The 57,671-nt window shown below is 34.8% G+C and carries 46 protein-coding genes, 5 tRNA genes, 1 other RNA gene and 1 riboswitch (2 of these 53 running past the window's edge); of the genes, 16 read left to right on the top strand and 36 right to left on the bottom strand.

Going from position 1 to position 57,671, the window contains the following annotated elements; genetic code table 11:
- Nucleotides 1-365: the start of a class I adenylate cyclase gene (locus GQ594_RS01845; protein WP_160411188.1), read on the bottom strand. Its footprint begins 2,125 nt before the window's first position; the window shows 365 of its 2,490 coding nt (coding positions 1-365); it begins with the start codon at nucleotides 363-365; the stop codon falls past the left edge of the window.
- A gap of 117 nt (nucleotides 366-482) precedes the next feature.
- Here GQ594_RS01845 and GQ594_RS01840 point away from each other — a divergent pair, with 117 nt between their 5' ends.
- Nucleotides 483-1,094, top strand: a complete 612-nt coding sequence (locus GQ594_RS01840) for an NUDIX hydrolase (protein WP_160411187.1) — start codon at nucleotides 483-485, stop codon at nucleotides 1,092-1,094.
- 352 nt (nucleotides 1,095-1,446) lie between these two features.
- Nucleotides 1,447-2,247: a YdgH/BhsA/McbA-like domain containing protein gene (locus GQ594_RS01835; RefSeq protein ID WP_160400397.1), complete on the top strand. Its 801-nt coding sequence runs from the start codon at nucleotides 1,447-1,449 to the stop codon at nucleotides 2,245-2,247.
- 283 nt (nucleotides 2,248-2,530) lie between these two features.
- Here the strand turns inward: GQ594_RS01835 and GQ594_RS01830 are convergent.
- The 6 genes from GQ594_RS01830 to GQ594_RS01805 all read right to left on the bottom strand — a co-directional run bounded on the left by GQ594_RS01830 (nucleotide 2,531) and on the right by GQ594_RS01805 (nucleotide 4,916).
- Nucleotides 2,531-2,605 (bottom strand) — tRNA-Gln (locus GQ594_RS01830).
- A gap of 185 nt (nucleotides 2,606-2,790) precedes the next feature.
- Nucleotides 2,791-2,865: transfer RNA gene (locus GQ594_RS01825), tRNA-Gln, on the bottom strand.
- A 23-nt stretch (nucleotides 2,866-2,888) separates the two neighbouring features.
- Nucleotides 2,889-2,973, bottom strand: a tRNA-Leu gene (locus tag GQ594_RS01820).
- 37 nt (nucleotides 2,974-3,010) lie between these two features.
- Nucleotides 3,011-3,087 (bottom strand) — tRNA-Met (locus tag GQ594_RS01815).
- Nucleotides 3,088-3,203: 116 nt separating this feature from the next.
- Nucleotides 3,204-4,301, bottom strand: coding sequence for a multifunctional CCA addition/repair protein (locus tag GQ594_RS01810; protein ID WP_160400396.1), 1,098 nt, complete (start codon nucleotides 4,299-4,301; stop codon nucleotides 3,204-3,206).
- Entirely contained in the window at nucleotides 4,302-4,916 is a 615-nt protein-coding gene (locus GQ594_RS01805; protein WP_160411186.1) for a TIGR04211 family SH3 domain-containing protein, read from the bottom strand.
- A gap of 215 nt (nucleotides 4,917-5,131) precedes the next feature.
- Between GQ594_RS01805 and GQ594_RS01800 the strand changes: the two genes are divergently transcribed.
- Nucleotides 5,132-7,249 (top strand): alpha-galactosidase, encoded by a 2,118-nt coding sequence (locus GQ594_RS01800; RefSeq protein ID WP_160411185.1) that lies wholly within the window; start codon nucleotides 5,132-5,134, stop codon nucleotides 7,247-7,249.
- A gap of 215 nt (nucleotides 7,250-7,464) precedes the next feature.
- A complete protein-coding gene (locus tag GQ594_RS01795) occupies nucleotides 7,465-8,472 on the top strand; it encodes a substrate-binding domain-containing protein (RefSeq protein ID WP_160411184.1) in 1,008 nt (335 codons plus the stop codon).
- Between the two features lie 129 nt (nucleotides 8,473-8,601).
- Here the strand turns inward: GQ594_RS01795 and GQ594_RS01790 are convergent, their stop codons facing one another.
- Nucleotides 8,602-10,314: a carbohydrate porin gene (locus tag GQ594_RS01790; protein ID WP_160411183.1), complete on the bottom strand. Its 1,713-nt coding sequence runs from the start codon at nucleotides 10,312-10,314 to the stop codon at nucleotides 8,602-8,604.
- Between the two features lie 412 nt (nucleotides 10,315-10,726).
- Between GQ594_RS01790 and GQ594_RS01785 the strand changes: the two genes are divergently transcribed.
- Entirely contained in the window at nucleotides 10,727-13,813 is a 3,087-nt protein-coding gene (locus GQ594_RS01785) for a beta-galactosidase (protein WP_160411182.1), read from the top strand.
- Between the two features lie 98 nt (nucleotides 13,814-13,911).
- On the opposite strand, the gene recB is transcribed toward GQ594_RS01785, so the two are convergent.
- The 15 genes from recB to proQ form a co-directional block, all read right to left on the bottom strand.
- Entirely contained in the window at nucleotides 13,912-17,388 is a 3,477-nt protein-coding gene (gene recB, locus GQ594_RS01780) for an exodeoxyribonuclease V subunit beta (protein ID WP_160411181.1), read from the bottom strand.
- Nucleotides 17,367-17,810, bottom strand: a complete 444-nt coding sequence (gene sixA / locus GQ594_RS01775) for a phosphohistidine phosphatase SixA (protein WP_202112417.1) — start codon at nucleotides 17,808-17,810, stop codon at nucleotides 17,367-17,369. The genes recB and sixA overlap by 22 nt, the downstream gene beginning before the upstream one ends.
- Before the next feature lie 25 nt (nucleotides 17,811-17,835).
- Nucleotides 17,836-18,132, bottom strand: coding sequence for a YfcZ/YiiS family protein (locus GQ594_RS01770; protein ID WP_160411180.1), 297 nt, complete (start codon nucleotides 18,130-18,132; stop codon nucleotides 17,836-17,838).
- Between the two features lie 243 nt (nucleotides 18,133-18,375).
- Complete coding sequence (locus tag GQ594_RS01765; RefSeq protein ID WP_160400390.1) at nucleotides 18,376-20,142, bottom strand: DEAD/DEAH family ATP-dependent RNA helicase; 1,767 nt, start codon at nucleotides 20,140-20,142, stop codon at nucleotides 18,376-18,378.
- 316 nt (nucleotides 20,143-20,458) lie between these two features.
- Nucleotides 20,459-21,319, bottom strand: a complete 861-nt coding sequence (gene nlpI / locus GQ594_RS01760; protein WP_160411179.1) for a lipoprotein NlpI — start codon at nucleotides 21,317-21,319, stop codon at nucleotides 20,459-20,461.
- Between the two features lie 25 nt (nucleotides 21,320-21,344).
- Nucleotides 21,345-23,465, bottom strand: coding sequence for a polyribonucleotide nucleotidyltransferase (gene pnp, locus GQ594_RS01755; protein WP_160411178.1), 2,121 nt, complete (start codon nucleotides 23,463-23,465; stop codon nucleotides 21,345-21,347).
- A gap of 307 nt (nucleotides 23,466-23,772) precedes the next feature.
- The gene (gene rpsO, locus GQ594_RS01750) at nucleotides 23,773-24,042 is read right to left on the bottom strand and encodes a 30S ribosomal protein S15 (protein WP_085164450.1); all 270 of its coding nucleotides are present in this window, start codon (nucleotides 24,040-24,042) and stop codon (nucleotides 23,773-23,775) included.
- A 149-nt stretch (nucleotides 24,043-24,191) separates the two neighbouring features.
- Nucleotides 24,192-25,115, bottom strand: coding sequence for a LysR family transcriptional regulator (locus GQ594_RS01745; protein ID WP_160411177.1), 924 nt, complete (start codon nucleotides 25,113-25,115; stop codon nucleotides 24,192-24,194).
- A gap of 246 nt (nucleotides 25,116-25,361) precedes the next feature.
- Nucleotides 25,362-26,114: a TSUP family transporter gene (locus GQ594_RS01740; protein ID WP_160411176.1), complete on the bottom strand. Its 753-nt coding sequence runs from the start codon at nucleotides 26,112-26,114 to the stop codon at nucleotides 25,362-25,364.
- Complete coding sequence (gene aroC, locus GQ594_RS01735) at nucleotides 26,111-27,184, bottom strand: chorismate synthase (RefSeq protein ID WP_160411175.1); 1,074 nt, start codon at nucleotides 27,182-27,184, stop codon at nucleotides 26,111-26,113. The genes GQ594_RS01740 and aroC overlap by 4 nt, the downstream gene beginning before the upstream one ends.
- A 30-nt stretch (nucleotides 27,185-27,214) precedes the next feature.
- On the bottom strand, nucleotides 27,215-28,108 hold the full coding sequence (prmB, locus tag GQ594_RS01730) for a 50S ribosomal protein L3 N(5)-glutamine methyltransferase (RefSeq protein WP_160411174.1): 894 nt from the start codon (nucleotides 28,106-28,108) through the stop codon (nucleotides 27,215-27,217).
- 141 nt (nucleotides 28,109-28,249) lie between these two features.
- A tRNA-Ser gene (locus GQ594_RS01725) sits at nucleotides 28,250-28,337 on the bottom strand.
- 71 nt (nucleotides 28,338-28,408) lie between these two features.
- Nucleotides 28,409-28,498: a cytochrome bd-I oxidase subunit CydH gene (gene cydH / locus GQ594_RS01720; RefSeq protein WP_160400383.1), complete on the bottom strand. Its 90-nt coding sequence runs from the start codon at nucleotides 28,496-28,498 to the stop codon at nucleotides 28,409-28,411.
- Nucleotides 28,499-28,520: 22 nt separating this feature from the next.
- The gene (gene prc / locus GQ594_RS01715) at nucleotides 28,521-30,602 is read right to left on the bottom strand and encodes a carboxy terminal-processing peptidase (protein ID WP_160411173.1); all 2,082 of its coding nucleotides are present in this window, start codon (nucleotides 30,600-30,602) and stop codon (nucleotides 28,521-28,523) included.
- 9 nt (nucleotides 30,603-30,611) lie between these two features.
- Entirely contained in the window at nucleotides 30,612-31,136 is a 525-nt protein-coding gene (proQ, locus tag GQ594_RS01710) for an RNA chaperone ProQ (RefSeq protein WP_160400381.1), read from the bottom strand.
- A 408-nt stretch (nucleotides 31,137-31,544) separates the two neighbouring features.
- Here proQ and bamE point away from each other — a divergent pair, with 408 nt between their 5' ends.
- Complete coding sequence (gene bamE / locus GQ594_RS01705; protein ID WP_160411172.1) at nucleotides 31,545-31,907, top strand: outer membrane protein assembly factor BamE domain-containing protein; 363 nt, start codon at nucleotides 31,545-31,547, stop codon at nucleotides 31,905-31,907.
- Nucleotides 31,908-32,041: 134 nt separating this feature from the next.
- Nucleotides 32,042-32,429, top strand: an RNA gene (gene rnpB, locus GQ594_RS01700) — RNase P RNA component class A.
- A gap of 1 nt (nucleotide 32,430) precedes the next feature.
- Here rnpB and GQ594_RS01695 read toward each other — a convergent pair.
- The 6 genes from GQ594_RS01695 to GQ594_RS01670 all read right to left on the bottom strand — a co-directional run bounded on the left by GQ594_RS01695 (nucleotide 32,431) and on the right by GQ594_RS01670 (nucleotide 38,653).
- The gene (locus tag GQ594_RS01695; RefSeq protein ID WP_160400379.1) at nucleotides 32,431-33,126 is read right to left on the bottom strand and encodes a DedA family protein; all 696 of its coding nucleotides are present in this window, start codon (nucleotides 33,124-33,126) and stop codon (nucleotides 32,431-32,433) included.
- Nucleotides 33,127-33,158: 32 nt separating this feature from the next.
- Nucleotides 33,159-34,616 carry a metalloprotease TldD gene (gene tldD / locus GQ594_RS01690; RefSeq protein WP_160400378.1) on the bottom strand — a complete coding sequence of 486 codons (1,458 nt, stop codon included), beginning with the start codon at nucleotides 34,614-34,616 and terminating at the stop codon, nucleotides 33,159-33,161.
- A gap of 52 nt (nucleotides 34,617-34,668) precedes the next feature.
- On the bottom strand, nucleotides 34,669-36,144 hold the full coding sequence (gene rng, locus GQ594_RS01685; protein WP_160411171.1) for a ribonuclease G: 1,476 nt from the start codon (nucleotides 36,142-36,144) through the stop codon (nucleotides 34,669-34,671).
- 11 nt (nucleotides 36,145-36,155) lie between these two features.
- Nucleotides 36,156-36,641: a rod shape-determining protein MreD gene (gene mreD, locus GQ594_RS01680; protein WP_160411170.1), complete on the bottom strand. Its 486-nt coding sequence runs from the start codon at nucleotides 36,639-36,641 to the stop codon at nucleotides 36,156-36,158.
- Entirely contained in the window at nucleotides 36,628-37,470 is an 843-nt protein-coding gene (mreC, locus tag GQ594_RS01675; protein ID WP_160411169.1) for a rod shape-determining protein MreC, read from the bottom strand. The genes mreD and mreC overlap by 14 nt, the downstream gene beginning before the upstream one ends.
- A gap of 136 nt (nucleotides 37,471-37,606) precedes the next feature.
- Nucleotides 37,607-38,653 carry a rod shape-determining protein gene (locus GQ594_RS01670; RefSeq protein WP_160411168.1) on the bottom strand — a complete coding sequence of 349 codons (1,047 nt, stop codon included), beginning with the start codon at nucleotides 38,651-38,653 and terminating at the stop codon, nucleotides 37,607-37,609.
- Nucleotides 38,654-39,027: 374 nt separating this feature from the next.
- Here GQ594_RS01670 and accB point away from each other — a divergent pair, with 374 nt between their 5' ends.
- The 3 genes from accB (at nucleotide 39,028) to GQ594_RS01655 (ending at nucleotide 41,578) form a co-directional block, all read left to right on the top strand.
- Nucleotides 39,028-39,492 (top strand): acetyl-CoA carboxylase biotin carboxyl carrier protein, encoded by a 465-nt coding sequence (accB, locus tag GQ594_RS01665; RefSeq protein WP_160411167.1) that lies wholly within the window; start codon nucleotides 39,028-39,030, stop codon nucleotides 39,490-39,492.
- A 32-nt stretch (nucleotides 39,493-39,524) separates the two neighbouring features.
- On the top strand, nucleotides 39,525-40,871 hold the full coding sequence (gene accC, locus GQ594_RS01660) for an acetyl-CoA carboxylase biotin carboxylase subunit (protein ID WP_160411166.1): 1,347 nt from the start codon (nucleotides 39,525-39,527) through the stop codon (nucleotides 40,869-40,871).
- A 68-nt stretch (nucleotides 40,872-40,939) separates the two neighbouring features.
- A complete protein-coding gene (locus GQ594_RS01655; RefSeq protein ID WP_160411165.1) occupies nucleotides 40,940-41,578 on the top strand; it encodes a bifunctional 4-hydroxy-2-oxoglutarate aldolase/2-dehydro-3-deoxy-phosphogluconate aldolase in 639 nt (212 codons plus the stop codon).
- Nucleotides 41,579-41,632: 54 nt separating this feature from the next.
- Here GQ594_RS01655 and GQ594_RS01650 read toward each other — a convergent pair whose 3' ends face one another.
- Both GQ594_RS01650 and GQ594_RS01645 read right to left on the bottom strand, forming a co-directional pair.
- Nucleotides 41,633-42,403, bottom strand: a complete 771-nt coding sequence (locus GQ594_RS01650; RefSeq protein WP_160411164.1) for an ABC transporter permease — start codon at nucleotides 42,401-42,403, stop codon at nucleotides 41,633-41,635.
- Nucleotides 42,396-43,340, bottom strand: a complete 945-nt coding sequence (locus GQ594_RS01645) for an ABC transporter ATP-binding protein (protein WP_160400369.1) — start codon at nucleotides 43,338-43,340, stop codon at nucleotides 42,396-42,398. Before GQ594_RS01645 ends, GQ594_RS01650 begins: the two co-directional genes overlap by 8 nt.
- 204 nt (nucleotides 43,341-43,544) lie before the next feature.
- Here GQ594_RS01645 and mog point away from each other — a divergent pair, with 204 nt between their 5' ends.
- The 3 genes from mog to lysC all read left to right on the top strand — a co-directional run bounded on the left by mog (nucleotide 43,545) and on the right by lysC (nucleotide 46,486).
- Nucleotides 43,545-44,123, top strand: a complete 579-nt coding sequence (gene mog / locus GQ594_RS01640; RefSeq protein ID WP_202112416.1) for a molybdopterin adenylyltransferase — start codon at nucleotides 43,545-43,547, stop codon at nucleotides 44,121-44,123.
- A 175-nt stretch (nucleotides 44,124-44,298) separates the two neighbouring features.
- Nucleotides 44,299-44,757, top strand: a complete 459-nt coding sequence (argR, locus tag GQ594_RS01635; protein WP_160400367.1) for a transcriptional regulator ArgR — start codon at nucleotides 44,299-44,301, stop codon at nucleotides 44,755-44,757.
- A gap of 115 nt (nucleotides 44,758-44,872) precedes the next feature.
- Nucleotides 44,873-45,046: riboswitch (Lysine riboswitch) on the top strand.
- Nucleotides 45,047-45,121: 75 nt separating this feature from the next.
- Nucleotides 45,122-46,486 carry a lysine-sensitive aspartokinase 3 gene (lysC, locus tag GQ594_RS01630; protein ID WP_160411163.1) on the top strand — a complete coding sequence of 455 codons (1,365 nt, stop codon included), beginning with the start codon at nucleotides 45,122-45,124 and terminating at the stop codon, nucleotides 46,484-46,486.
- Nucleotides 46,487-47,259: 773 nt separating this feature from the next.
- On the opposite strand, the gene GQ594_RS01625 is transcribed toward lysC, so the two are convergent.
- The 3 genes from GQ594_RS01625 to sohB all read right to left on the bottom strand — a co-directional run bounded on the left by GQ594_RS01625 (nucleotide 47,260) and on the right by sohB (nucleotide 51,939).
- The gene (locus GQ594_RS01625; RefSeq protein ID WP_160411162.1) at nucleotides 47,260-48,855 is read right to left on the bottom strand and encodes a bifunctional aspartate transaminase/aspartate 4-decarboxylase; all 1,596 of its coding nucleotides are present in this window, start codon (nucleotides 48,853-48,855) and stop codon (nucleotides 47,260-47,262) included.
- Nucleotides 48,856-48,885: 30 nt separating this feature from the next.
- Nucleotides 48,886-50,586, bottom strand: a complete 1,701-nt coding sequence (gene aspT, locus GQ594_RS01620) for an aspartate-alanine antiporter (protein WP_160411161.1) — start codon at nucleotides 50,584-50,586, stop codon at nucleotides 48,886-48,888.
- 243 nt (nucleotides 50,587-50,829) lie between these two features.
- Nucleotides 50,830-51,939: a protease SohB gene (sohB, locus tag GQ594_RS01615; RefSeq protein WP_160411160.1), complete on the bottom strand. Its 1,110-nt coding sequence runs from the start codon at nucleotides 51,937-51,939 to the stop codon at nucleotides 50,830-50,832.
- 141 nt (nucleotides 51,940-52,080) lie between these two features.
- On the opposite strand from sohB, the gene GQ594_RS01610 reads away from it, so the two are divergent.
- Both GQ594_RS01610 and GQ594_RS01605 read left to right on the top strand, forming a co-directional pair.
- A complete protein-coding gene (locus GQ594_RS01610; protein ID WP_160400177.1) occupies nucleotides 52,081-53,793 on the top strand; it encodes a formate--tetrahydrofolate ligase in 1,713 nt (570 codons plus the stop codon).
- Entirely contained in the window at nucleotides 53,793-54,209 is a 417-nt protein-coding gene (locus GQ594_RS01605; RefSeq protein WP_160400178.1) for an RnfABCDGE type electron transport complex subunit B, read from the top strand. Before GQ594_RS01610 ends, GQ594_RS01605 begins: the two co-directional genes overlap by 1 nt.
- A 34-nt stretch (nucleotides 54,210-54,243) precedes the next feature.
- On the opposite strand, the gene typA is transcribed toward GQ594_RS01605, so the two are convergent.
- Both typA and hemG read right to left on the bottom strand, forming a co-directional pair.
- Complete coding sequence (typA, locus tag GQ594_RS01600) at nucleotides 54,244-56,070, bottom strand: ribosome-dependent GTPase TypA (RefSeq protein WP_160400179.1); 1,827 nt, start codon at nucleotides 56,068-56,070, stop codon at nucleotides 54,244-54,246.
- A gap of 143 nt (nucleotides 56,071-56,213) precedes the next feature.
- On the bottom strand, nucleotides 56,214-56,747 hold the full coding sequence (gene hemG, locus GQ594_RS01595) for a menaquinone-dependent protoporphyrinogen IX dehydrogenase (RefSeq protein WP_160411159.1): 534 nt from the start codon (nucleotides 56,745-56,747) through the stop codon (nucleotides 56,214-56,216).
- Between the two features lie 144 nt (nucleotides 56,748-56,891).
- On the opposite strand from hemG, the gene glmU reads away from it, so the two are divergent.
- On the top strand, nucleotides 56,892-57,671 hold the 5' portion of the coding sequence (gene glmU, locus GQ594_RS01590; RefSeq protein WP_442903519.1) for a bifunctional UDP-N-acetylglucosamine diphosphorylase/glucosamine-1-phosphate N-acetyltransferase GlmU. The gene runs 600 nt beyond the window's last position; the window shows 780 of its 1,380 coding nt (coding positions 1-780); its start codon is at nucleotides 56,892-56,894; its stop codon lies off the right edge, out of view.

Raw genomic sequence — 57,671 nt, 5'->3', positions numbered from 1 at the left:
CATATCCAAATATCAAGATCAGATTGAACTGATTGCCCAAGAGAGCAAGTACTACCCATCGAATATAAAGCAGAGATTGCTGCTGGTAGTGTTTTTTGGGTTGGCGTTTGGTCTGTAGGTGGAATAAAATTGTATTGGTTTTTCAGTAGTTCATTTGCATCGTCAGATAATTGATAATACGCAATACCAGAAGGTATATGACCTTCTATATATCCGGGTAATTGAGGGGTATGGTAATGAAAAAGTGCCGGAAGTAACAAGAAAACCTGTTGAAATTCAGTTGACATGCCTATAAGCGCACGCTCACGCTTTAAATTGGCAAGATCTTCGAGTTCTTTTTTTAGGTTATTGATATAATATTGCATAGCTTCAATTAGGAAAAACGTGCGTATTAAACTAACGCTTTTATTAAGTTAGCATGTTATTCGTGTAAGGTAAATAGAGCAACAATTTAAATTAAATGCTGGATAAAATTAATTATTATGATCACAATCGAAAGGATAACTAAACAGATTCAAAAATGTACAACTATAAAACGTGTTGATAATAAAGCTGCTGTGCTATTACCGATCGTTCATGTTGATGATCAACTCCAGCTATTGTTTCAAGTCAGATCAAAAAAACTAAAACGACAACCGGGGGATATTTGTTTCCCTGGTGGGCGTGTTGAATTAGCGGATATCAATCCCGAATACACAGCTAAACGCGAAACCGTTGAAGAATTAGGCCTCCCCCTTAATCAAATTAAAATTTTAGGGCAATTACCTAAATTTATTGCCACGTTGGGTATGATGATTTATCCATTCGTAGGTACAATAAATTCACTAGATGATTTGCAACTAAACCATGATGAAGTTGAACAAATTTTTACTGTTCCTATTGCATGGTTTATTGACAACCCACCACAACGTGCAACGATGTTTATTGGACATAAACCTGCCGATGACTTTCCTTTTGATATTATTGTCAACCGTTCAGCCAATTGGCAAAAAAGATCTGAATATTCGGTCTATTTTTATCAGTATCAAGATTGGGTTATTTGGGGTTTAACCGCACAATTGATTAATTTATTTATTGAAAATATTTGTGAATAACTGTCATCAATAAAATACTGTTAAAAAAATAGCAAACAAAATCAGTGCTGAATTAACGCCATTTTTAGCAATTAATTTCATTTTAAGCAAATAATGCTAGACGATTTGCTGTTTCATTAAAAGAGCTTGAGGATTTTTCATAAACATCTTATAACAGTAGCTAGTTGTTTTACTATCTGTTCCTACTAAAACAACTATATCTTAATGCTTTTAACAAGTAGACAAGGATAAAACACTCAGGAGCTTCATAAATTCGAATACTCTCTAAGCGACATCATTAATACATCTGCAAATTAAATAAGCGTTAAACAGTGATTTTCTATTTTAATAATTCAAATTGAAGGGCTATATCATGAAACGTTTTACTAAATCTTCTATTGCTTTAGCTGTATTATTATCTTTACCTATTGCTAATCTTTATGCTGCTCAACCATTAACATCTAAAGAAAGCCGCCATTTAATACCATTGAAAGAAATTTCAGTAACAGGAAATTATCTACAAGCTGATAATGCTGCAGATGATATTTCGCGTGCAGCTGATGAAGCCGGTGCTCAATATTATTATATTACAGCAATGGAAACTCCAGCTAGTGGAACTTCTTCAGATCGTGCGATTGTTTACGCTAATATTTACAAATCTAATGCTCAAATAGCTGTCGAGCAAAATCCAACCACTTATAATGGCGTTGTTTCCTATAACCGCTCAAAAGCCCTTTACTATGTACCATTTGAAGTCGTTAAATTTAAAGGTAATTACAACAACACTTCCGAAATTACTGAAGCGGCAAGTAAATTAGCTGCTGAAAAAAATGCCTATGCGTTTTATATCGATTCTATTTCATCAGTCGGTAGTCAAGACCAAGCCCAAGACATTGATGTTTCATTATATAAACAAGATGCACCTGTGAGGGATTACATCGTTACAACCGCAATACAAGGTCAAGATGCTTACGAAATCAGTAGCGAGGCATTTAAACGCATGACACCATACGATACTATTAGCTTCCATGGTGTCTTTAACGATACTTCTGAAATCAGCGAAGCAGCACAAAAACATGCTGTTGCCAATGGTGCACATTTTTATTATGTAAAAGAAGTATCAAACAACCCAGCAAGTACAGCGCAAACTGTTTTTATCAATTTATATAAATAATAAAGCATAAATAAACTTGTTCTTTACTAAAATCAACCCATGTAGCAATTCACTTTCCTACATGGGTTTTTATTTTAAAAAACGGTCAGAAAAGTTATTGATTTTATTTGATTTTTTATTTTTAATTAAAATCAAAGAGTTACTAACAATTAAGTAAGCAAAAGCACACCAAAATTCTATTCAGCAATAACAAATCAGCATTTCCGTTCAATTAAAATGATATTTAGATAAGCAACGGCCACTAAAAAAACATTTATGTGTGCATATGTTTAGTGTGAATAGTTGGCTGGGGTACCAGGATTCGAACCTGGGCATGGCGGGATCAAAACCCGCTGCCTTACCGCTTGGCTATACCCCAATTGAAGGAAGTGATGATATCTGGTACGAGTAGTGGGATTTGAACTCGCACACCTTCCGGAACTAGAATCTGAACCTAGTGCGTCTACCCATTCCTCTATACCCGTTTAGGATAATCGAAAAAATAAATTGCAAAAAGCAATAGTAGACTGAATAATCAGATATCAAAAAATTAAGCAGTTGGAATGGCTGGGGTACCAGGATTCGAACCTGGGCGTGGCGGGATCAAAACCCGCTGCCTTACCGCTTGGCTATACCCCAATAAAGAAGACACTAAAATTAAATGGTGCGGGTGGAGAGACTTGAACTCACACACCTTGCGGCGCCAGAACCTAAATCTGGTGCGTCTACCAATTTCGCCACACCCGCACTGAATACTTCCGGTAAAAGTACTACCTAATCTTAATGGTGGCTACGACGGGATTCGAACCTGTGACCCCATCATTATGAGTGATGTGCTCTAACCAACTGAGCTACGTAGCCATTCATTCGCAACGTCATAACCAACACTGCGAGGCGCATTATGCTTGTATTACGCCAAATCGTCAACCCTTTTTTTTAGATATTTTGAAAAAAATTGACGACTGATTAAGATGCAATCAAATCCAGTTTAATAACGCTTCAATTCGCCTTTTTTGTAGTTCAAAATGAATTTGCTTTCCTGTGTAACCTTCCACAATAATGTGTTGTACATTGACATTATTGGCAATCTTATAAGCTTCTTTTAGGTAATTTGCTTGTACAAATTCAGGCGTTTTGGCAAACGATTGACTTGCTGTAATGAGTTGCTCAAGGTGTGAAGGGTTACGCCAAACATCGATACTATTTAGTAAAGACACAATTTGCTCAGCGGTGAGCATGTGTATATGCTCAAAATCATGACGATATTGCTGAACCATAACGGCAATTTTAGTGTAATTATTAGGTGCTTTGATTTTTTTACATAGGGCTTCAACCACTGGCTTGCTAGGTAACTGAGCACACAACACGGCAAATCGGATGGTTAAATCATCAGTTAATAAAGCAGATTGTTTTAGTGCATCAACTATATTGGTTGATAACTCTAATGAGGGAAAGAGTAATGTCAACGCACCGCATTGTTCAAGCACTTGAAAGTAGATTTGTGGATTTTTTGCTGATAATGCTTTTTCAGTTTCCTTCCATACACGTTCGGCAGTTAGATAGCTAATTTCACCCGCTATTACCATTTGTTTCATTAGCGCTAAGGTTTGTGGTGCTACCTTAAAACCAAGCTGATAAAAACGTGCTGCAAAGCGAGCGACACGCAAAATACGCAATGGATCTTCACGAAAAGCAGGTGATACATGGCGTAAAATCTTATGTTTAATATCATCCACACCATGATAAGGATCGACAATATTGCCATTTTCATCCATGGCAATAGCGTTAATGGTTAAATCCCGACGAATGAGGTCTTGTTCTAATGTAATTTCTTTACCAAAATCACAAATAAATCCAGTATAGCCTTTACCTGATTTGCGCTCAGTTCGAGCTAATGCGTATTCTTCTTTTGTTATAGGATGCAAAAACACGGGGAAATCTTTACCAACTTGTTGATACCCTAAAGCCAAAAGTTCTTCAGGCGTAGCACCAACAACAACCCAGTCATGGTCAGAAACAGGCAGATGTAACAATCTATCACGTACACTCCCGCCTACAAGATAGATTTTTCTCATCTATCGCATCCAACGGTCTTTTTTGCGTCGGCTAGGTATAATACTTGGTAATATCAATCCTAAAATAAGTCCTCCTCCTGCAACAAGTCCGCCATAGGTAAACCAAGTTACAATAAGATCACGGCGTTTATCGTCCACTTGATTTAACATCGATTCAATTTGTGAGTCCTGCTCTTTAACTTGTTGTTCTAAAACTGCATTTTTATTTTGCAGTGTTGCTATTGATTCTTCTGCCAGTTTTAGTTTTTGAACATAGTCGCTCACCAATTTTTGTTGATTTGCTTCGGCGTTATCTACTTTGTCTTGATATTCGGCAAGTTTCGCTTCTAATGATGGAAAGCGTTCTTTATAACTTGGTTGTTCATTGAGTTTATTTGTTTCAATCCAAGCTGTACGTCCATTATTGAGTTGAATTCGGGTATACTTACCATCTGTACTTTTTTCAAGCTCGACAACTTTTTCTCCCGCTTTAACAGCATTAGAAAACGCATATTGCGAACCAGGTCCTCGACGCAAATAAATATCGACATTATCAGTCACATATTTGTCTACAGCATACGTATCAAAAGCCATTGTAAAAAACGAAAGAACCGCAATAATATTTTGTTTTTTCATTATATTTCCAATAATATAGCCCATAAACAAGTACATAATAACATAAATAAACAGCAATTCGCATAATCATTTTATAGCAAACCATTTTGAAAACCAAAAATGAAATCGATTACATTTTCATGAGATCTTAATCACAAAATATGAAATTAAAGGTATTATTTTATACAAAATATGATTATTTTATAAAATATAGGAATTATAACTTTGGAGCCGCTATGAATTATCGTATTAACAATAATAATATTGATGTTTTTTTTCGCACTGAACCTTATGCTGAACTATGCTATTTTGGTAAACGTTTACAAAACTCTCAACTCGAAATGGTCGATATGTTGATGCCTGCTGTGCCTAATTCTCGTATAGATGTCAATGTACCCTTCACTCTTTGCCCTGAAGAAGGCTTAGGTAATTTTAGTACACCAGGGCTTGAAGGACATAGAGAGGGTAAAGATTGGTCCCCAGTTTTTGCTACCAAAGAAGTTATCAAAAATGATAATGATATAACGATCATTAGCGAAGACGTTATCGCTAAACTGCGCTTAACTAGTCATTTTATTTTAGATAAAAGTGGTGTACTACAATGTCAAAATACCTTAACTAATTTAGGTGATGAACCATACCAAGTTAATCGCCTTGCTGTGACATTACCTATTACTGAACGAGCCCAAGAATTAATGTCATTTAGTGGGCGTTGGATTAAGGAATTCTTTCCTCATCGAACAAAAATCTCACATTGCGGTTATTTACAAGAAAATCGCCGCGGTCGAACATCTCACGAGTATTTCCCAGGAATGATGGTTGGAACTGAAGGCTTTAAGGAACAAACGGGTGAAGTTTGGGGATTCCATTTAGGTTGGAGTGGTAACCATCGTATTCAAGTTGCGGTTAAAAGTAATGGTAAGCGCTTTATTCAAGCCGAAGCACTTTATCTTGCCGGTGAAATTTTACTAGCTAAGGATGAATCTTTAACAACACCTTGGTTATACGCAACCTACAGTGATGAAGGGTTGAACAAAATGAGCCAACATTTTCATCAATATTTACGTAACAATATTATTAAATTCTGTAATAATAGACCTAGGCCCGTCCATCTTAATACATGGGAAGGTATCTTTTTTGACCACAATCCTAGTTACATTATGGAAATGGCAACTAAAGCCGCTCAAATTGGTGTTGAACGCTTTATTATTGATGATGGTTGGTTTGGTAAGCGTGATGATGATTATCAAGGATTAGGCGATTGGTATTTAGATAGACGCAAATATCCCAATGGTTTAGAACCTGTGATTAAGCATGTTAAAGATCTTGGAATGGAATTCGGTATTTGGGTTGAGCCAGAGATGATTAATAAAAATTCAGATCTTTATCGTACTCATCCTGATTGGTTGCTTGAGCTACCAGGTTATCAACAACCAGAAGGTCGCCATCAGTATTTGCTTGATTTACAAAATCCTGCTGTATTTGAATACCTACTTGAAAGACTAACGTGGTTACTTGGTAGCCATGATATTGATTATATAAAATGGGATATGAATCGAGAAATCGTACAACCTGGACATGGAGGAAATCCTGCTATTGTTGGGCAAACAAAATCACTTTATCGATTACTTGATATTTTGCAAGAAAGATTCCCTAATGTTGAGATTGAATCTTGTTCATCAGGTGGTGGGCGTATTGATTACGAAATTTTAAAACGTACCCAACGTTTTTGGACTTCCGATTCTAACGATGCATTAGATAGACAAATAATTCAACGTGGTATGAGTTACTTTTTTCCTCCAGAAGTAATGGGAGCGCATATTGGTGGAAAATTATGCCATACCACATTTCGTGAACTACATATGAATTTACGTGGTCTAACCGCTTTATTTGGACATATGGGAGTTGAACTCGATCCCGTAAAAGAGTCTGAGGAAGAACAAAAAGGCTTTACACATTATATTTGTTTACATAAGCAATTGCGTTCTTTATTGCATAGTGGTAACACCATACGATTAGATGTTGATGATAGCTCTGCAATGCAAAGTTATGGTGTTGTAAGTCAAGACAAAAAAGAAGCTGCATTTATCATTACACAACTCACATTACCAACCTATGCGTTAAGCGGCAATTTGCGATTGGCAGGTTTGTTAGCTGATAAGCAATACCAAATTGAGGTGCTTGATATGCCTGATAATATTGATCCTAAAATAAATAGTCATGTTATGAAAGTATTACCACAATGGATGAAAGATAAAACAACGCTATCTGGTGATTGGTTAATGAATATAGGATTACCATTACCAGTACTTGATCCTGCAACAGCAATGTTAATAAAGTTAACCGCTAAATAATATTATTAATTTATTATATTATCACTTAGCAACAAATAGGGAATTAGCAAAAATCGCTAATTCCCTATTTGTATTTTTATATAAGAGTACAGCAAATTAATCTGCTCAAGAATACAAACAAAATAGTTAACTTTCGCTTTATGCATCTTTTTTGTATTATATTTTAGGTGATATATAAAACAATATATTAGCAGTAATTAATTAAAAGGTTTTTTATGACAACAATAAAAGATGTTGCACGTTTAGCTAAAGTTTCGGTTGCAACCGTATCTCGCGTTATAAATAACGCAAATAATGTACGAGATAATACCCGAGATACCGTAAAAAATGCTATGGAAAAACTAAACTACTATCCTGATGCCAATGCCCGAGCTTTGTCGCAACAAAACTCAAATACTATTGGTATTGTCGTAGCTGATGTTTCAGATCCATTTTTTGGTGCTATGGTTAGTACCGTTGAAAAAGTTGCCTCTCGAAAAGGGCATTTTTTGTTGATTGGTAATGGTTATCATAATGAGCAACAAGAATATAATGCCATTACTCAATTAATTGAACATCGTTGTTCATCATTAGTTGTACACGCAAAAATGATTCCCGACAACACTCTTAAAAAATTAATGTTACAAGTACCGGGAATGGTTTTGATAAACCGAATCATAGAAGGTTTTGAAAAACGCTGCATTGCCCTTGATGACCGTTATGGTGCTTATCTTGCGGTCAAACATCTAATTCAACATGGACATACTAAAATTGGTTATTTATGTTCAAATCATAATATATCTGATTCTTCTGATCGTTTACAAGGCTATAAAGATGCTTTATTAGAGCATAATATAGATATTAATGAAAACTTAATCGCTATTGGTTTGCCAAATGAAATGGGCGGTGAACAAGCAATGATGTCTTTACTTGAACGAAACTGTCATATAACTGCAATTGCTTGTTATAACGATTCAATGGCAGCTGGTGCAATGTCTGTGCTTTATGATAATGATATTAACATTCCAAGCGATATTTCTATCATCGGTTTTGATGATCTTATTTTATCACGTTATTTACATCCTAAATTAACTACTATTCGTTACCCATTACAGACAATGGCTGAACAAGCAGCTGAATTAGCACTAAAGCTTTCTAAAGGAGGAAATATTCCAACAAATTTGATTAATGTTTATACACCAACCTTAACTAAACGTTATTCGGTAACTATGATTAATAAATAGCTAAAATAAAGTAGATGTATATCGGAAAGCAGTTCATATTGTGCATCTGAACTATATAATAAATAATTGGCATTATTTTATATTTAGAATATAGTTCAGATGATAAATTTTATATCTACAACCTTATACTCAAAACCAAACTTCTGTTTGTACGCCGAAGCTAATTTGATGATCTTTACCATTAAAATCAAATTTACTAATATCATTTTGTAACGCTTCTATATAAGAAACATAGAACCGAATATCTGGTCTTGAAGATAAAATACTTTTCCCTACTTTAAATGAATGATAAAGCGTAGTTTTATACCCTTCTTCAACATAAGTTTTACTTTTGACTTTATTTTTTTGTCTAAAATAACCTAATTCAACACCACTTTGATTGTAAGTATCCCATATATAAGCAGGTCTTATTGCTGATTTAAAACTTTTGAAATCGCTGTGAGGAAGATTAAGATCATAAGAATAAACATCATTTCCTGAAGTTAACGCTAAAGCATGAGCAACAATAATATTATCGCTTAAATAGGCTTCTCCTTCTGATACTAGACGATAAGCTTTACCTCCAGTATGGAGACCAATATAATCATTATCCGAATTACTGGCAAACTCTGGGTTATTGGTATTAATGTTAGCCAACTGAGAAGCAACAGAATTGGTTGCTGTCTGTAATGTAAACTGATTAAATCCGCCAAAAAACTCATTTTGACGCAAGACAAAGCTACCAAGCCAAGCATTTTTAATAGATACACTATTTTGGATTTTGGATTTATTCGGTGCTGAGTAACGAGCATTCACACCAAACGTTGCATTTCGCCATAATGGAATATCACGATAGCGAATTTCTAGTTGGTTTAAATCAACTTCTTCTTTTTTATATTGAGTAAATTTATTTCCATTACTATCATTTTTAATTATTTCTTTTTTATTTTTTACATTTACATCTGCTCTAACTAGAGCTAAATCAAAAGTACCAATACCGATATTTAAATTTTCGATACCAATCCCCCCACCCGCTGGCGTTTTTTGTGTTTTCCAATCAAGCATTTGTATTTCATTATAAGGTAAAGAATGTTTACCAACCCATAATTTTGCATCAGGAAAACTCGGTACAAACCCTTTGGTCTCTAAATAAATATCTGAAAATTGCATAATATTATCATCTTGCGTATTAAATAACCCTGCAGCTTTATTTGTTGCCACGTTTCCATCAATCATAACAATTGCATCAACTCGCCTTCCATCTTGGTCATAAACTTTTTGTTTAAAGATAAGATCATACCAACCACCATATTCATTGCCAAATCGACCTAATGCACCTTCAGCGTAATTTTTAGGTTTACCATTACTTGAAGTTGACCAACCACCACGAAAGTAGCCGTTATAAGAAAACCCTATTTCATCTTTAATATAGTCTTTAAACTCAGCCAATGTAAATGATGTCTTTTCTGAATTATTTTCATCTCTTACAGTATCTGTTTTTGGTGTGTTAACTAGTACAATTTGATTATTACTTGCGTGTACAGGATTAGTTGGTAGATGTTGCTTTGTAATTGTTGCTTTTTGACTATTTTTAAGTGTTTTTTTCTGATTATTTATAACAACTTGTTGTTGTAGATGACTATTCAATTTAGCAAGCTGTTTATTAGACTCTATTACTTGTTTTTTCAAATCATTAGACTCTTGGCTAAGTGCTAATAACTTTTGTTCTAATAACGCTATTCTTGCTTCTAACTCATCTTGAGTTGCTGCCATAACACTTGGTAAATAACATAAGCCTAGTATAGTTATTAAAACAATTCTTTTTGGCTTGATTTTACATACTATTTTTTTTGAAGTTTTCATTTTTCCCTACCTAATTGTTTTAAAAAATACATAAAAATTTTTTAAATTCGAGACAAAAAAAAACCTAAAGAATGGCCACAGCTATTCTTTAGGTTTTGCCCGCTATAAGTCGGTAACAATCCAATACCTTTTAATAGGCACTTTCAATATAACCAATAAAAAGAACTATTCAAAAGCTAAATGCTAATATTGTGATTAATATCACATTAAAAATTCTAATTTTGTATACAACATTAGCGAATATATTTCCTCCACACAATTTTTAATCAATAAAATCTAATAAAACTAGATTTAACATTTTATGTATACGATTACATAAATGTTAACAAGATCACCGTATTTAGTCGCAGACCACCTATAATAATTAATAACTGGTTGATAGTAACAATAATCAAGGAAAAACGGAGAACATATGAATCCTTCTTTTAATGACATTATAAGTCGACACGATTGGAATAATTTATCTGTATTAAGTATTAATAAACTTAATACTCACCCCAAATTTAATAGTTGGAGAAATAAGCAACAAGCTAATAATAATAGTAATTCAGATTCAATAATATCGCTAAATGGTAATTGGTTTTTTAGCTATTTTTCAAACCCAAAACAAGTACCAGAATCATGGTTAACAAAGGAACTTGATACAAAAACAATTCCAGTACCATCCAACTGGCAGTTACAAAACTATGATGCACCAGTTTATACCAATATCCGTTACCCTTTCCCTTATAATCCTCCTTATGTACCAGAAGAAAACCCAACAGGATGTTATTCTCGATACATAAATATTACTAAAGAATGGCTTGCTAAAGGTGATACACGGATTATATTTGATGGAGTTAGTTCTGCTTTTCATCTTTGGTGTAATGAGCGATGGATTGGATATTCGCAAGATAGTAGAATTCCTGCAGAATTTGATCTAACTCCGTTTTTGAAAGTTGGTAAAAACCGCATAGCTGTATTAGTTCTAAAATGGTGTGATGGTAGTTATCTTGAAGATCAAGATATGTGGCGGTTAAGCGGTATCTTTCGTAGTGTTTCGTTATTAAATAAACCTAAATCACACTTACGTGATATTCACATTGACACCTTACTTGATGCTTGTTATCAAAATGCCACTTTATCGCTACAAGTTGATGTTCAACATGATGGAAATATAGATTTATTAAATGTCGGTGTTGAATTGTGGCAACAAGATAAATTGGTTGTCGATCATATGCAATCAATCGGCCTACCTTTTGTTGACGAAAAAGGAGGATACTCTGACCGTTTACATTGCCAAATACCAGTCACTAAACCACAATTATGGAGCGCTGAAACACCAAATCTTTACCGAATTGTGGTTAGTTTATATCACAAGAAAACAGGATTAATTGAATCAGAAGCGTATAACGTTGGATTTAGAAATGTTGAAATAAAACATGGACAACTATGCTTAAATGGTAAACCACTATTAATAAAAGGCACAAATCGCCATGAATTCTATCCTGATTTGGGATATGCATTAACTGAAGAAGCAATGTTGCATGATATTAAATTGATTAAGCAACATAATTTTAATGCGGTGAGATGCAGTCATTATCCTAATGATCCACGTTGGTATGATCTTTGCGATCAATATGGTTTGTATTTAGTTGATGAAGCAAATATTGAATCGCATGGTATGTTTCCTATGTCTCGCCTATCGGCAGATCCTCGATGGTTTTCTGCTTATAGTGAGCGAGTGACACGAATGGTTCAACGTGATCGTAATCATCCTTCCATTATAATCTGGTCGCTAGGAAATGAATCAGGACATGGTTCAAACCACGATGCCCTTTATGCTTGGATCAAAAGCAATGATCCAACCCGCCCAGTACAATATGAAGGTGGTGGAGCCAATACTACCGCCACCGATATCATTTGTCCAATGTATGCACGCGTTGAACAAGATCAACCTCACTCCAATGTTCCTAAATGGGCAATAAAAAAATGGATCTCAATGCCTGATGAAAATCGCCCACTTATTTTATGTGAATATGCCCATGCAATGGGTAACAGCCTAGGTGCTTTTTACAAATACTGGCAAGCATTCAGGCAATATCCTAGGCTACAAGGTGGGTTTATTTGGGAATGGGCTGATCATGGGATACGCTGTTCTACACCTTGTGGCGATAATTATTGGGCTTATGGCGGTGATTTTGGTGAAACTTATCATGACCGACAATTTTGCTTGGATGGATTAGTGTTTCCAGATCGAAAACCTCATCCTAGTTTGATTGAAGTAAAAAAAGTGCAACAGCCATACCAATTTAAGCTAATTAGTCAAAAACCGTTGGTTATTGACATTACAAGCGAGTATTTATTCCATCATACAAATAATGAAACTTTATATTGGGAGTTATTAGTTAATGGAAAAAAATATCAAAAAGGTAGAGTTAAGCTTACTATTAAACCCAATAGTTCATTACAAATAACTTTACTTGCCAAGATACCAAATGATTTAAATTGTGAAGACTTACATTTGTCAGCCCGTGTTATTCAAAACAAGGCTACACCATGGTCACAAGCTGGTCATATTGTTGCATGGGAACAGTGGCGACTTGATAATTCATTTATTCCACCATTAGCTTTTTGCCAAGCAAAAAGTAGGCTCAAATTGACTGAAACAAAAGATCATTACATTGTTAATTATAAAAACCAATATTGGCAATTTAATAAAAAAACAGGACAACTTTGCCAATGGAAAAAAGGCAATAAATCATTATTAGCTGCACCTTTTACGGATCAGTTTATTCGTGCTCCTATTGATAATGATATTGGTATTAGTGGCGATTTTGATAGTAATAATAATCCATTTGCTTGGATTGAGCAGTGGAAATCTGCTGGTTATTACAATCTTACTCACCGATGCTTGGGCATAAATATTTCACAATTAAACGATAAAATTGTGATTGAAGCGCTACATGGCTATTTTGTTAAAAACAAAAGAGTCATTCAAAGTAGATGGCAACATCAGTTTGATCAAGAAGGAAGTTTAACTTTATCTGTACAAGTTGATATTGCCAATAATATGCCTGCACCGGCACGAATTGGACTAAGTTATAAAATAAAGCAAATTCCCAAAAAAGTGAAATGGCTTGGATTAGGGCCTCATGAAAATTATCCTGATCGAAAAACATCGGCTATTTTTGGTGATTGGTCATTACCTTTTTCTGAACTTTATACACCTTATATTTATCCATGTGAAAATGGATTACGTTGTGATGTAAAAAAACTGCAACTTAATGAGATGATCATAACTGGACATCAATTTAAATTTAATATTAATCAATATGGTACTGAACAATTAATGGCAAAAACACATCGCCATTTATTAGAGCCAAATCCCAATGCGTATGTCAGTATTGATGCTTATCATATGGGTATTGGCGGAGATGACTCTTGGACACCAAATGTACATCGTGAATTTTTATTGACCGATAAGCATTATAGCTATCAACTCGTATTTAAATGTTAATGAATAAAAATTAACTATATAAAAAATAAGGCACTATTTGTTTGTGCCTTATTTTTAGTTATTTCATCATGCTTTTTTACATAATAATTTTTTAAAATTTATAGCTCATTTGGCACTTTCCCTTCAAATAACTTGTCAAGATCTTCGATAAATGCTTGTTCTGGTAAATGGTAAAAGACGCCGTGCTCGGGCATGCCACGCAAAAAGAGATAATAAACACCACCAAAATGAGTTTGATATTGGTAATTTGCTAAACGGCTTTTTAAAAAACGATGTAATGCCAAACAATAAAGTTGATACTGCAAATCATAGCGGTGCTCACACATTACTTTTTCTAGTGATTTTTGGCTATAAGAATCAACGCTATCACCTAACCAATTTGATTTATAATCGACTACATAATATTTACCTTCAAATTCAAAAACCAAATCAATAAATCCTTTTAACATGCCTTGTACGGACTCAAAATCTAACTCAGGGCATAATTTTGATAAGCGATCATATTGTTTACATAAGCTATCTAATTGTTGGCTAGTAACGGTACTTCGTATCGGGAGGTAAAATTGTAATTCGTTAATGCACTGCCTTTTTAATACTTGTGATAACATTAAATTCGGTTCTTGTAATTGTGTTAAAAGTATTCGTTGCATCCATTTTGTTATTACCTCATTCCATACCGAATCTAAATTGAGTTTTTTTATCATTTTGTCAGATAGTTCATCAAGGCTATCTGAGGTGATATTTTCCATCATGCTATGCATTAATGTGCCAACATATGCACCTTTAGGAAAATGGTGAATATCATATAGTAAATCGTTTGCTTGCACGGTATCAGATTCAAGTGTAGCCTCATCCCAATCATTGATAACATCAGAGTTATAATCCAATACACTATGATTATGTTTTTGTAATTCAGTATAGCTTGTAACTCGCCAGCTATTTGAGATCTTACGGGTAAATACGTTAGCCGATAATAATTGATTTGGTAAAATTGGAGGATCATATTGTTTGCTTTCTATTGGCAATTGTATATCAACTAAATGAGCCATATTGGCAATTGATCTTAATTCACCTTTTAATAAATAACTTATAGCAGATCGGTTTTTTTTCAAAGGAGCAAGCCCTATACTACAATGATAAACCGAACGAGTCATTGCAACATATAATAGTCGTAAATCTTCAGCAAGGCGTTCATCTTCTATTTGTTGCTTAATTTCATCAGTCAATAACCATGCATAGGTTGGTTGATAATCATTGTTCTTATCATGGTAAAATTGACTGTCAGACTCACGATACATCGAAATAAAGGGTAACCAAACAACAGGAAACTCCAATCCTTTGGATTTATGAATAGTGATAATTTTGACAAGATTTTCATCACTTTCAAGGCGTTGCTGATGGTTTTCTAAATTAGGATCTGGACTAACGATTTGTTTTGTTAGCCAACGAATTAAAGCATGTGGGCTGTCTAATTCATCAGAAGCGTCTTGGAGTAATTCCCCCAAATGCATTAAGTTGGTTAATATTCGCTCTCCATCTTGTCGGACTAATATATTTTCAGCTAAGTGACGTTTTTTCATCATTCGGCGTAGCATCACTAATACACCATAGTATTGCCAAATTGCTTGGTATTGTTTGAATTCTTCGACTAAGCTTTCCCACTTATCTTGATCATCGCTGATTTGTTCAAGCTCGGTCATTGTTTGCCCCAATAGCGAGGTCATTAACGCTAATCTTAGTGTTGTTTCGTTTTCAGGCATTAAAACCGCTTGTAATAAGTTCAATACATCTTTTGCCTCAATAGAAGAAAAAACGCTACTATTATTTGATAAATAAACACTTTTAACGCCACAATCTGCCAATTTTTGTTGGATAATTTCAGCTTCCCGCCCTGTACGTACTAAAATTGCAATATCAGCAGTAGTTACTGGGCGTTGTTCACTTTCGTTATCAATGAATAGTGAAGAGTTAGATAACAAAGTCACAATTTGGCTAGCACAATAACGTGCTATGTATTCTTGATAGTCAGCATTCGTGGTAATATCATCTGGCAATAAATAAGCAGTTAATGCAGCAATTTTTTGGTTATTAACTTGTAGAAATTTTTGCTGATTTCGCTTTGCCGCATCCATAGGCAAAAAAGGAATATCATTGAATATAAATGGATTATCATTATTGGCAAATAATTGGTTAACCGATTTGACCATCGAAGCAGATGAACGATGGTTCACATCCATAGTGAAATAATTTTCACCAGTCGATTGTTTAGCTTTTAAATAAGTGAATATATCGGCACCTCGAAAACTATAAATTGCTTGTTTTGGATCACCAATAAATAATAGCCCCCGATCTAACTTTTGCTTGTCATAAATACGGTCAAAAATTTGATACTGAGCGGGATCGGTATCTTGAAATTCGTCAATCAAAGCAACACGATATTTTGAAGCTATACTTTGTGCTAATCGTTCACCTGTTTTTGCTTGTAATGCACGATTGAGTTGCCAAATAAGATCATCAAAACTCATTTCGCCATGTTTGATTTTTTCATTGTAGAGCCCTTGTTGAATTGCCCCAACAATATCCATTAAGATTTGACTACGTAAATTAAATGGCTGTTGATATAAGTTATCAATTTGTTCAAAAACAAAATGATATGGTGCAACCTTTCCTTCTTTTGTTTTTTCAATTAAAACCGATTGCTTAAACTTTTCAAGCTCGATTGGTAATTCAAACGTTAATGTTGGCTTGTTAGCCCATGTAGAGACTTTATTTATCCAAGTGGGCAAGTTTCGATTACTGTAAGATTGTTTATTGACACCTGATTCGGTAATGATTTTAACTAATTCATCAGTCGATGCTAGCCAAGACTGTTTAATATCTTCAATCTTTTTATAATTTTGTTGGTAAAATGACTTAATTGTTGTACTGATATCAGAATTTATTTTGTTATTATCATCAAGATTCAGACTTAAATATGGTTTAATATCTTTCAATAATGCGATTGGATCTCGCCATGTGCTAAGTACTAAATGAGCCAGAGGTTTATCTAATGGAGTAAAATAGTGCCGCCAAAAGTCTTGAGCTACTCGTAATTTTAGTTGATATTCGTCCGAGATTAGCGTTTGTTCAAATAAAACACCTGATTCAAATGCATGGCTAGTCAGTATTCGCTGACAAAAACTATGTATAGTATAAATTGCTGCATCATCCATTGATTGTTGAGCAACAGTAAGCTGTTGCACAGCCCACTTGCGATCAACAATTAATTCAATGAGTTTTTGATAAATAGGATCTTTATGCTGTCCTTGTAGTAGTCCTATTCGTAATTCTTGTATGTTTTTTCTTATCCGTGAACGTAGTTCTTGCGTTGCGGCTTTAGTAAAGGTAACCACAAGAATTTCTTTAACTTCTAAAGGCCTTGGATAGCTATTTTGACCAATACCAAGTAATAACCTTAAGTAAATGAAGGCCAGCGAATAAGTTTTACCTGTTCCTGCCGATGCTTCAATTAAAGTTCGACCTGTTAAAGGCAAATCAAAAAGGTTTAGTTTTTTTACTCCACTTGATGAAACCATTCAAACTTTCCTGCAGAGTTGTGCGATAAATTAATACAAGCAATTGCAGCAGTAGGAAACATAGGAGGAGAAACTTGCGGACACAGTTCATTAACTAAATAGCCCACTAATGGCAAATGTGATACCACAATCACATTTTCAACACCATCATTTAACAACATCGTTAACATATCGACAATAGAAGATGGGCTACCGCTTGGCACTAAACATGAATTAGTTTCAACTTTTGCAACACTAACGTGTGATGATAATTCGGTTAATGTTTGTTGAGCACGTATATAAGGGCTTACTAAACCAAAATCAAATCGACAATTTTGCTGTTTAAGCCATATTCCTGCTTGATTTGACTGTTGAATACCATAATGCGTTAACGTGCGACTTGAATCCGATGAAGCAGAAAAGCTAGCTTCACCGTGTCTCATAATACAAACTTTCATCAGTATTTAATTAGCGTAATTTTAATTGAAAAATCATGCATTCAGCACCACAACAAAAAGTAAAATTAACATTTAGCTTAAAAGCATTGTCTACTTTTTCAATTCGGCTTGTAATTTCACATGGTTCAGTTGCAACATCTTCTGCTGCTTTAGTCAATAAGTCTAATTTACTTTGCGCTTCTTGTTCTGTAGCAAAAATATGTTCATATTCCGCGCTACAATCTTCATTATCAATTATTGTACCAACATCCACACAACAACATGCTGCGGTTTCATTTGCTTTACATTTGTTTAAAGAATCTGTCATGCTATACCTCGGTTTACCAGTTAATATTTTCAACAGTATACACTCAATCATAACTGAGGGCAAAATGCTAACACTTTTTATTTCAGTTAATATAATGATGAGATAAAAATTTTAATTCTGAATAGATATAACTTAGATAAAAAATTTTTATATTACTGATTATATAATGCTATTAAATAAAATTAGTAATAATATATAAGAAATGAATAAAAACCTTTGCCATTAGGGCAAAGGTTAATCAAATTAGAATTTAGGAGCAGAAGGACGACCGCGTTTTTTAGCAAATTCTTTATCTGATGAATCAGATTTACCGCCTTTACGGCCTCGTTTTGCTTCAGATTTTGTACCACTAACAAGGCTCATTTTCATTGGTTGATTAAGCACTCTTACTTTTTCAAAATGTTTCAATATGTCTTTTGGCATCCCTTTAGGCAATTCAACAGTAGAATAAGTTTCATAAAGCTTAATATTACCAATATAACGACTACTAATATCTGCTTCATTAGCAATAGCACCAACAATATGGCGAACTTCCACACCGTTTTCTTTACCTATTTCGATACGATACATATCCATATCACCTACATCGCGACGTTCACGACGTTTTGGCATTTCGCGGTTATCGCCTCGCAGGCGTCGTTCACCTCGACGATCGTCACGATCACGTATATCTCTTGATGGCTTAAAGACAGGATCGGGAGGAAGTATAAGTGGGCGTTCACCTTGAGCTAATTTTAATAATGCCGTTGCTAGCGTTTCCATGTCAGTACCACTGCCATTGTGTATTTGTGATAACAAGGTTTGGTATTGATCTAAATCACTACTTTCTAATTGCTTTTGAACTTGCTGAGTAAACTTAGCTAAACGGCGTTTTTCAAGTAATTCTTTTGATGGCAATCCGACTTCTGGAATTGGTTTTTTAATAGTATGTTCAATGTTTTTAAGCAAACGACGTTCACGGCTATCAACAAATAAAATAGCACGACCAGCACGACCAGCTCGACCTGTACGACCAATACGGTGAACATAAGATTCAGAATCCAATGTAATGTCATAGTTAATTACTAAGCTAATACGTTCAACATCTAAACCTCGAGCAGCAACATCTGTTGCAATTAAAATATCTAAACGACCATTACGTAAGCGATCTAATGTTTGTTCACGCAACTGTTGTGTCATATCTCCATTTAATGCAGCACAACTATAGCCATGTTTTTCAAGCACTTCTGCCACATCTAAAGTAGCTGATTTTGTTCGAACAAAAATAATAGCAGCATCAAAATCTTCTGCTTCTAAAAAGCGAACAATCGCTTCGTTTTTACGCATACCACGAACAAGCCAATAACTTTGGTCAATATCAGGTGCTGTTTGATTAGTACCTTTAATTTGAACTTCTTTGGGATTATGCATAAATCGTTTAGTAATACGACGAATAGGAGCAGGCATCGTTGCCGAAAATAACGCTGTTTGGTGATTTTCAGGAATGGTTGCCATGATGCTTTCAACATCATCAATAAAGCCCATTCTTAGCATTTCATCGGCCTCATCAAGAACTAAACCTTTAAGACTTGAAAGATCTAATGTTTTGCGATTAAGATGATCTAATAAACGACCAGGTGTACCAACGACAATCTGTGGACCTTGTTTTAACGCACGTAATTGAACGTCATAGCGTTGACCACCATATAGAGCAAGTACTTTTATCCCTTTCATATATTTTGAATATTCAGAGCAAGCATCTGCAACTTGTATAGCCAATTCACGCGTTGGTGCTAGGACTAAAAGTTGTGGGGCTTTTAAATTTGCATCAATATTCATTAAAAAAGGAATTGAGAATGCAGCAGTTTTTCCACTACCTGTCTGTGCCATTCCCAATACATCGTTACCCTCTAATAATAAAGGAATACACTCAGATTGGATTGGTGATGGTTTGCTAAAACCAAGATCATTTAATGCGTTAAGGATATCCTCGGATAAACCAAGGTCAATAAAAGAAACTTCTGTTGTCATGTAAACTCGCTTATAAATTTTGAATATATAAACTTGTTTATTTAGTTAACAAAAAAATTGATGGTTATTAACTAACACTCAATTTTGTATTTTTGTTAAACCAAATAAAAAAGCAGATATAAATTTATGCCAGCTCACTAAATTGAAAATTTACAACTCACCCCAATAACTAACTGCCAATATCAACTCAACAAGTATTCAATATACATAATAAACTTAAAGTTAATTACATTATTCAATGTTGAGAATATATTATTTGGCAAATCAGAACTCCGCTATAACAATATTTTCACTTTTAAAACTGGCATGACCCATGTTACTTTTCTTTTTCTTCAAGTAACTTTATTTCATAGAGTGCCTGTTGATGTTCAACATAGTTATAAATATTATTGGCTAAAGCATATTTAAATAACATTTTGGCACGTTCGTTATCACCTTTACTTTGATAATATTTACCTAAGTAAAAGTAGGCTTCACAAAGGCGTTCAGCTAATTGACGATTATTCTCGACACCTTGTTGAAGGTTCTGCATTAATTTAGACTCACTTATTTTGCCTAAATAGAATGCAATAATATTGCCACTATAAATCGTTTTATCATTAATCAGATCATAACGTTGTTGCAGCTCATTTTGGGCAACTTTATCATTAGTTTCCTTTTCAATCAGATAAAGCCATAAAATTCTGATGGGTTCATTCACATTATATTGATAAAACTGTAATGCATCACGCTTTGCTGCTTGATAATGCCCTGTACGATATAACGTAATGGCACGATTTAAGTAAGCATAAGCATAAGATGGATCAAGCTCTAATGCAGTATTAAACGACGTTAAAGCTTCGTCAAAGTTACCATCTCTTAACGCATAAGTACCAAGAAAATTGTAAATATCAGGAATTTCAGGGTTAAAACCTAACAAATACGAAAAATCACTTTGTGCAAAAGCTTTAAACCCCAATGAATCATAAACAATACCACGTTCAAATATGAGCTGCATCCGCGTTATAGTATCAAGATCTTTTTGTGATAATTGCTGGCTGAGCTGAGCAATTTTTAACTCATCATCATATGAAACTTGCTCAGGAACAGCCAATAAATACTGAGAATTAGAACAACCTGACAACAGAGCAACAGTTAGCAAAAAGCAGCATACAGTTCTCAGGTTGAATAATTTCATTTTTATCCCCTAGTGAATAATATTTTTATTCTGCGCTTGGTTCTGTTTCTGATGCCGATGTTGACTCAACAGCATCTTTCATACTCAAACGAATTCTACCTTGGCGGTCAATTTCGAGTACTTTAACATTCACTTCTTGGCCTACTTTTAGATAATCAGCCACTTTCTCAACTCGATGATCCGCAATTTGAGACACATGAACAAGTCCTTCTTTACCACCAATAACCGATACAAAAGCACCAAAATCAACGATTCTTGTTACTTTACCTGTATAAATTTTACCAATTTCGACGTCAGCAACTAAGTTAGTAATACGTGCCATAGCATCTTTAGCTTTATTACCATCCGAGGCTGCAATCTTAACGGTACCATCATCAGTAATTTCAATGGTTGTCCCTGTTTCTTCGGTTAAAGCCCGAATTGTTGCGCCACCTTTACCTATAATATCGCGAATTTTGTCAGGATTTACATTCATTGTATAAATACGTGGTGCAAATTCTGAAATCTCTTGGCGAGGCTTATTAATTGCTTGTTCCATTACACCTAAAATGTGTAAACGTGCCCCTTTTGCTTGGTTAAGTGCTACTTGCATAATTTCTTTAGTAATACCTTCAATTTTGATATCCATTTGTAATGCACTAACACCTTCACGCGTACCGGCCACTTTAAAGTCCATATCACCAAGGTGATCTTCGTCACCAAGAATATCAGATAGTACTACAAACTGATCACCTTCTTTTACCAGTCCCATTGCAATACCTGCAACCGATGATTTAATTGGCACACCTGCATCCATAAGCGCAAGTGAAGCACCGCATACAGAAGCCATTGAAGATGAACCATTTGACTCGGTAATTTCAGATACTACTCGAACTGTATATGGGAACTCTTCACGGCTAGGCATTACTGCTGCAACACCACGTTTAGCTAAGCGACCATGACCAATTTCACGACGTTTTGGTGAACCAACCATACCTGTTTCGCCAACAGAATATGGAGGAAAGTTGTAATGAAGTAAAAAACGCTCAGTGTATTCACCTGTTAACTCATCGATGATTTGTGCGTCTCGTTCTGTACCTAATGTCGCTGTAACTAGTGCTTGAGTTTCACCTCGCGTAAACAATGCACTACCATGTGTTCTTGGTAAAACATTAGTGCGAATATCAAGTGCTCGAATCATATCTTTTTCACGACCATCAATTCGTGGTTCACCGGCAATAACACGCTGACGAACGATTTGGCTTTCTAAATCAACGATAATATTAATAATTTCGTTTTCATCAAGCTCTTCGTTTTGTTCTTTTAATACGGTTAATACATCTTCTTTGATTAAATCAATTTGAGCATAGCGAGCTTGTTTTTCAGTAATGCGATAAGCTTCACCTAGTCGATCTTTAGCTAGTTCTACAATAGCATTGTATAATGTTTCGTTTTTAGATGGTGCTACCCAATCCCATTTTTCACAATTAGCTTTTTCTACAAATTCATTGATGTTATCAATAACAACTTGTTGTTCTTCATGACCAAATACTACTGCGGCCAACATTTGATCTTCAGTAAGTAAATCAGCTTCAGATTCCACCATTAATACTGCACTTTTAGTTCCGGCAATGACTAAATCTAAACGGCTCGTTGCTAGCTCTTTAACTGATGGATTTAGTACAAATTCATCATTAATAAAACCAACACGTGCAGCACCAATAGGCCCATGGAATGGCACACCCGATAAACAAAGTGCAGCAGAAGCACCAATCATTGCGACTAAGTCAGGGCTAACTTCAGGATTAACAGAAACAACAGTTGCAATAATTTGGATTTCATTAACAAATCCTTCTGGGAACAATGGACGAAGTGGACGGTCAATTAGACGTGCTATTAAAGTTTCGCCTTCGCTTGGGCGCCCCTCACGCTTAAAAAAACCTCCAGGAATACGACCTGCAGCATAGGTACGTTCTTGGTAGTTAACCGTTAATGGGAAGAAGTCTTGACCTTCTTTTACTTTTTTATTAGCAACGACCGTGACAAACACAGCAGTATCGTCCATATTAACCATAACAGCGGCTGTTGCTTGACGAGCCATAATACCAGTTTCTAAAGTCACGGTATGACGACCATATTGAAATTTTTGACATGTCGGATTAAACAAAATAGTGTCCTCTTGTTATTTGTTATGTTGAAGTTTGATATTTCGACAGGACGCAGCATTACGCTACGCTTATTGATACTCTCTTCAACCATGTGGGGATATATACAACAAAAAGATTATTTCACTGTCACGACTAATGACAAATCTATAAATTATAGAGCTCTCATTAGTCGCGCGAAACATGAGATATAATCTTTACTTTGTTGGCTTACATAAAATAATAATTTTTAACGCTCAATATTATATCAGAGCACCGATTTTTCACAACGAAAAAGAGGCCTAAGCCTCTTTTCAAGTAGATTGTCAATTAGCGACGTAAACCTAGTTTTTTAATCAATTGGTTATAACGTTCAATATCTTTACGACGTAAATAATCTAATAATTTACGACGGCTAGACACCATACGTAATAGACCACGACGGCTGTGATGATCTTTTTTATGCTCAGAAAAATGACCTTGTAAATCATTAATACGTGCAGTTAAAAGAGCAACTTGAACCTCTGTTGAACCAGTATCATTAGTGCCACGACCATATTCGGCAACGATTTTCGCTTTAGTTTCTACAGTTAGAGACATAATAAACCTCTTAAAATAAATATAAAAAATGGAATGACCGATCTCTAATTCAGACATTCCTCGGTATCCATATAGTGAATATATGAGTTACGTAATTATACTGAAATTTATAAAAATAGCAATTTGATTTATTTAGTTAGCAGCAGTATTTACTTAAGCTCGAAACCATACTCTTCTTGAATTAGTTTTTTTAGCGCCTCAATATAATTGTGAGCTGATAAGCTTAGTTGAGCCTTTTGTGATGTGATCCAGCCAATTAGGATTTTTTCTTCTACATCTAGCGGTATTGATAAAATATCAGATCCATTTAAGTCAGCACTTAAAACCCCTGTGCTAATGGTATAACCATTGAGTCCGTGCAATAAGTTAAATAAGGTTGCTCTATCACTGACGTGTATACTCTTTTTATGATAAACCGTACTTAAAATTTCTTCGGAAAAATAAAATGAGTTATATTCACCCTGCTCAAAAGAGAGATAAGGATAATCTTCTAAGTCATCTAAAGTTAATAACTTCATCGAAGCTAATGGATGATGTGTACTAATAAATACATGAGGATCCGCTTCAAAAAGAGGATTAAAGGTTAGTCGATGTTCTTTCAATAACCGTAAGATCACCTTCTGATTAAAGTCATTCAAATATAAAATACCAACTTCACTACGTAAATTCGCAACATCAATGATAATATCATGTGTTTTTGTTTCTCTGAGCGTAAACTCATACTCATCAGTTTGATTTTTTTTGATTAAATTTACAAAAGCATTAACCGCAAAAGCGTAATGTTGAGTAGATATACTGCATAACTGTTTAGAAGGTTCTTTTTTGGAGTAATGTTGTTCCAATAGCTCAGCCTGATCTAAAACTTGTTTGGCATAACCTAAAAACTCAACACCATCAGTCGAAAGTGAGACCCCTTTAGAACTACGCACAAAAATCTCAATACCAAATTCTGTTTCTAAATCTTTCACCGCAGTTGATAAACTAGGTTGAGTAATATATAAATTCTTAGCTGCTTCATTAATTGAACCAGAGCGTGCAATTTCTAAAATATAGCGTAATTGTTGAAGTTTCATAATATTGGTTGATGTGTTAACACAAACTACCTTACATAACACAAATATATACTAAATAATATTTAAGTGAAGTAAATACTTGTTTCTATTTTATACTCAAGCATATGCTTTCTTAAAAACTTTTTGAAAAATTTTTTGATGCAAATGAATTATGAAAGGTAAAAGTGAGAAAAAGTAGAATTGATAATAAAATTACTTTAGATATTCTAGATAGCGCAAAACATGAACTATTTAGCTTATAAGTAATTAAAAAAAGTTTTCGTAAATTAATTTTATACTCATAAGAGTCGAAACTGTAATTAACATTGGTCGGATTAATTTACGACCTTTGGCTATAACCATTTTAGCTCCAAGTCTTGCCCCCATAAATTGACCAACTAACATAACCAATCCAATTGACCATATCACTTCCCCACCCATAGTGAAAAATAGTAAACCAGCTAAATTTGAGGTGAAGTTTAACACTTTGGTATGCGCAGTCGCTTTAGTTAAATTAAAGCCAGCTAACATAATATAAGCTAACGCATAAAATGAACCTGCACCAGGGCCAAAAAAGCCATCATAAAAACCAACACCAAAAGCAGGAATTAGTGCAAATTGAATAAGTGAAAGACGGCTTTTACGGTCGTTTTCGCCGATTGTGGGATAAAGCAAAAAATATAATCCCACACTGATAGTTAAAATCGGTAATAATAATTTTAAAAACTCAGTTTGGATATGCATCACGGACAATGTGCCAATTGCAGAGCCAACAAAAGCAAAAACAATTGCCCATTTTTGTTGTTTCAAATTCACCATCTGTTGACGAATAAAATATAAACTAGCAGAAAACGAACCACCACAACTTTGTAATTTATTGGTTGCTAACGCGCTAGCTGGAGGTAGACCAACAGCAAGTAATGCAGGTACAGTCAACAAACCACCTCCACCAGCAATAGAGTCAATAAAGCCGGCTAAAGACGCAATTAGAAAAAGTAATATAAGCAGATCATAACTCATAGTTTATTTACATCACTACATTGAGCTCGATAACGAAGGTATTGATCCATCAGTACAATAGCAACCATTGCCTCTGCAATAGGTACTGCTCGAATACCAACACATGGGTCATGTCGTCCATGTGTAGATACTTCAACGCTTTCACCCAAAACGTTAATCGATTGACCTGGGATTTCTATGCTTGGTGTTGGCTTTAAAGCAATACTGGCTAATATGGTTTGTCCTGAACTAATACCACCTAAAATACCGCCGGCATGATTAGATAAAAAACCCTTAGGCGTTATTTCATCACGATTTTCACTACCACGTTTATTTACAACATCAAAACCATCACCAATTTCAACGCCTTTTACGGCATTAATGCTCATTAATGCATGCGCAAGTTCAGCATCAAGTTTATCAAATACGGGGTCGCCAAGTCCTACAGGAATATTTTCAGCAATAATACAAACTTTTGCTCCAATTGAGTCACCCTCTTTTTTTAGTGTACGAAGCAACTGTTCAAGTTCATCTAGTTTACTCTCATCAGCACAGAAAAATGGATTTTGTTCAACCTGTTGCCAGTCTTTCAACTCACACTTTACATCCCCCATCTGAGCTAAATAACCACGAATAGTAATGCCTAGCTTTTCTTGTAAATATTTTTTAGCAATAGCACCAGCAGCTACTCGCATAGCTGTTTCACGAGCAGAAGATCGACCACCACCGCGATAATCTCGTATGCCATATTTATTTTGATAAGTATAATCAGCATGGCTTGGTCTAAAGATATCTTTAATTTTACTATAATCTTGAGAACGCTGATCAGTATTTTCAATAAGTAAACCAATACTCGTTCCCGTTGTAACACCTTCAAATACGCCAGATAAAATTTTAACTTGATCTGCTTCTCGGCGTTGAGTGGTATAACGAGATGAACCAGGCCGACGGCGATCTAAATCGTATTGCATATCTGATTCTGTTAACCCAAGCCCTGGTGGAACCCCATCGACTACACACCCTAATGCTATACCGTGCGATTCACCAAATGTGGTTACTTTGAATAATTTTCCGATTGAGTTTCCGGCCATAATAAATTTATTCCAATGATTAAAAATAACTTAATTAAAACAGTAATGATATTGAATCAGTTCTTCACGTGTGATAGAAAATACGCCCAATCCACCACGTTCAAATTCTATCCAATTAAAAGGAACATCAGGATATTGTTGTTGTAAGCTAACCCAACTATTACCGACTTCACAAACTAATATACCTGCTGGTGTTAAATAATCTATCGCATCTCGTAAAATTTTTTTTACAAGATCTAAACCATCAAAGCCCGCCTCTAATGCTAATTTAGGTTCATATAAAAACTCATCTGGTAAATCACTCATATCTTCACTATCAACATAAGGTGGATTAGAGACAATAAGATCATATTGTTTTTCAGGTACATCATCAAATAAATTTGACAAGATAGGAGTAACCTGAAAATCCATTTCGTGCAACTCAATATTTGTTTGGGCTATATCTAATGCTTCTAATGAAATATCAGTTATGTCAACTTGAGCATCAGCAAACTCATAAGCACAAGCAATACCTATACAACCACTACCAGTACATAGATCTAAAATATTTTTAGGCTCTGTTAATATTATCTGCTCAAAATGGTTATCAATTAGCTCACCGATAGGCGAACGGGGAATTAATACACGCTCATCAACATAAAAAGCATGTCCACAAAACCAAGCTTGGTTAGTTAAATAAGGTGTTGGTACACGATCGTTAACCCGTTTCTGTATAATATCAACAAGTTGATTTTTTTCATCATTAGTTAAATTTGCAGAGTAAAATTCTTCAGGAATAAGCAACGATAATCCTAACGTAGCTAAAATTAATTGTTTAGCTTCATCAATAGGATTATCTGTACCATGGCCTAAAAAGACATTTGATAGACTAAGTTGCGATGCAGTCCAGCGTATAAAGTCTTGAACTGTGCGTAAGTTTTCCATAATGGCTCCAAACGATTAAGGAGAGGGAGGTATTGTTGATCATTGATAACGACTCTAAAAATTGTAAACTATTAAAGTAATCTAGTTAGCTAGTCTTATAGTGATATAAACTTGATAGCTCTATCTTTCAACAACCAAATATGGCGGTGAGGAAGGGATTCGAACCCTTGATACGTTGCCGTATACACACTTTCCAGGCGTGCTCCTTCAACCACTCGGACACCTCACCTAATTATTAGAGCCTGCTTTGTTAAGCAGGCTGCATACTATAATAATCACAAGGTAATTAATCAAGCTTTTTTAATGCATACAAACAATAATACCAAATATGGCTAAAATAGCTAGTATACCAACGGTTGTGAGCAATGCATATTTTAAATTCGAACACATGTTATTATCTCCAATTATTTTTTTATTGATTAGCTTTTTCGATTGGCGAATCGAACGAAATAATTTCACTAATAGGTTTATTGCTTTCAATTTTTGGGTAATTAGGAGCAAAATCTAGGAGTATCTCAATTGATTCATCTAAGTAAGCATCAGGTTGTTTGTAATCTTTAGGTAAATCATCTAATTTAGTAATTGATGGTAAGCCTGCTTTCTTTAAACGTTCATTCATTCTTGTTAAATCACGTTCTTCATTAGTTTTTTGTTCTAATTCTCGTTTTTTCTTATTAAGAGAGATAACATATTGATGATCTTTTCTATCATTAAACCTTTTAATATCTTCATCAATATAGATAAACTCAGAATTTTTTGAAATTCTAGCCAAATGTTGTGATTCTAAATAAGGTAGTAATGGCTTAATGTTGGCAAGAGTTAAATAGTCAGCTGAAGGAATTTTGTCCCAAGGCAATGCATTGTCTAGGAATCGTTCACCTGTCTCATCAACATATTTCACTTTATTCATTTCAATGTCGGGGTCAACTCCTTTTAACTGTGTACTACCTCCGTTGATACGATAAAATTTCTGTATAGTGTACTGAGCACCACCTAGTTCAGGCCAATTTGGGTGTAATCTTGCATCAACTGGATAAGAAATATTACGAGATGTTTGTACAGTTCCTTTACCATAAGTCGTCTCACCAACAATTAGTGCACGACCATAATCTTGCATAGCAGCAGAAAATATTTCTGATGCTGAAGCGCTGTAACGATTAATCATAACAACGAGAGGTCCAGTATATTCAATACCTTTATTTCGGTCGTTATATGTAATAACCTTTTGTAAATTATCACGAACCTGAACAACAGGTCCACTATCAATAACTAAACCAGTTAAAGCAATAACCTCGGCTAAGGAACCACCACCATTATCTCGTAAATCAATAACTAAACCTTGCAAATTTTCTTTATTTGCTTTCTGTAAAAGAGTTTTAACTTTTTCGGTTAGTCCCATATAAAAGCTTGGTATTTCAATAACCCCTACTCTACCACGTTGATTATCAAAAATTTTTAATTTCGCTTCACGATCTTCAAAATGAATTTTATCACGAGTAAGTTCAATTACTTTCGTCTTACTATTATTACCCGCGGGTAAAATTTCTAATTTCACAACAGTGCCTTTGGGACCACGTATTTTATCGACAATATCATCTAAACGCCAACCAATAACATCTTCAATTGCCGACTCTTTTTGACCTACACCAATAATTTTGTCTCCGATGCTAAGTAGCTTACTTTTTTCAGCCGGTCCTCCCGTTACAAAAGACATAATTGTAGTATAATCATCCTGCTGACTTAATGTTGCACCAATCCCTTCAAATGATAAACTCATTTCAGAATCAAAATCTCGTTTTTTGCGCGGTGCTAAATAACTAGTGTGAGGATCAATCTCTCTTGCGAATGCATTCATAAATACTTGAAAAGCATCTTCATTGTTTGATTGTATTATCGTTTTTAGAACACGATTGTAACGTTTAGTTAATACTTCACGGATCTGTTTTTCATCTTTTCCTGATAATGATAAACTTAGCTCATCATATTTAACTCGTTTATCCCAATAGGCATTGAGTTCCGTTTCAGAAGTCGGCCATGCAATTTCTTCACGATTGAAATCAACTTCATCATTCGTAGAAAAATCCATAGGTCGCTGTAAAACGTCAAGAGCATATTGATAACGATTATAACGTTTTAGTAAAAAACGATTATAGATGTCATAAGCCGTATTTAAATTACCATTAACTAATTCCTGACCTAATAACTCTTGTCGATCTCGAAAACTATCAACATCACTTTGAATAAATATGGATTTATTTCCATCTAATAATTTGAAATAACGATCAAAAATTTGAGCAGAAAAAGCACCATCTAGAGCAAAATTACGATAATGTGATTGAGTAAAAAAATTAGTCACACGTTTGGCTACAACTTGGTGGATTTCATCTTGCTTCAAAACGGGAATTTGTTCTTTAGTATTCGATTTTGCCTGAATATTTTGACTAATAATACCCAAAATAAGACCAAGTGTAATACCTTTCAGTAATTTATTCATTCAAATTCTCTACTTATTGATAATATGTTCAGGTTTAACCGTTAACTCCATCCCCACACCAACCTTTACTTTAATATGCTCTTTTTCAATATTAATGATTTGCACTTTTATAGGTTTATTACCTACAATAACTTTAACAAAATCACCAATTTTTAGAGTAGTAATTTTACGGCTTTCTTTTGCACGTTCTTTAAACCGTATTTTAGCCTTTTCTTTACTCTCTTTTAATTGTTGTTGAGCATGCTCCATTTGTTCTTGATTGATAATTTCATGAGGATTGCCATCTAAATCAACACGACTATACCCTTCTTTTATACTATGTAAATAGCGCCAACTCATTGTGTATGCACGCAATGCAGCACGAAGTTTAGTTTTACTAAGTACTTCACTATTATCCAGACGAGAGATGACATCTTGAAAAATTCCAATTTTTAATGGTTTAGCCTCACCTTCAACGGTAAAGCAATTCGGGTATTGTTGAGCTAAATAAGCAATAATTTCTTTACTATTTGTTAATTTAAACTGAGCTTCCATTGACTATCCCATAGCAACTAAATTTACTAAAATTAAAGTATATCGTAGCTTATATAATAACACTAATTATCTTTTTTTTGTTTATTAAAAACAGTATAAAATTTTGAACGATATTTATAAAAATATCTTATCTTCGCATCTGAGACTAAATAATTTGATAACTTTATATAATAATACAAAAACATAGCATAGATTTTTATAACTAAGAAAAATTAAAAAATGAAATAGAAGTAAAATTTAATAGCTAATATAAATTATACAATATTGTAAAATAAAAAATTAAGGAATAACATTGATGTAATAATTTTTCCAGTTCCTTTTTCGCCACCATCATATTAAACGTTATCAAACATATGCTATTATCAATTCTCATTTCATATAACCTATAATGCAACAGGCAATCATACAATGAAAAATATAAAAAATTTCCTTATTTTAATATGTTTTATAATCACACTATCGGCGTGCACACAAAAAAATTTTATTGAAAAAGGCACACCTCTTAGTAACGAAAAAGTAAGTAAAATTGTTGAAGGTTCATCAACAGAATCCCAAATTTTATCTATATTTGGCGAACCTACAAATAAAACTACTATTAATAGTAACGAAACTCAATGGACATATCAGTATACAAAAAAAAGTTCAACCAGTCATATGTTAATTGGTGAAACACAATATAATATTTTTGAAGGAAAACTCGATATTATCATATCTAAAGGCGTAGTAACCTGGTTTAATTATGACGAAAATCAAAAGCAGAAAAAATGGTGATTAAATTAAAGCCCTTTTTATAGTACATCTTGATGATGTACTATCCATTTACTATTTCATTTTTATTCACTTCTATTTCTTAGTAAACACATAATTATAGACAAAATTGCACTTTAGGTTATATACTTGTCAACGAAATTAACCAGACAATCGCTGCTTTATTGCTGTCCTTTATTAAAAGTGACAAATAAGGGGGAGGAAAGTCCGGGCTCCATAGGGCAGAGTGCCAGGTAACGCCTGGGGAGTTTTGGTGAGAACTAAAATTCACGACTAGTGCAGCAGAGAGTAAACCGCCGATGGCTTATTTATAAGATCAGGTAAGGGTGAAAGGGTGTGGTAAGAGCACACCGCACAATTGGTAACAGTTGTGGCATGGTAAACTCCACTCGGAGCAAGGTCAAATAGGGATTCATTGGCGTGGCCCGCGTTGAATCCGGGTAGACTGCTTGAGCTAATGCGTGAGTATTAGCCTAGAGGAATGATTGTCCACGACAGAACCCGGCTTATCGGTTAATTTCACTTTCTACTTCTTTTTATTATTTGATGTAGATTTAGATTGTTTTTTATTGCTTAATGAACGTTTAACAGCAAGGAAAACTGAAAATATCAACCCTAACACCAATAAAAAGACAGGTATTAACATTAGTAGAGACATAATTTGCTTTTCATATTCTTTGAAAATTGGTGATAATCCAAACAAATAACCTAATGTTACAATCAAAAAAATCCATAATGTTGCGCTGATCAAATTATAGATATGGAATTTTCGACTATGTAATCCTGATAATCCCGCCATCATTGGTAATAACGTACGTACGAAAGCAATGAATCGCCCAATAAATAGCGCTTGTAATCCATATTTATGGAATAATACTTCAGATTTATGATGATATTTTTCAGGTATATGCGCCATCCAACCTTGGACCAGCTTAGTATTACCAAGCCACAACCCTTGAGCATAACCTAACCAAGTACCTAAAGCTGCACCAGCAATTAAAATAAAATTGATTAAACCAAAATGAAAAACATTTTGGCTAATTAATACCCCTGTTAAAAATAACAGACTGTCTCCAGGTAAAAAAGCTGCTGGTAACACCCCATTTTCTAAAAGAATAATAGTAAACAACATGCCATATAATACCCATAAGACATTAGGATTTGAAAGAGTTGCAATATCCATGCTAACAAAAGCATGATAAAGTGTAATTATTGTTTCCATCTAGTTTAAATATCCCATTAATGTTATTGTTATTAGTGGTTAATGGTACCACCAACAGTTAAACTATCTACCTTTAAAGTAGGTTGCCCAACTCCAACAGGCACACTCTGTCCTGCTTTACCACACACACCTACACCAGGGTCTAATACTAGATCATTACCTACCATAGATATTTGCTGCATCGTTTCAATGCCAGAACCGATTAACGTCGCACCTTTAATTGGTGTTGTTATTTTACCTTTTTTAATCAAGTAAGCCTCTGAAGTTGAAAACACAAACTTACCGGAAGTGATATCTACTTGTCCTCCTGAAAAATTAGGAGCATAAAGACCATAATCAACACTACTAATAATATCATCAAAGGAAGAGCTTCCCGCCAACATATAGGTATTAGTCATTCTAGGCATAGGTAAGCAAGCATATCCTTCGCGGCGACCATTACCCGTTGAATACGTATTCATCAATTTTGCATTGAGTTTATCAAACATATAGCTTTTTAAAATACCATTTTCAATAAGCACTGTTTTTTGGCTTGGTGTACCTTCGTCATCAATAGATAGTGATCCTCGACGATTTTTAATTGTGCCATCATCAACAATAGTACAAACTTCTGAAGTGACTTTTTCACCAACTTTACCTGAAAAAACTGAACTATTTTTACGGTTAAAATCGCCTTCTAAGCCATGTCCTACAGCTTCATGTAACAATACACCAGGCCAACCAGAACCTAAAACAACGGGCATTGTTCCTGCTGGTGCGTCTTTAGCTGAAAGAGAAATAAGTGCTTGTCGCACGGCTTCTCGTACGTAACTATCAGCATAACTCTCTGATGTTTTCGGGTTGATTGTTGAGAAATATTCATACCCAAATCGGCCACCACCACCATTACTGCCACGTTCACGTTTACCATCTTTTTCAACTAAAACTGAAATGGATAGACGAACCAAAGGACGAATATCAGCACATAAAGTACCGTCCGTTGCTACTATTAAAATATCTTCATAACTTCCCGTTAAACTAGCTGAAACTTCAACAACTCTAGGATCGATGGATCGAGCTAATTGATCAACTTGCCACAATAAAGCAATTTTTTGTTCTTGAGAAAACAAATTGATCGGATTTATTGATGGGTATATTGGTGCCATTTGAACTGATTTAAATGAAGTTACTTTGATAGGGATTTGTGTTTTTGTTATTGAATTTGCTGCTAATATACTTTGCTCTAACCTCACTAATGAAAGTTGATCAGTATAAGCAAACCCCGTTTTTTCACCGACAACAGCTCTAACCCCAACACCTTGGTCTCGGTGAAATGAGGCATTTTTTATAATACCATCTTCGAGTAACCAATTTTCATAATAACCAGATAAAAAATACAAATCACCAAAATCAATTTTCCTTGAACTCAACATATCAAGAAAATGTAAAAGATCTTGTTGGCTTAGATTGTTTGAATTGAGTAGTCGTTCACTCACTTGAGCTAGTATCATAAATTCCTTAAATTCTAATTGTAGATAAAAGATATTTTATAAAATATTGTTTCTACATTAATACAACATCGTATTGTTCTTGAATATAGAGTGGTTCAACTTTTACTTCAACACGTTTACCCACAAACACCTCAACTTCAGCTAAGGCATGAGACTCATCATTAGTTAAAGCATTAGCCACAGAAGCAGATGCATAAACCAAAAAATACTCCGAGTGGTGAGCCTTATAAACACGAACTATCTCACGTAAAATTTCATTACAAACAGTTTCGACTGATTTAACCATACCACGACCTTTACATGCTGGACATTCCTCACATAGAATATGTCCTATGCTTTCACGTGTTCGTTTACGTGTCATTTCAACTAAACCTAAAGTCGAAAATAAATTAACAGTAGTTCTCGCCCTATCTTTAGATAAGGAATCTTGGAGTGATTTTAATACTCTCTCACGATGCAGATCCTCTTGCATATCAATAAAGTCGATAATAATAATACCACCTAAATTGCGTAATCGTAACTGACGAGCAATAGCAATGGTCGCTTCAATATTGGTATTAAAAATTGTTTCTTCTAAATTTCGATGTCCCACAAATGCACCAGTATTGATATCAATTGTTGTCATTGCCTCAGTTTGATCAATAATTAAATATCCGCCTGACTTTAATTTAACTTTACGATCTAGCGCTCTTTGAATCTCATTTTCAGTATCATAAAGATCAAAAATCGGTATACTACCACGATAATGTGATAATTTACTGGTCACTTCTGGCATAAATTCTTGAGTAAAATCGACCAATAAATCATAGGTTAATTTTGAATCAACTAAGATCCTCTCTATGGGATCGCCAACAAAATCTCGTAATACACGTTGTGATAATGCCAATTCACCATAAACTAGATTTTTACTTACTGGGCGAGCCATACGCTCTTGAATTTTAGCCCAAAGGCGTTTTAAAAAATTGGCATCCTGTTCTAACTCATGTGCATTAGCACCTTCTGCTGCAGTTCTGACAATAAAACCACCTTCAGAAGTTACATATTGCTCAACAATACATTTTAATCTTTCACGCTCTTGTTCACTTTCTATTCGTTGCGAAGTTGCTACATGCGCAGAATTTGGCCCAGGCATTAAAACTAAATAACGCGATGGCAAAGTAATATCAGTTGTAAGCCTAGCGCCTTTTGTTCCAAGAGGATCTTTAACCACTTGCACCATTAAATCCTGTCCTTGGCGAACTAGTTCAGAGATATCTTTAACTTGAAATTGTTCTTGTTCCGTATCAGATACACACTCAGTATGTGGCATAATATCTGAAGCATGCAAAAAAGCAGCTTTATCAAGACCAATATCTACAAATGCAGCCTGCATTCCAGGCAAAATACGGATTACTTTACCCTTATAGATATTTCCAACAATACCACGTCTAGATTCGCGATCAACATGAATTTCTTGCAACACACCGTCTTCAATATAAGCAACACGAGTTTCTGATGGCGTTATATTCATTAATAATTCAACAGACATAAAATTCCCTTTTAATTAATAGAAAAATTTCTTCTTATTAATCGCAAAAATAGATAGACAAAAATCCATAGCAACCCATCGACAAAGCTTGATAATAAAATTAAAGGTGATATTGTTATAGTATGATAAATACTTACTTGGAATAAAAATACTAAAAAACTATAGCATATCGAAATACCAAAAATAATAAACGACTGTTGCCATAGTGCCAAATTGCGTATCAACTGAAACCGAAAAATAAGCAAATAAGCAATAAATGAATAAATAAAAGCATGGATACCAAGGATTGAACCTGAGCAAAGATCCACAATAAATCCAAATACAAAAGCTGTGCCAATCCCAACTCGGTGGGGAAGAGCAATAAACCAATAAGCGAAAAAGAGCATCAGCAAATGAGGTTTAAACATGTTGTATGGTGATGACCAAGGGATTATTTGTAAACATAAACCAATTAATAGTGTTATCCAAATAATTAGTATTCTATTACGTGCCATCATTTTTCACTCCTTGATTTCCCCACAATAACAATAAATAACGTAAACGTTTCAAATCTGCTGTTGGAGTAGCTGAAATAATAGGAGTTGAATCATTAATATCAAGCTTTACTGAACTTACTATTGCTACTGGATATCCTTCAGGAAAACGTCCATCAAGTCCTGAAGTGACTAAAACATCACCTACTTTTATATCAACGTTATTAGGCAAAAACTCCAATGTCAAATCATTACCACATCCATTACCTACTGCGATCATACCAATATCATTTTTAAGAGCTTTCACTGGAATTGCGTGTTGGTAATCACACACTAAAATCGCACGGCTCGTTGATTGCGCTGTTTTATAGATTTGCCCTATTATACCTTTTTCATCAACTACAGGTTGGCCAACATAAACGCCATCTTGTGTACCTTTATTTACAACAAATTGGTAAACATAAGGATCAGTATCTACCATCAACACCTGTGCAGCCATTTTATGTTCATCAGGTCTTAATGGGGAACCAAGTAATTGGCGAAGCCTAGTATTTTCGTGTTTTAGATGCTCTAGCAGTAATAAATCATTTTTTTGTTGTAATAATTCTGTATGCAATTTTGTATTTTCATTAATTAAAGTTTCTCGTGTTTTTGACATCTCATAAAGAGAATCAAGTGAAGACTTTGGCGCATTGGAAATATAATAAATAGGTGAAATAATAGTATCTAAATAATAACGAATTTCTCTAAATGGACGATAATTGATATCTAATATAATTAGCATCAAAGCTAATGCCAAAAAAGTAAATAGTTGTACACTAAGAGGCGAACGTTTAGAAAAAAGTAATTTCATTGTCCAGTACTTACCTGTTTTATGCTCAAGATCCAATTATTTCAAGATATGACTCTACCGACTATGTCGGCAGAAAATATGAAATATTATTACTGACGTTTCATGCATATAAAACTAATTCATAATGAAGTAGCAATTAATCTTCACTAAATAAATCACCGCCATGCATATCAACCATATCTAGAGCTTTACCACCACCTCTAGCAACACATGTTAGAGGATCCTCTGCAACAACGACATGAATACCTGTTTCTGCTGACAATAACTTATCAATATTACGTAATAAAGCTCCCCCCCCAGTTAAAACCATGCCATGCTCTGAGATATCAGAAGCAAGTTCAGGAGGACATTGTTCTAATGCAACTTTAACTGCACTCACAATACCACTTAAAGGTTCTTGTAATGCCTCTAAGATTTCGTTAGAGTTTAAAGTGAAGCTACGGGGAACGCCTTCGGCAAGATTACGACCACGAACTTCAATTTCAAGTACTTCATCACCCGGATAAGCACTACCAATAAAATGTTTTATTTTTTCGGCAGTTGCCTCACCGATTAATGCACCATAATTGCGACGAACATAATTAATAATAGCCTCATCAAATCTGTCACCACCAATACGTGCAGATGCAGAATAAACGACACCATTTAATGAAATAACAGCAACTTCAGTCGTTCCACCACCAATGTCAACTACCATCGAACCTGTTGGTGCAGACACAGGTAAATCTGCACCGATAGCTGCAGCCATTGGTTCTTCAATTAAATACACCTCACGAGCCCCTGCGCCTAATGCAGACTCACGAATTGCACGACGTTCAACTTGTGTAGCACCAACAGGAACACAAACAAGTACTCGTGGGCTTGGTCTTAAAAAACCATGACTATGAACTTGGCGAATAAAATACTGTAACATTTTTTCAGTAACTGAAAAATCAGCAATAACACCATCTTTCATTGGTCTAATAGCTGCAATGTTACCAGGTGTTCTCCCTAACATTTGTTTCGCAGCATGCCCAACAGCTGCAACACTTTTAGGTGTTCCTGTACGATGATCTTGACGAATCGCTACAACTGAAGGTTCGTTTAATACAATACCTTGTCCTTTTACATAAATAAGTGTATTTGCAGTACCTAAATCTATCGATAAATCATTTGAAAACAAGCCACGAACTTTTTTGAACATAATAAAAACTCTTCCTAAAATTAATCTTGCTTAAGTATATTTAAGTTTTTAAAAACAAACCATGGAATCAAAAAATATATATTTTCAACTTTATTAGTTGAATTAAATAAAACGTTATTTAATCCTTTTAAACCATGACCAACCTTAATAGTAATTTAGGTCTACCATTGTATCGCAATTATAAAATAATACCTAGAAAATAGTATAACAAGTGTTTGTAAATGAGATATATAATGACAAAATCAGTTTTACAGTGTATGCTCTCCCGTTAATGTTGAGTTACTGCCTTAATTATCTCGTTAAAAGATTGCTTTTAAGATATTAGGGGTGCATTAAATAATTGTTACTTATATCAAATAAACACGGTGTAATTCATGGATATACGCAAAATTAAAAAATTAATTGAACTAGTTGAAGAATCAGGTATTTCAGAAATTGAAATTTCTGAAGGTGAAGAATCAGTTAGAATTAGTCGTTCTGTACCTACAACAAACTATTCAGCACCAATACAAAATATTCAAATTCCTCAATCTTCTCCGATCGTTATGGCACCAAGTACACGAACTGAAGAAGTTGTCACAAATTCAGATAATATTGTGTCTACAGGCGTAACCATAAAATCACCAATGGTAGGAACGTTTTATCGCACACCAAGCCCAGAATCGAAAGCTTTTGTCGAAGTAGGACAAACTGTAAATGTTGGTGATGTGCTTTGCATTGTTGAAGCTATGAAAATGATGAACCAAATTGAATCAGAAAAAGCCGGTACAATTAAAGCTATATTAGTTGAAAATGGTCAACCAGTTGAATTTGATCAGCCACTATTCATTATTGAATGATATAAACTAATTTATAAATTAAGAGATTGGATATGCTTGATAAAATTCTTATTGCTAATCGTGGGGAAATTGCTCTGCGTATCTTGAGAGCATGCAAAGAACTTGGAATTAAAACTGTCGCAGTTCATTCCTCGGCAGATAAAGATTTAAAACATGTACTGCTTGCAGATGAAACTGTCTGCATTGGTCCAGCAGCTTCCTCTAAAAGTTACCTCAATATTCCTGCATTAATTTCTGCTGCTGAAGTAACAGGAACAGCAGCAATTCATCCTGGATACGGATTTTTATCTGAAAATGCAGATTTTGCCGAACAAGTTGAACGTTCTGGCTTTATTTTTGTTGGCCCAAAACCGGATACAATTCGTTTAATGGGAGATAAAGTATCTGCAATTCATGCCATGAAAAAAGCAGGGGTTCCTTGTGTACCTGGTTCTGATGGTCCTTTAAGTAATGATATCGAAACCAATAAACAAATAGCAAAACAGATTGGATATCCTGTTATCATCAAAGCTTCTGGAGGCGGTGGTGGTCGTGGTATGCGAATTGTTCGTGAAGAAAAAGATCTTGAACAATCAATCAAAATGACCAAGCTAGAAGCGAAAACAGCTTTTAGTAACGATATGGTTTACATGGAAAAATTCCTTGAAAACCCTCGTCATATTGAAATTCAGGTTCTCTCTGATGGACAAGGTAATGCCGTTTATTTAGGCGAACGGGATTGTTCAATGCAAAGACGTCATCAAAAAGTTGTTGAAGAAGCGCCGGCTGTTGGTATTACTCCCAAAATGCGTAAATTTATTGGCGAACGTTGCGTTAAAGCATGTATTGAGATTGGCTATCGTGGTGCAGGAACATTCGAATTCTTATTTGAAAATGGTGAGTTTTATTTCATTGAGATGAATACTCGTATTCAAGTAGAGCATCCGGTTACCGAAATGATAACCGGCGTTGATCTAATAAAAGAACAAATTTTAATTGCTGCAGGAAAACCTCTCTCGATCAAACAAAGTGATATTGAAATCAAAGGTCATGCTATCGAATGTAGAATTAATGCCGAAGATCCAAAAAACTTTATGCCATCACCAGGAAAAATTATGCGTTTCCACGCTCCAGGTGGTCTTGGAATTCGTTGGGAATCACATATTTATGCTGGTTACACTGTTCCTCCTTACTATGATTCAATGATTGGTAAATTGATTTCTTATGGTGAAACCCGTAAAGTTGCCATTGCTCGTATGAAAAATGCATTAGCTGAACTAGTTATTGACGGTATCAAAACCAATATTGATCTCCATATTGAAATTATGAATGATGAAGGTTTCCAAAAAGGTGGCACGAATATTCATTATTTAGAAAAAAAACTAGGCATTTATGAGTAACAAAGTAATCCCTATTTATTAGGGATTATTGTTATATTTAATTATAAATAAGGTATAAATAGAAATAAATGAAAAATTGGAAAAAAAGCGCTGAAGAAATTTTAACCATGGGGCCTGTTGTTCCGGTTATTGTCATTGAAAGAATTGAAGATGCTGTACCTCTTGCCAAAGCTCTAATTGTTGGTGGAGTAAAAGTACTGGAAGTGACACTAAGAACGGCTTGTGCGATTGATGCAATAAAGAAAATCATTAAAGAAGTTCCTGAAGCAGTTGTAGGAGCAGGAACAGTTACTAGTGTTGAACAACTAAAACAGGTTACTGAAGCAGGAGTTGAGTTTGTTATTACACCGGGAATTACTGATACTATTTTAAAAGCTGCAGTTGAAGGTCCTATCCCTGTTATTCCTGGTATTGCAACTATTTCAGAACTATTAACAGCGCAAGAATATGGCCTAACAGCATTAAAATTCTTCCCAGCTGAAATCAATGGTGGTGTTGCAGCATTAAAAGCATTTTCTGGCCCTTGTGGATACATGAAGTTTTGCCCTACTGGCGGTGTAAATCCTAAAAACTACCGTGATTATTTGGCTCTAGATAATGTACTATGCGTGGGTGGAACTTGGTTTATTCCAACAGATGCAATTGCAAAAGGTGATTTTGCTAAAATTACTGAAATGGCAAAAGAAGCCATTACTGGTGCACAATAACCCTTATACTCCGCCGATACAATATCGGCGGATAACTACTAATGATCTACTTTATTAGCTTCTCAATCCTCGCCCATTTTCAATAAGTCGCCATGCAATAACATAAAGTAGGGTCACAAACAAAATTAGCATCAAAAAAGTGATCCATAACGGTACATCTGTCACCCCCAAAAAGCCATAACGAAAACCGTTAATCATATAAACGATTGGATTAATTTTTGATAGCCATTGCCAAAATATTGGTAACATAGAAATTGAATAAAAAACACCACCGAGATAAGTTAATGGTGTTAACACAAACGTTGGAATAAGACTTATATCATCAAATGTCTTGGCAAAGACTGCATTTAGTAAACCAGCCAATGAAAACAGAATCGAGGTCAGTAATAATATGCATATAATAAATAACCAGGAATGCACTTCATAACGAACAAAAAATAACGATACAATAGTAACTAAAATACCAGTTAAAATACCACGCATCACCCCTCCCCCCACATATCCCAAAATAAGAATGTGAGTTGGAACAGGCGCCACTAATAATTCTTCAATATTACGTTGAAACTTAGCACTAAAAAAGGATGAACAGACATTAGTATAAGAATTAGTGATAACAGACATCATTATTAAACCTGGCACAATGAAAGCCATATAGCTAAAACCTCCCATATCACCAACACGAGAACCAATTAAGTTACCAAAAATAATAAAATAAAGTGACATCGTAATAACGGGGGGGATTAGAGTTTGGATCCAAATTCTTAAAAATCGTGTTACTTCTTTACGCCAAATACTTTTTAAAGCAATCCAGTATAAATTATTCATTAATACTTTCCTTTTGTTTGTTCTCATTATGCAACAAATCAACAAATAACTCTTCTAACCGATTTGCTTTATTTCGTACGCTGATCACTTTAATATTTTGTTGATTTAGTTGCTCAAATAACTGATTTAATCCATGTTGTTTATCTACTTTTACTTCTAACATACCTTGTTCAACATCAGAATAATTATAATCCTTTAATTCAATCCGTTTAGGTATTGGAATATAATCAATAACAATAGTTTCAGATTGACTTTTTGCCAAAAGCTCACGCATTGATGAATTTGCTATCAATTGACCGCTTTGAATAATACCGATATTTCGACACAACATTTCGGCTTCTTCTAAATAATGGGTGGTTAAAATAATTGTGATACCTTGACGATTTATTTCACGTAGAAAATCCCACATAGAACGGCGTAATTCAATATCAACACCGGCAGTTGGTTCATCAAGAATCAATAATTTCGGCTCGTGAACAAGGGCTCTAGCTATCATTAATCGCCTTTTCATACCACCTGATAACATACTAGCTCGGCTGTGACGTTTATCCCATAAATCTAAAACTCGCAAATACTTTTCAGCACGTTCTAATGCAAGCTTACGATGCAAGCCATAATAACCACCTTGATTAGTAACTATTTGTAGCACTTCTTCAAATTGATTAAAATTAAATTCTTGCGGCACTAATCCTAATTGTCTTTTTGCATTTACAACATCAGTATCTAAGTCATGTCCAAAAATTTTAACTTGTCCTGAGGATTTAGTCACTAATGAACTAATAATACCGATAGTTGTTGATTTTCCAGCACCATTTGGTCCTAACAAAGCATAAAAATCTCCCGCCTCGACAGTCAAATCGATGCCTTTTAAAGCTACTACACCATTTTTATAGATTTTTTTGAGTGAGATCAACTCAAGCGCAGGAATTAGTGGCATGAATATACCTTAATAGAATAAATTGTTATTTGAATAGTATGATATCATGTTAAAAGAACAGACAATATAACCAATTATTACAAAAAATTTTAGTCTTACTTATATCAATAAATTAACACATATTATTAATTAGACATTAGAGGTATTAGCAGTTTGGTTTCGATTTTGAACTGAGTGTTATTACCTTCTTAAGGAATAAATATCATGTTTAAAATTGGGTTAATCTCAGTATCAGATAGAGCTTCAAACGGCATTTACCAAGACGAAGGTATACCATCTTTAATTTCATGGTTACAAACCGCATTAAAAACACCATTTACAACCAAAAATTATATTATTCCTGATGAACAGGTAGTCATTGAAAAAACATTATGTGAACTTGTTGATAATCTACATTGCCATTTAATTTTAACCACTGGCGGTACAGGCCCTGCAATTAGAGATGTAACACCAGATGCAACATTAGCAATCGCGGATCGAGTAATGCCCGGGTATGGAGAACAAATGCGGCAAATCAGTTTACATTTTGTACCAACCGCAATTTTATCAAGACAAGTTGGTGTTATTCGCAAAAAATGTTTAATCATAAACTTACCTGGTAGACCAAAATCAATTAAAGAAACACTTGAAGGAGTTAAGGATAATCAAGGTAATGTAATTGTTAGCGGTATCTTTGCCAGTGTTCCTTATTGTATACAACTTTTAGAAGGCCCCTATATTGAAACCCATGATCAAATAGTTAAATCTTTTCGACCTAAGGAAGCAATAAAATCAAATCTTTAATTTTATGCAAATTTAACGCATAATTATCTATATTATAGATTGTTACTAATGCTATCAAAAATAGTAACTATTTTAGTTTGAATAACACACAGACACAGATTTGATTACAAATATCATGATCATAAATACACAAATTAGCACAAAAACAGTAAAAAATTAAAAACCAAGGAACATTATGAAACAAGCCGATCTTACTAAAACATTTAAAGAGATGCTTCGTCAAGAGACGTTTAGTTCACAAGTAGAAATCGTACAAGCCTTACAAGAGCAAGGTTTTGACAATATCAATCAATCTAAAGTTTCACGCATGCTAACTAAATTTGGTGCAGTGAGAACCCGAAATGCGAAATCTGAAATGGTTTATTGTTTACCAGCGGAACTTGGCATACCAACAACGAGTAGTCCATTAAAAAATTTAGTAATTGATATTGATTTTAATAGCTCAATGGTAGTAACACGTACTAGCCCTGGCGCAGCCCAACTCATAGCTAGATTACTAGACTCAATTGGTAAATCAAAAGGAATCTTAGGTTCAATTGCTGGTGATGACACAATTTTTAGTACACCAACTAAAGAATGTACGGTAAAAAAATTATATCAAACCATTATTGAATTGTTTGAACAAGAATTATAGGTTTTCTATTTTGTTAGAATCATATTATGAACAAATAATTTTTTAATTTTTAACCTATTGACACAAAAAACAAAATCGTTAATCTTATATGATGATAATTTCATAACTGAAATTACAAAAACGAAGAGGTGCATTACTCAGGTAAATCATTTTAGGGACTGGAACCACTAATAAATGATCTAGGGGATGTAATGCCGAGATTTGATAGTCAATCCAGAAGCTATCAAATCGACTGCAAGGGCTGAATCCCTTGGGTTGTCACCTTAACAGGTGGAGCGCTTCATGGTCTGTGCTTTTTTAATCGTAAACAGGACACTACCGCTCTAACTCTGTTAAAAATAAAAATTTTTAATATGAGGAATTCATGGAAACATCATTTATAATTGCCAAATTTGGTGGTACTAGCGTTGCCGATTATCCATCAATGGTAAATAGCGCTAATATTGTAATCGCTAATTCTAACGTAAAAGTTGTAGTGCTATCGGCATCTGCAGGTGTGACAAATTTATTAGTCGCATTAGCAGAAGGTCGTGATGCCGATGTTCGATCTCAACATATTGCCAAAATTCAATCGATCCAATACAACATTTTAGAACAACTACCTGAAAACCCCGAGCTACGAAATGAAATTGACAAAATTATAGCTAATATAGCCTCTTTGTCTGAAGCTGCAAGTTTAGCTACATCACCAGCATTAACTGATGAGCTTGTTAGCCACGGTGAAATGATGTCTTCAAAGCTATTTGTCGAAATATTGAAAGAAAAACAAAAAAATGCTACATGGTTTGATGTCCGTAAAGTTCTACGCACCGATAATAAATTTGGTAAAGCCACACCTAAAATTGAAGATATTAAACAACTTTGCTGTGCACATTTAAAATCGCTAAACAATCAGGGGATCATTGTAACACAAGGATTTATTGGTAGTGAAAACTCTGGTAAAACCACGACATTAGGGCGTGGTGGGAGCGACTATACAGCTGCGTTATTAGGTGAAGCATTAAATGCAACTCAAATTGACATTTGGACTGACGTTTCAGGAATTTATACTAATGACCCTCGCATTACCCCAGCGGCTAAACGTATTGATGAAATATCTTTTGCCGAAGCGACCGAAATGGCAACATTTGGTGCAAAAGTGTTACATCCAGCAACATTAGTGCCAGCAGTACGTAGCAATATCCCAGTTTTTGTTGGTTCAAGCAAAGCGCCTCAAGAAGGAGGAACAATTGTTTACAACACAAACAGTATTACATCTAAATTACCCACATTTAGAGCTTTAGCACTACGTCGCAAACAAACATTATTAACACTAACTAGTTTAAATATGCTTCATGCTCAAGGTTTTCTAGCTAATGTATTTAAAATATTAGCTGAACATAATATTTCGGTTGATTTAGTAACCACATCAGAAGTAAGTATCGCATTAACTATTGATACCACAGGCACTAATACCAACGGTAGTAGTTTATTAACAAAAGAATTATTTAACGAACTATCAAAAGTTTGTAATGTAACAGTAGAAGAAGACTTAGCACTAATTGCGATAATTGGAAACAACCTAACTTCAACAAAAGGTATACCAAAAGAAGTATTTGGTGTGTTAGATGATTTTATTATTAGACTTTGTTGCTATGGGGCAAGTACTCACAATATTTGCCTATTAGCAAAAAGTAATGATGCTGAATCAATTATTAAAATTCTACATAAAACAATTTTCGAACAATAATATTAGAAAAAGAGAATACTTTTAACGTCTATTTTTTGACTGAAGAATACGGTCAGTGCGATTACTAGACACCAGATTTTGGTCTTCTGCACTGGCTATGATTTGCTTCCCAAAACGCATAGTCTAGCCTCCTCTTTGGTTCGCTAAACTAGTCTGTTGTTGACACATTCTAAAGCAAAAAAATTAATAAAATCACAACCGTTTTTTGTGGTGATATCACTTCCCTTTTAAAACCGTTAGAAGTATTAGCTGATAATTTATATGGAGCTGAAGCAGCTAAAGAATTAGTTTGGCGTATCACTTATGTTAAAAATGATGAAATAGTTTCAACTGATTAATTAGTTCCAATTCCAGAATTAGGTGATTTAAAAGACTTTGTTGGTGTTTATAGCGATGATGAAGATGACACGAGTGTCTCTTATGATGAAAATAGTCATACAGAACAATACATACCACATATGTTAGGTTGGGGGTATGGTCCTAAAGTTAATCCATAAAAATAGCAAACCCGTTTGTTATTGCAAGTAAATGGACGACAATGCATAATTCGTTAAAGCCGTTGATCGAGTTGCCTGCCAAGACAGTGATTTTTATTCGATAAATGGCTTTATTTTTGAAAAATAAAAACTTGAATAAAATCAATGCATTTCCTGACCGATTTTTATAAGGCTTTTGTTGGTTTTTATTATAAATAACGAAGTCATGTTTGATTTAGTAAATAAAAACCCTAGATTGCCTAGGGTTTTGTGTGGGTTATTAGTATAACTATTTAGTTATTTGTTTTTTGCTTTATATTCTGCGTAATATTCCTCGGCCAATTTGCGCATTGATAAGCCAATTGCGGCATATTGGTATTCATTTAAATTCGCTAACGATGCTCGGGCTGATGGGTGTTGTACGGCAAATCCTTTACCTGGTAATAGCACTACACCCGCTTCGTCGGCAATTCTAAATAGCATTTCAGATGGATTTTTATTTTTTAGGATCCATTTTGCGAATTTGTCGTCATATAACTCTCGGCAAATATGCTCTAAGTCAACTAATGTGTAGTAGTCTACGCTGTTTTCATCCGTTTTATGTTGCATACCTAAATGTTGATAAAGTGATGCTGCACGGCGACGGATTAATGATTTTAATGCGTTCTTATAACTTTGATCGCTATCCATCATTTCGCATAAGGCAAATAATACCATCTGTACTTGTTGCGGAGTTGAAAGCCCTGCAGTATGGTTTAAAGCAACCGCACGACTATCAGCCACTAAACGATCGATAAATTTTAGATTTTCAGGATCAGTAACAATTGAGCTATAGCGTTTGTTTAAGATCTGTTTAGTTTTGTTTGGTAGTGCTTTAATGGTGTTGTCTATGACATTATCACGTGCCGTTGCAATAACACCTAAACGCCAACCTGTTGCTCCAAAATATTTCGAAAATGAATAAACTAAGATGGTATTTTTTGGGCATATCGCAAATAGGGATTGGAAATCATCAGCAAATGTACCATAAACATCATCAGTTAGAATAATTAATTCAGGACGTTTTTTGACAATGTCGGCTATGATTTTTAAGCTTTTATCATCAATTTTAACTGATGGTGGGTTTGATGGGTTAACAACGAAAAAGGCTTTGATTGATGGATCTTCTAATTTTCGTAGTTCTGATTCAGGATATTGCCAATTTAAGTTAGGATCAGAATTGATTAACACTTCAACAAGTTGGTAATCGTTAAGTTCAGGAATTTCAAGATAAGGCGTGAATATTGGCGCTCCAATAGCAATTTTATCGCCCTTTTCAATTAATCCGTTTTCTTTCATTGAATTAAAAATATAAGCCATGGCTGCTGTGCCACCTTCAACAGCAAAGAGGTCAATATCATCGCGATCTAAATATTGAGCACCCATTTGTTGTAAAACATAGGATTTTACGACATCTTCGCTAAAGTGTAGCATTCTATCTGGTACGGGGTAATTACACCCTAAAATACCTTCGACCATTTCTTGTAGAAAGGCATTTTCATCAAGTCCAAGTTGATCGCGAATATAAGAAAATGCTTTTCCTAAAAATGCCACTCCAGGAGTGTGATAGTTTTGACGGACAAAATGTTCAAAGCGTCCTGTTAAACCCGCTTTGATTGGCATGCCACCAACACCTTCATTTAAATATGAAAATGACATTTCGGATTCTTGAGTCGCAAAAACACCTAGTTGGAAAAAGGCTTGACGTGGCCATGTGGCAAGAAAGTTTGGATTACCACGACCTGCATTTAGCATAGCGCGATCAGCATGACTTTGTGCTAACTCAATTAAGCTATCTTTAAGTTCAAAAGGACTTAAATTGGCATATTTTGCATATTCTGTTTTGTTTTTCATAATTTGTATCCTTTATCATGTATATTTCAATTAAACGAAAGCAACAACCAATGGACCTAATAATGTTAGGAAGACATTAGCAAGGGCATAGGTAATAGCGAAAGAGTTAGTTGGTGTTGAGTTGCCTGCTTTGTTAAGTACTTCACCAAAAGCAGGGTTAGCGCTACGTGCACCGGCTAAAGCACCAGCAAATACCGCGGCATTTTTATAACCAAGTACATATTTACCAAAATAAATCGCAAGTAGCATTGGCAATAACGTTACAACAACACCAATTAAAAACAAAGATAAGCCTTGTTCTTGGATAGTATGAATTGCTTGTAGTCCTGAACTTAAACCAACGACAGCAACAAAACCAGCCAAACCAAAATCTTTTAATAACTGCACAGCACCTGTTGGAATATTACCGACAGTTTGATGAAGTGAGCGATACCAACCAAATAATAAACCCGATAAAAGCGCACCACCACCAGCACCTAAAGTAATTGGAATATTGCTGACACGAATCACAATTAAGCCAATAATTAAACCAACAACAAGTCCTAACCCATGGAATATCCAATCAGTTTTATCACTTTTGGCGATCGGTGCCCCGATTTTATCAACAACACGTTTAAGATCACCTGCGCTACCATAAACAGTGATAACATCACCAAGTTTTAAGTTAATATCGTTATTAAGTGGTAGAAGCATGCCATCACGATGTATCGCAATTAAATAGATACCGTGTTTCAATTTCATCACTTCGTCAGATGATAAAACGTCAGATAGGTTTTGCCCAACATAACGAGTGTTACGCATTTCGACATTTTGGGTGCTCATCACAACATCCATACCTGATGCTGAGTTAATTTCTTCGCCAAGTAGATCACTCGCGCTAATCATGGCATCACGGTGACCAACAACCAGAATGATATCTTTCGATTTGAGTAAAGTTTCTGGCGTTGCTTCAATTATTTTATTGCCACGTTTGATACGTTCAATACTAATCCCGTTAATTGTCTTTTCAATATGTTCGACAGTTTGATTAATTTTATTGGTGATACGATACAAACGACCTGTAACGTCCGATAAAGCTAAATTCTGATTGCTACCTAATAAAAGTGAACCATGAAGTTGTTCGGCTTGTGCTTTCATTGCATCATCGCCAATATCACTCCCCATTATTTTAGGTAGAATGTTAACACACACAATAATGGCACCAAGCGAACCAAAGATGTAAGTAACAGCATAGCCAATGGTGACATTTGCCTGCATTTTACTTAACTCCTCTGCACTTAAGCCAAGTTGACTTAATGCATCAGATGCGGTACCCATGATGGCCGATTGCGTTAATCCGCCTGCCGCTAAACCAGCAGCAAGTCCTTTGTCTAAATTAAATAACTTAGACAATATAACAACGGTGATTAACCCCACAACAGCAATAAAGAGTGCTAAAAAGATTTCACGTAAGGTTTTAACCCCTAGCGAACGAAAGAACTGAGGACCACTTTCAAAACCAACAGCATAAATAAAGAGAGCAAAAAGTACAGCTTTAACACCAGCGTCAATGGTCACACCAAAAACACTTAATGCAACAGCAACAAGTAATGAACCCGCAACGCCACCAAGTTGGAATTTTCCAATTCGAATAGCGCCAATTAAATACCCTAAACTTAAAGATAGAAATAAAAGAATTTCTGGTGAGTGTTTAAGCCCATCTAAAATCCATTGTGAAAGCCATTGAAACATAATAATTGTCCTTAAGCGCAATGATTTGTGATTTAATGAATTTGAAAAGATATATTTGGGATTTAAATAATATTCATAAAGAATTATGAATACTTTTACATGTTAAACCGCAAACTAAAGAATAGATATTCAGTTTTAACGATTAATATCATTGTTAAAAAGTGGGATAAAATGCTTAAGAATTTCAATAAAAGTTATGATTTATTCATAGAGTTTTATACATAACATAATAAAAAGGGCTGTCTACAGCCCTTTTTCTTGTCTAAAGAATAATCTTTCAACATTTTTTATTACATTTTTAGAAATTCTTTCTGATAGTTTTTGCTTACGTTGGTAGCTAACAGAAATAATTTTATGTGTTTCTAAGTGAGACAGAATAAAGTCATCGCTCGTACTAATTTCATCGACTAAGCCTTTGTCTTTGGCTTGTGTTGCAAACCAGTGTTCACCTGTAGCAACTTGTTCAATATCAACATTTGGTCTATACTCTTTCACAAAATCTTTAAACAGAAGATGCGTTTCTTCAAGTTCTTGTTTGAATTTTTGACGACCTTCATCCGTGTTTTCTCCAAACATTGTCAATGTGCGTTTATACTCACCTGCTGTTTGTAGCTCAATATCAACATCATGTTTTTTAAGTAAGCGATTAAAGTTAGGGATTTGCGCAACAACGCCAATTGAGCCCACAATAGCAAACGGTGCTGCCACAATTTTATGTGCGGTACATGCCATCATATAACCACCACTGGCAGCAACTTTATCAACCACTGCAGTGAAAGGAATGTTGCGTTGTCTAAACCGTAATAATTGCGATGCCGCAAGTCCGTAACCGTGAACCACACCACCGGGACTTTCAAGTTTAACAACAACATTGTCTTCTGGTTTAATCACGGCTAATACAGCAGTGATTTCTTGGCGTAATTCTTCAACTTCATGAGCATCCATACTGCCATTAAAAGATAATACAAACAATTTAGGTTTGACTTGTTGATTGGTTTTACTTTCTGCAGGCTTTGATGATGTATCTGGCGCTATTTGCTGGTCAGAATTTTGTTGATTTTTAACTTGTTTCTTTTTTTGTTTCGCTGCTAATTTTGCCTGTTTTTTTTCTAGCTTTTTCTGTTTTTTAAGATCTTTCATAAACAGTTTAGCTTCTAGCTCGTCCATGCTTGACATCAACATGTCATCTTTGACTTGTTCATATTCTTGGCTAATATCTTTAACTAATAAGCGCCCTGTCGCTGTTGTAGATTTTCGGCGTTGGCTTAATATAAAAATGAGCACAGCTAAAATAGCAATAACGACTGTTGTTGTTTCAGCTAAAAAAAGTGAATACTGTGAAAACCAATTCATTTAACTATTATCCTTTGATTGAATGAAATCCGTTTATTATAACAAGATAATTGTAGATTGTGCCGAAAATTAATAAAGATAAAATTGTCGCTTTATTCGGCAATTTAAATTATTTATACTAATCTCCCAATCTATTGTTAAATGAGAATAAATATGTCTTTACGCCCAATTACCGAAATCGCTAAACAATACAATATTCCAGATGAGTTTGTATTACCTTATGGCAAGCATGTCGCTAAAATCGATTTATCCATTATCAAAACCAATCAAAATAAATCTAATGGTAAACTAGTTTTAGTTACCGCTATCACACCAACACCGCTTGGCGAAGGGAAAACCGTTAATACTATTGGGCTAAGTGAGGGCTTAAATTATATCGGTAAAACAGCAATTGCTTGTATTCGTCAACCAAGCCTTGGTCCGGTTTTTGGTGTTAAAGGTGGCGCTGCTGGTGGTGGGCAAGCTGAAGTATTACCGATGGAAACATTAAATTTACATTTAACCGGTGATATTCACGCAATTACTGCTGCTCATGATTTGGCATCGGCCGCATTAGATTCACGCCTTTATCATGAAGAGCGTCTAGGTGATGAATTTACCGCCCAAACAGGTTTACCTCGTTTAAATATTGATGTTAATCGCATTGTTTGGAAACGTGTGATTGACCATAATGATCGTGCACTTCGTAAAATAACTGTCGGTGTGGGTGGTGGCGTTAATGGTGTTGAACGCCAAGATGGATTTGAAATTACCGCAGCATCAGAACTCATGGCAATTTTAGCCTTAGCTTCAGATTTACACGATATGCGTGCTCGTATTGGTCGTATTATTCTTGCTTATAACACGCAAGGCGAAGCTATTACCGCAGAACAACTTGAAGTTGCAGGCGCTATGACGGTATTACTTAAAAATGCTATAAACCCTAACTTAATGCAAACCGTTGAACATACACCTGTATTAATTCATGCTGGTCCTTTTGCTAATATTGCCCATGGTAATTCATCTGTCATTGCTGATCGTATTGCTTTACAACTTGCCGATTATGTTGTGACCGAAGCAGGATTTGGATCGGATATGGGGATGGAAAAATTCTTTAATATTAAATACCGTCAAGCTGGTATCAAAGCGTCATGTGTGGTATTGGTTGCAACGGTGCGAAGTCTAAAATCCAATAGCGGAAAGTATAATATCAAACCAGGGCAAGCTATTCCGAAAGAAATTTCAGAATCCAACGTTGAATTACTTGAGATTGGTGCAACTAATTTGGCATGGCATATTAATAATGCAAAAAGTTATGGCTTACAAGTGATCGTCGCTATTAATCGCTTTCCACACGACAGTGAGGAAGAACTAGCATTTTTACAACAATATGCAGTTAAACATGGTGCCTTTGCTTGTGAAGTAAGTGAAGTCTTTACTCAAGGCGGTAAAGGCGCTGAAAAATTAGCACAGCATGTTATTAAAGCGTGTGAAATGCCAAGTGAAATAAAATTACCTTATCCAGACAATATGCCACTCGCTGATAAAATTCAAACTATGGTAAAAAAATACGGTGCTAATAAAGCCAATTTATCGCCAAAAGCATTAGAAAACATCAAAGAAATTGAAGCATTGAAACTTGATCATCTTCCTCTTTGTATTGCAAAAACTCCAATGTCAATCAGTGCTGATGCTAACTTAAAAAATGTACCCACTAATTTTGACGTTGATATCAGTCATTTGGCTATTTCAGCTGGGGCTGGCTTTATTCGTGTTTACGCTGGAAATGTCATGACGATGCCGGGGCTTGGTACTAATCCTGCTTATAGGCATATTGATATTGACAAGGATGGTAATATTGTAGGTTTAAGTTAATGCAAGAAGTGATTATGCAAACTAAACAAGAATATAAAGCGTTTATTGATGAAGAGAACTGTATTGGTTGTGGCAAATGCATTCGTGTTTGCCCAACCGATGCTATAGTGGGCAGTAAGCAAGTATTACACACTATTTTGCCACAGCTATGCACTTCGTGCAGTAATTGTATTAATACCTGTCCAACAGACTGTATTACATTAAGCACATTAGGTACTGTATTAAGTGAATCAGAAGAGTTAGCGCTAACTGAGAAAAAACAACAGCGGTTAAATCACAACCAATTGGTGCCACCAACAATTTTGTTTCCTCGTACCACACCGGTGGCAAATAAAGCTAGCACATCGGTCGACAGGAAACAGTCTATCGCCGACGCCATTGCTAGAGTAAAAGCCAAAAAAAACCTCGCTAAATAGCGAGGTTTTCATATTAAGATAGAACTAATAATAATTAGTCTTTATTACCACTTCTAAACGCACGTTTACGATCATTTTCAGTTAAATGACGTTTACGTAAACGGATAGATAATGGTGTAACTTCCACTAATTCGTCATCATCAATAAACTCTAGTGCTTGTTCTAATGACATTTTAATTGGTGGTGAAAGTGTTGTTGCCTCATCAGTACCTGATGCTCGCATATTGGTTAATTTTTTCCCCGTTAAACAGTTAACAGTTAAATCGTTTGAACGAGTATGAATACCAATGATTTGACCTTCATACACTTCCGCACCATGACCAAGGAATAATTTACCACGATCTTGTAAACCATACAGAGCATAAGCCAATGCTTTACCAGTACCGTTTGAAATCATAACACCATTATTACGCTGACCAATTTCACCTGGACGAACATCATCATAATGACTAAATGTAGAATAAAGTAAACCAGTACCTGAAGTCATTGTCATAAATTCAGTTCTAAAACCGATAAGACCACGGCTTGGTATGACATAATCTAAACGCACACGACCTTTACCATCTGGTAACATGTTGGTTAGATCACCTTTGCGTAAACCAAGTGCTTCCATCACTGAACCTTGATGTTGTTCTTCAATATCAAGGGTAACTTGTTCGAATGGCTCTTGTTTTTTACCGTCAACTTCTCTAAAAATAACTTTAGGACGAGATACGCCTAATTCATAACCTTCACGACGCATATTTTCGATCAGTACTGATAAATGTAATTCACCACGGCCTGATACTCTAAAGGCGTCGGGATCTGGGGTTTCTTCAACACGCAACGCAACATTATGTACAAGTTCTTTATTTAAACGCTCAAGAATTTGGCGAGAAGTGACATATTTACCTTCTTTACCTGCAAATGGAGAGCTATTAACATTAAAAAACATGGTTACTGTTGGTTCATCAACAGTTAACGCTGGTAATGCTTCAACGCAGCTATTATCGCAAATCGTATCAGAAATACCGAGTTCGCCAAGACCTGTTAGAGCAATAATATCACCCGCTTCGGCAACTTCGGCTTCATAACGTTGTAAACCTAAATGACCTAGTACTTGCCCTACTTTGCCTGTACGTTTGTTACCTTCACTATCGACAATAGTCACTTGTTGATTTGGTTTAACACGACCACGTTTAATTCGACCAATACCAATAACTCCAACATAATTATTATAATCAAGCTGTGAAATTTGCATTTGGAATGGACCATCTAAATCAACTTTTGGTGGCTCAACATGCTTAACAATCGCTTCAAATAATGGCGTCATATCTTCAGCCATATTTTCGTGATCTTCACCAGCTATGCCCATTAAAGCAGAAGCATAAACGATAGGGAAATCTAACTGTTCATCAGTTGCTCCTAAATTAACAAATAGATCAAATACTTGATCAACTACCCAATCAGGGCGAGCTCCTGGACGGTCAACTTTATTGATAACCACAATCGGTTTTAAACCATAGGCAAAAGCTTTTTGCGTTACAAAACGGGTTTGAGGCATTGGTCCGTCCATTGCATCAACAAGTAATAGCACAGAGTCAACCATCGACATAACACGTTCAACTTCACCACCAAAATCAGCATGTCCTGGGGTGTCAACAATATTAATTCGGTAACCATTCCAATCAATCGCAGTATTTTTAGCTAAAATGGTAATACCACGCTCTTTTTCAAGCGCATTTGAATCCATTATGCGTTCATTATCATCACCACGCAGATTATCTAACGTACCTGACTGTTTTAATAACTTGTCAACCAAGGTTGTTTTACCATGGTCAACGTGAGCAATAATGGCTATATTTCTTAAATTTTCAATCACAATTAAAATCCCAATTAGGAGATAAATTCTTTAGGCGCGATATTGTACACCTTTTTAGTCGAAATGTTGATCTATATCACAAAGTTTCTTAAAAAGAACTTGAGCACTTGATAAGTTTAAAAAAATTTCATGAAGCGATGAGTTTAAGTATTAATTTTTTTAGCAAACTCATCTACCTTTGCCCAATCTGTATATTCAATAATCGGTTTTGTCACATCGGTATCACCTTTACCTAGCCACATAATAAAACGGATCATATTACGATCAAACCAGTTATATTGAGGATAATAAAGAGCACCTGCAAAAACAGCGGTAAAAGTGGGTTTCCATGCTATTTTAGCTAGAAATTTTTTGGTATATAAGTTGGTTTCTGGTGTATTTTTATGTGGCTTTCTTGCTACGACATTTACACCAAAAAATCCTGACTTCATATTGTTTAATTGTTGATAATGTTCATCAATAAATTTTTTCATTAATTTACTATAAAATCCATAGCGAATGGAACTTCCCAACAATACGGCATCATAGTTTGAAAGCTCGATTTTGCTATCAGCTAAAAGTTCAATAACATCGCAGTAACATTTATCGTCTAACTGTGTTTTAATACGTTGCATGATCTTAAGTGTTTGTTTTTCATGAGTTGTGTAAAGTAATAAAACCTTTTTTGTTGTATTCATAATATAAAACCTTATTTGATAATGGCTTATCATAAATCAATTTTACTTTTTTTATTATAAAAATTAACGAACTGGGGGTGATTTCATAGAAGACTTTGATTATAGTAGTTAACTTATTTAACTGGACTGGAACTGATTATGGCGATTTCACCAACAAAACTTAGTGCAATTATTTTAGCAGCAGGAAAAGGCACACGGATGTATTCCGAGCAGCCAAAAGTATTACACAAAATCGGTGGTAAGCCGATGTTACAACATGTTATTGATACCGTGCAACAACTTAATATAAATCGCACTAATATTGTTTATGGTCATGGTAAATCGCAGCTCGAAATTGCACTTAAAGATCAACATGTCGAACTTATCTATCAAGCAGAACAACTTGGCACAGGGCATGCAGTTCAACAGGCTAGCACTTATATTCAAGATGACGAAGATATTTTGATTCTTTATGGGGATACGCCATTAATTTCGGTTGAAACATTAAAAAATTTAATCGCTAGCAAAACAGAGCACGGTATTGCATTATTAACAGTAACGTTAGATGATCCAACAGGGTATGGACGAATTGAACGAAAAAATGGCAAAGTTATCGCCATTGTTGAACAGAAAGATGCCTCTCTTGAGCAACAAAAAATCAAAGAAATTAACACAGGTATTATGCTTGTTACTGGTAAATTACTCAAAGATTGGTTGTCTCGTTTAACCAATGATAATGCACAAAAAGAGTATTACTTAACGGATATCATTGCCTTTGCTTATCAAGATGGTTATAACATTAAAACATCACAACCTATACAACAATTTGAAGTTGAAGGCGTCAATAATCGCCTGCAATTGGCAATATTAGAACGACAATATCAACATCAACAAACACAAAATTTATTATTAGCAGGCGTAACATTGCTTGACCCAACTCGTTTT

Source organism: Gilliamella sp. Pra-s52 (genome assembly GCF_009795805.1).
Taxonomy (GTDB): Bacteria; Pseudomonadota; Gammaproteobacteria; order Enterobacterales; family Orbaceae; genus Gilliamella.
The sequence above is the reverse complement of the archived record's forward strand: the minus strand, read 5'-3'. Positions and strand labels throughout refer to the sequence as shown.

Coding starts and splice junctions, on each gene's coding strand:
- argR (WP_160400367.1), top strand. CDS start 44,299: ATGAAACAAGCCGATCTTACTAAAACATTTAAAGAGATGCTTCGTCAA.
- GQ594_RS01765 (WP_160400390.1), bottom strand. CDS start 20,142: ATGACAACAGAAGTTTCTTTTATTGACCTTGGTTTATCCGAGGATATC.
- GQ594_RS01645 (WP_160400369.1), bottom strand. CDS start 43,340: ATGCCACTAATTCCTGCGCTTGAGTTGATCTCACTCAAAAAAATCTAT.
- lysC (WP_160411163.1), top strand. CDS start 45,122: ATGGAAACATCATTTATAATTGCCAAATTTGGTGGTACTAGCGTTGCC.
- GQ594_RS01670 (WP_160411168.1), bottom strand. CDS start 38,653: ATGTTCAAAAAAGTTCGTGGCTTGTTTTCAAATGATTTATCGATAGAT.
- GQ594_RS01795 (WP_160411184.1), top strand. CDS start 7,465: ATGACAACAATAAAAGATGTTGCACGTTTAGCTAAAGTTTCGGTTGCA.
- GQ594_RS01810 (WP_160400396.1), bottom strand. CDS start 4,301: ATGAGAAAAATCTATCTTGTAGGCGGGAGTGTACGTGATAGATTGTTA.
- tldD (WP_160400378.1), bottom strand. CDS start 34,616: ATGATACTAGCTCAAGTGAGTGAACGACTACTCAATTCAAACAATCTA.
- nlpI (WP_160411179.1), bottom strand. CDS start 21,319: ATGAAATTATTCAACCTGAGAACTGTATGCTGCTTTTTGCTAACTGTT.
- sixA (WP_202112417.1), bottom strand. CDS start 17,810: ATGAGACACGGTGAAGCTAGCTTTTCTGCTTCATCGGATTCAAGTCGC.
- sohB (WP_160411160.1), bottom strand. CDS start 51,939: ATGAATTGGTTTTCACAGTATTCACTTTTTTTAGCTGAAACAACAACA.
- GQ594_RS01610 (WP_160400177.1), top strand. CDS start 52,081: ATGAGAATAAATATGTCTTTACGCCCAATTACCGAAATCGCTAAACAA.
- accB (WP_160411167.1), top strand. CDS start 39,028: ATGGATATACGCAAAATTAAAAAATTAATTGAACTAGTTGAAGAATCA.
- GQ594_RS01785 (WP_160411182.1), top strand. CDS start 10,727: ATGAATCCTTCTTTTAATGACATTATAAGTCGACACGATTGGAATAAT.
- hemG (WP_160411159.1), bottom strand. CDS start 56,747: ATGAATACAACAAAAAAGGTTTTATTACTTTACACAACTCATGAAAAA.
- GQ594_RS01835 (WP_160400397.1), top strand. CDS start 1,447: ATGAAACGTTTTACTAAATCTTCTATTGCTTTAGCTGTATTATTATCT.
- aspT (WP_160411161.1), bottom strand. CDS start 50,586: ATGTTTCAATGGCTTTCACAATGGATTTTAGATGGGCTTAAACACTCA.
- prmB (WP_160411174.1), bottom strand. CDS start 28,108: ATGGAAAACTTACGCACAGTTCAAGACTTTATACGCTGGACTGCATCG.
- GQ594_RS01655 (WP_160411165.1), top strand. CDS start 40,940: ATGAAAAATTGGAAAAAAAGCGCTGAAGAAATTTTAACCATGGGGCCT.
- recB (WP_160411181.1), bottom strand. CDS start 17,388: ATGGTTTCATCAAGTGGAGTAAAAAAACTAAACCTTTTTGATTTGCCT.
- mreD (WP_160411170.1), bottom strand. CDS start 36,641: ATGATGGCACGTAATAGAATACTAATTATTTGGATAACACTATTAATT.
- GQ594_RS01605 (WP_160400178.1), top strand. CDS start 53,793: ATGCAAGAAGTGATTATGCAAACTAAACAAGAATATAAAGCGTTTATT.
- GQ594_RS01625 (WP_160411162.1), bottom strand. CDS start 48,855: ATGAAAAACAAAACAGAATATGCAAAATATGCCAATTTAAGTCCTTTT.
- mog (WP_202112416.1), top strand. CDS start 43,545: ATGTTTAAAATTGGGTTAATCTCAGTATCAGATAGAGCTTCAAACGGC.
- mreC (WP_160411169.1), bottom strand. CDS start 37,470: ATGAAATTACTTTTTTCTAAACGTTCGCCTCTTAGTGTACAACTATTT.
- GQ594_RS01840 (WP_160411187.1), top strand. CDS start 483: ATGATCACAATCGAAAGGATAACTAAACAGATTCAAAAATGTACAACT.
- GQ594_RS01800 (WP_160411185.1), top strand. CDS start 5,132: ATGAATTATCGTATTAACAATAATAATATTGATGTTTTTTTTCGCACT.
- GQ594_RS01695 (WP_160400379.1), bottom strand. CDS start 33,126: ATGGAAACAATAATTACACTTTATCATGCTTTTGTTAGCATGGATATT.
- GQ594_RS01745 (WP_160411177.1), bottom strand. CDS start 25,115: ATGAAACTTCAACAATTACGCTATATTTTAGAAATTGCACGCTCTGGT.
- prc (WP_160411173.1), bottom strand. CDS start 30,602: ATGAATAAATTACTGAAAGGTATTACACTTGGTCTTATTTTGGGTATT.
- proQ (WP_160400381.1), bottom strand. CDS start 31,136: ATGGAAGCTCAGTTTAAATTAACAAATAGTAAAGAAATTATTGCTTAT.
- GQ594_RS01770 (WP_160411180.1), bottom strand. CDS start 18,132: ATGACAGATTCTTTAAACAAATGTAAAGCAAATGAAACCGCAGCATGT.
- rng (WP_160411171.1), bottom strand. CDS start 36,144: ATGTCTGTTGAATTATTAATGAATATAACGCCATCAGAAACTCGTGTT.
- GQ594_RS01805 (WP_160411186.1), bottom strand. CDS start 4,916: ATGAAAAAACAAAATATTATTGCGGTTCTTTCGTTTTTTACAATGGCT.
- cydH (WP_160400383.1), bottom strand. CDS start 28,498: ATGTGTTCGAATTTAAAATATGCATTGCTCACAACCGTTGGTATACTA.
- rpsO (WP_085164450.1), bottom strand. CDS start 24,042: ATGTCTCTAACTGTAGAAACTAAAGCGAAAATCGTTGCCGAATATGGT.
- GQ594_RS01740 (WP_160411176.1), bottom strand. CDS start 26,114: ATGAGTTATGATCTGCTTATATTACTTTTTCTAATTGCGTCTTTAGCC.
- bamE (WP_160411172.1), top strand. CDS start 31,545: ATGAAAAATATAAAAAATTTCCTTATTTTAATATGTTTTATAATCACA.
- aroC (WP_160411175.1), bottom strand. CDS start 27,184: ATGGCCGGAAACTCAATCGGAAAATTATTCAAAGTAACCACATTTGGT.
- GQ594_RS01650 (WP_160411164.1), bottom strand. CDS start 42,403: ATGAATAATTTATACTGGATTGCTTTAAAAAGTATTTGGCGTAAAGAA.
- GQ594_RS01790 (WP_160411183.1), bottom strand. CDS start 10,314: ATGAAAACTTCAAAAAAAATAGTATGTAAAATCAAGCCAAAAAGAATT.
- accC (WP_160411166.1), top strand. CDS start 39,525: ATGCTTGATAAAATTCTTATTGCTAATCGTGGGGAAATTGCTCTGCGT.